Genomic DNA, 57,206 nt, shown 5'->3' on the forward strand with positions numbered 1-57,206 from the left:
AGAAGGACATCTTGGCCGACGCCATAACCTGCTCATACTGCTGGCTGCCGTCGGTGGCGATCTCGCCAAAGTCCCAGTAGGCGTATTCCACGCCCAGCTCCAGGTTCTTGTGGGCCTGCCAGATCAGGTTGACGTGGGCCGAGGTACTGGAATCGAAGTAACTCAGCGTACCGGACGGCGAGAACGCCAGGTCGTCGACAATCTCGGTGTGTGACCCCACGACGCTGGAGCGCCAGGTCGGCGTCCAGAAATGACGGTACGCCACGGTGGCGCCGTAAACGTTCAGCGCGTCCACTTCACCCGCCGCCTGGGCGCCCAGGTCCACGTCCGGGTAGGTGAACAGACCCATGTAGCGGCCCAGCGCACCGTAGCTGTACTGCATGCGCAGGTCGTCCTTGCCGAAGGTCGGGATGCGCGCGCTCAACGCCACGGCACCGGCCAGATCCTCGTCGTCCGCGTCATCGTCTTCCAGGTTACGCAGCAGGCCGGTAATGGAGTAGATACCGTACTTTGAGCGCAGCTGGTAGCGGGCGGTCAGGTCCGGATAGGACTGGTCGTCATAGGAGGTGGTGCCGAAGCCGTCTTCCGGGTTTTCCAGCGCCACACTGAACTTGCCGCCCGGCGCCGCCATGTTGTAACGGATCAGGGGCTGGGTGACATAGAGGAACGCCGCCATCTTGCCCTGGTTCAGGATTTCCGGCAGCGCCGCCAGGTCGGAGAAGGTGGTGTAGGTCTGACCGAATTCCCAGCCATTCCAGTTACCGTAGGCCTGACGCAGACGCGGGGCGTAGCTGTTGGACACCACCTCGTTGCCATCGGAGTCGTCGGCCTGGTTGAAGTCCATCTCCAGGTAGGTGCGCAGGGTGTGACCGGCCACATCGGCGGTCTGGGTACCGAAGCTGAAGCGCGACTCCCGGGCGGAGAAACCGGTTTTCCACTCGTTGCTGCCGGAGTTGGCCGCCGCGGCGAAGTTACGGGGCAGACCGACCGAGTAGGTGTTGACCGTGCCATCACCGCCGGACCCGAAGAACGCATCGGCCTTGATGAAGCCGCCGAAGGAAATGGTGGTATCACCGATCTTCAGACCATCGCCCTCGCGCAGGATATAGGGTTCGTCCTCACGCAGTTCGGGGGCGGACGACACAGCGCCCTGCAGGGTGTTTTCCAACTGCTCCACGCGCTGGCGCAGCTGTTCCATTTCTTCGTCCTGGGAATCCTGGGCGGCCGCCGTGGTGGCCATGGCCGCCAGCAGAGGGAAGGTTGCCAGGGTAACGGCACGGGTGAGGGGATGTGCTCGGAATGAGCCCATTTTTGTTGTCATTGCAAACCTCGTCTCTTGTTGTTGTATCGCTGGAAGTTGCAGACCGCCTTGCTCTGACGCCTTGAGACGCCGTTTGGGTCGGCGCGTCCTCCCGGGTGCTTGGTTGTTGTTTTTAGAGCGCCGGTTCGATCACTGCTCGTCCGTGAGTTTCGCTATGCGGTACTTTTTGCATTTTCAGTTCCGCTAAGCAATACCGGCTTCCGTGTTTTCGAATATAGACAAAGCACTTTCCATCCTCAACCTTTTAAAACCAAATTTTGCCCAGCAACGTGCTTTTTCTGTAAAAGATCATGATCTGGGCAATTGACAGGCCAAACCCCTTCATTCATCCTTACCTTAATTCTGCTATGCGGTATCTGTTTTCGCATTAATGCAAAACCGGTCTCGCAATGAATCTCGACGCCACGAGCTCAATGAGAGCCCTCAGCTCGATGAGAGCCTCAAAGGGGCTCAAAAGGGTTCAAAAAAGTCTCAACAACAAGAGAACGCACCGAGAGGTTGATCGATGAACATGAACTACACGGCCGATGAGCTGGCCTTCCGGGACGACGTCCGGACCTTCCTCGAGGAAAAACTGCCGGCGGACATCGCTGCCAAGGTGAAGCAGGGGCGCCGCATGAGCCGCGCCGACCACGAGCGCTGGCAACAGATCCTGGTCAAGCAGGGCTGGTACGCCACTCACTGGCCGGAAGAATACGGCGGTGTGAAATGGACGGCTGTGCAGAAACACATCTGGGACGAAGAGTCCTGCCGCTACGGCGCGCCCCGCTCGATCCCCTTCGGCGTGAACATGGTGGCGCCGGTGATCATCAAGTTCGGCAGTGAAGAACAGAAGCAGCACTACCTGCCGCGCATCCTCAGCGGCGAGCACTGGTGGTGCCAGGGCTACTCCGAGCCCGGCTCCGGCTCCGATCTGGCGTCCCTGAAGACCCGCGCGGTGCGCGACGGCGATCACTACATCGTCAACGGCCAGAAGACCTGGACCACCCTGGGCCAGCACGCCAACATGATTTTCTGCCTGGTGCGCACCAACACCGAGGTGAAAGCCCAGGAAGGCATCTCCTTCCTGCTGATCGACATGGACACCCCGGGCGTGACCGTGCGCCCGATCATCACCCTGGACGGCGAGCACGAGGTCAACGAAGTCTTCTTCGACGACGTCAAAGTGCCTGTGGACAACCTCGTGGGTGAAGAAGACAAGGGCTGGACCTACGCCAAGTACCTGCTCACCTACGAACGTACCGGCCTGGCCGGCATCGGCGCTTCCAAGGCGGCACTGAGCCACCTCAAGGCCATCGCCGGCCGCCAGCAGAAGAACGGTCGCCCGCTGATCGAGGACCCGACCTTCGCGCAACGCATCGCCCAGGTGGAGATCGACCTGATGGCTGCCTCCATCAGCAACCTGCGCATCATCGCCTCGGTTGAAGGCGGCGGCGTGCCGGGTGCCGAGAGTTCCATGCTGAAAGTCCGCGGTACCGAGATCCGCCAGACCATCACCGACCTGTCCCGCCGTGCCCTGGGGCCCTACGCCCAGCCGTTCGTGGAAGAGGAGCTGGATCTGGCCTACGAGGGCGAGCACCTGTCCGACGAGGACGGCGCCGCGCTGTCACCGCAGTACTTCAACATGCGCAAGCTGTCGATCTTCGGCGGATCCAACGAGATCCAGAAGAACATTGTCACCAAGATGATTCTCGGACTGTAAGGAGGCACCCATGGACTTCAATCTGAATGAAGAGCAGCAGATGCTGCAGGACACCGTGGCGCGCCTGGTCCGCGGTGAGTACGAATTCGAAAAGCGCCTGAAATTCAGCGAAAGCGAACAGGGCTACAGCGAGGACTTCTGGAAACAGCTGGGTGAGCTGGGCCTGTGCGCCGTGCCCTTCCCGGAAGAGCTGGGTGGCTTCGGCGGCTCCGGCGTGGACGTACAGTCGGTGATGACCGAGCTGGGTCGCGGCCTGTGCCTGGAACCGTACATGCAGACGGTAGTGCTGGCCGGGGGCCTGATCAGTCAGGCGGGCAACGACAACCAGAAGGAAGACTGGCTGAGCCGCATCGCCACCGGCGAACTGAAAATCGCCGTGGGCCTGGACGAACCCCAGAGCCACTACAACCTGAACGACGTCGAGACCCGCGCCGAGAAGTCTGGCGACGGCTATGTCCTGAACGGTCGCAAAGGTGTACTGATCGGCGGCCACGCGGCTGACCTGATCCTGGTTTCGGCCCGCACCGGCGGCGACAGCCGCGACGACAGCGGCGTGTCCCTGTTCGCCGTCGATCCCAACGCCGAGGGCGTGGAACGCCGGGTCTACCCGACCATGGACGGCGCCAAGGGCTGTGACGTGTTCCTAAACAACGTACAGGTGGGCGCCGATGCGTTGATCGGTGCCGAGGGCCAGGCCGGTCCCGTGATCCAGTACCAGGCCGGCCGTGCCGTGGCCGCGCTCTGCGCCGAAGCGGTGGGCGCGATGGAAGAGTCGATCAAGCTCACTCTTGAATACCTCAAGACGCGCAAACAGTTCGGCGTACCCATCGGCAAGTTCCAGGTGCTGCAGCATCGCATGGTCGATATGAGCTCGGAGCTGGAACAGGCCCGCTCCATGTCGATCCTGGCCGCCAGCGTGGCCAACGACGACGCCAGCGACGAGCGCGACCGCATCCTGGCCGCCGCCAAGAACGTGACCGGCCGCGCCGGTCAGTTCATCGCCGAACAGGCGATCCAGCTGCACGGCGGCATCGGCATGACCTGGGAATACAGCCTGGCCCACTACGCCAAGCGTCTGATCATGATCAATCACCAGTTCGGTGACGACGATCACCACCTGGAGCGTTACGCGGGCCTGCTGGAAGCCTCGTAAACGCCAAACCGTTCTCTGTGCGAGGAGCTGGGTCTCCGGTGCCTGTTCTGCCCGAAGGGCGCCAATCCCCTTGGAGACCCAATTTTACGGGGGCGGCTTTGCCGCCCCCTTTTTCGTCTCACGGCTTGCTCAAAGCGGCCTTGAATGTAGCCGAAACTCTGGTTTCGGAGCGCCCCTCAGGGCGTCCACTATGAGACGGATGACCCGCCTCGTAACCAGAGACGAGGGAATCAATACGGTCCGGCCACCACTGGTGGCTCAGAATCCAAAGCTTCTGCTACACCTTACGGAGCCGCCCGCTCCCGCCCTCACGATAAAGGAGGCCTTATGCAATCCCCCCAACAACAAGAACAGGACAAGGCATTGCGCAAACAGGAATGGCAGGCCCGGTGCGACCTAGCCGCGGCCTATCGGCTGGTAGCGCTGTTCGGCTGGGACGACCTGGTGTTCACTCACCTGTCGGCACGGGTCCCCGGCCCCGAGCATCACTTTCTGATCAACCCTTACGGGCTACTGTTCCACGAAATCACCGCGTCGTCGCTGGTGAAGGTGGATCAGGAAGGTCAGGTGGTGGAGGCCGGCGGACTCGCACGCGTTAATCCGGCCGGATTCACCATACACAGCGCGATTCATATGGGTCGGGAAGACGCCGGTGCCGTCATGCACCTGCACGCGGCGGACGGGGTGGCGGTGTCCGCGCATCGCGACGGCCTGCTGCCGCTAAGCCAGACCGCCATGCTGTGCCTGGATCACGTGGCCTACCACGACTACGAGGGCGTGGCCCTGAACCTGGACGAGCGGGAGCGCCTGATCGCCGACATTGGCAACAAATCAATGCTGATCCTGCGCAATCACGGCATTCTAACCACCGGTCACGACGTGCCCGAAACCTTCACCTACCTCTATTTCCTGATGAAGGCGTGCGAGATCCAGGTGAAAGCACAGGCGTGTGGGCCGACTTTCATGCCAACGGACGCAGCGATCGAGACCACCAGAGAGCAGTCCCAGTCGCTGGGCAAGGCCGCCAGGCTGACCTGGCCGGCGCTGCTGCGGCTGCTGGACAGCAAGAACCCGGGGTATGCGGTCTAAAGGTCCCGGAGCCATGTAGCCGGAGCTTTAGCTTCGGAGGAGCCGTAAGGCTCCCGGATAAGTCCGGCGGACTGTCGTCCGCTCCGAAGCTGAAGCATCGGCTACATTAAAAGTCGACATCAGGCCTTGCGAGTCGGGTCATCAGCCACCCGAACCAGCATCTTGCCCCGGTTCCTGCCTTCCAGCAGCCCCTGAAAAGCACTCACCGCGTTTTCCAGCCCGTCGACGATGTCCTCCTGGTACTGCACTTTGCCATCGCGAATCCAGCCCGCCATGTCCTCAAGGAAATCCGGCTGGCGTTCGAGGTGATCGGTCTGGATAAAGCCGCGCAGCATCAGTCGCTTGACCAGCACCTTGCCCATGAACGGAATCAGGCGATCCGGCCCTTCGGGCAGTTCGGTCTGGTTGTAATGGGCGATGCGGCCACACACCGGGATGCGGGCGAACACGTTGACCCGCTTCATCACCGCGTCGAACACCTTGCCGCCGACGTTCTCGAAGTAGACATCGATGCCATCGGGGCAGGCTTTGTCGAGCTGGGCTTCGAAGTCGTCGTCCTTGTAGTTCACGCAGGCATCGAACCCGTAGGTGTCCACCACGTGCTGACACTTGTCGTCGGCGCCGGCCACGCCCACCACGCGACAGCCCTGGATCTTCGCGATCTGGCCGACCACCTGCCCCACGGCCCCGGCAGCGGCGGAAACCACCACGGTCTCGCCGGCTTTGGGCTGGCCCAGATCGAGCAGGCCGACGTAGGCGGTGAAGCCCGGCATGCCCATCACGCCCACCGCGGTGGAGATGGGTGCTGCCTGCGGGTCCAGCTTGCGCAGGGCCTTGCCCGGCGCGGTGGCATAGCTCTGCCAGCCGCTGTGACTGAGCACCAGGTCGCCGGGCTCAAGGCCATCGAAATGACTTTCCACCACCTCGCTGACGGTGCCGCCGGTCATCACGTCCCCCAGCTCCACCGGGTTGGCGTAGGACGCCGCCGAGGACATACGACCGCGCATGTACGGGTCGAGCGACAGGTAGATCGTTCTGAGCAGCACCTCGCCCTCGGCCGGCTCCGGCATGGGCGCCTCCCGCAGGACCAGGTGGCTGTCGTCCGGCATCCCGGTGGGACGCTCGGCAAGGATAATCTGCTGGTTGCTGGCCATGTTCGTGCTCTCCTTATCGTGTGGCTTGAATACTTGATGGGGCCCAAGCGGGCGCCGTCAAAGCGGTTGCACCCGGCTGACCGGTTCGCCAGAATGAATGCGGAATCAAGTATTACAGTGCGAAACTAAATCAAACAAAAACAGGATTCGACATGAAAGAGATTGCCCTGGATGACCTGTCTCAATACCGCGGCCAGCTGATCGGCCACAGCCCCTGGAAAACCGTGTCCCAGGACATGATCCAGGCCTTCGCCGACGCCACTGGCGATCACCAGTGGATCCACGTGGACGTGGAGCGGGCGACGCGGGAAGCCCCCTGGAAAAGCCCGGTGGCCCACGGCTTCCTGACCGTGTCCCTGATTCCCCTGCTCAACCAGGGGGCAATGCACGTCACCGGTACCACCGCCAGCATCAACTACGGCCTCAACAAGCTGCGCTTCCCGGCGGCGGTCAAATCCGGCTCGGCCATCCGCACAGCGATCACCCTGAAGGACCTCAGCGCGGTGGACGAGCAACGCGTGCTGGCCACCTACAACACCGAGGTGCAGATCGAGGGTGAGGACAAACCCGCCTGTGTGGCGGAAAACCTGGTGATGTACGTGCGCTAGGCAGCCGGACCAACAAAAAAAGGGGCCATCCACAGGGCCCCTTTTTTCCTACCCGGCGCTTACTCGCCTTCGATCGGCTTCTGCACGATCTTGCCGTCTTCCACCACCGCCAGGGTGGTTTCGGTGACAAAGCCGCCCTTATCGGTCACGGTGGTGACTTCGTACGGGTTGTGCTCCGGCTTGAGCTGGCCCATGGCCTCGCCCATCTTGGCGCGCACGGCCTTGGCTTCGGTGGTGCCGGCCAGTTCCATCGCCTTCACCAGGCCGTACATGGCCAGGTAGTTGTAGGCGGCTTCAGAGCCCGGCATCTTGTCGTACTCAGCCTGGTAGCGCTTGATGAAATCCTGCGCGGCGGCGGTTTCATACACCGACAGCGGCACCACGCCGATGGCGCCTTCCATCATCTCCACACCGCCGGCCACATTGGCCACTTCGTCGATCTTGGCCTGGTCCATGACGATGAAGCCACCCTGGAAGCCCAATTGGCGAGCCTGCTGGACCACCAGACCGGTGGGCTCGGAGGCACCGCCGACGAACATCACGTCCGGGTTGGACGCCACCAGACGGCTGACGCCGGTGTAGAAGTCGGCGGACTTGTTGTAGTCCATCGGGTTCTGGGCAACCACTTCACCGCCCTTGCCGGTCCATTCCTGCTCGATCATCTTGGCCCAGATCTTGGCGTACTCGTGGGTGGCGCCGCCCATGGCCAGCTTCTTGCCCTCGTGACCCAGGGCGTAGTTGGTGAAGGCGCGCACGTAGCCGTCGAAGGTCGGCGGGATACGGAGAGTCAGGCTGTTGCCCTTCTCGGTGACCGTCGGCACGCTGGTGTACGCCATTACCAGGAAGTCGTCCTTTTCATTGAAGTCCTGCAGCGCGAACACGCCACCGGAATGCGGCACGAAGACGGCCGGCACGTTGGATTCCTGCTTCAGGCGCTTGGCGTTCGTCGCCGCCTGGGACGGGGAATAACGATCGTCCAGGGAGATCAGGTTAAGCTTGTAGGTCTCGCCGTCGATCTGGAAACCACCGCTGCTGTTGATTTCGTCCGCCGCCATACGCAGGCCGGACAGGGTGTTCTCACCGTACAGCGCGGCGCCGCCACTGAGCGGGCCGGTAAAGCCGATGTTCACAGTGGATTCCGCCATGGCACCGGTGGACAACCCCGCCCCCAGTGTCGCAACGGCAACGGCACGACCAAGTTTTTTCAGCATTTTCATTGTGTTCTCCTTGGGTATTGCGTCTTGTTGTTGGATTTATCGCGTTCCAGGTCGATCTTTTCTGACGGGCTCCTTAAGCGCCGATATACGCTTTGCGGACCTCTTCGTTGCCCAGCATGGTGTCCCGGTCGCCTTCCATGACCAGTTGGCCGTTCTCCATCACGTAGGCCCGGGTGGCAATCTTCAGGGCCGCAAACGCATTCTGTTCCGCCAGCAGCACCGTGGTGCCCAGACGGTTGATTTTCTGGATGGTTTCGAACATCTGGCGCACCACCAGCGGGGCCAGGCCGAGGGAGGGTTCGTCCAGCATCAGCAGCCGCGGCCGGCTCATCAGGGCGCGGCCGATGGCCACCATCTGCTGCTGACCGCCAGACAGGGACCCCGCCGGCTCATCCGCCTTCTCGCGCAGGATCGGATACAGTTCCAGCACCTCTTCCAGGTGCTTCCTGTTGCCCGCCTTGTCCCGGCGATGCACGTAGGCACCCATCATCAGGTTCTGCATCACGCTCATCTGCGGGAACAGCTTGCGCCCCTCGGCGCACTGGACCACGCCGGCGGACACGATGCCGCTGGGCTTGAGCCCGTCCAGGCGCTGGCCCTCGAACTCGATCTCGCCGGCGGCCGGCCTGTTGAGGCCGCTGATGGCGTTGAACAGGCTGGATTTGCCGGCACCGTTGGCTCCCAGCAGCACCACCAGCTCACCGGAGTCCACGGTCATCGAGATTTGGCTGAGCGCCTTGAAGCTGCCGTAGCAGACGTCGACGTTCCTAAGCTGCAGCATCTTCGTCACTCCCCAGGTAGGCTTCGATCACGACCGGGTTCTCCCGGACTTCCTTGGGCGTGCCTTCGGCGATCTTCTCGCCGTGGTCGAGCACCATGATCTTGTCGGCGATGCCCATGATCATGTCCATCTTGTGCTCGATCAGGCACACCGTGAGGCCGTGGTTGACCATCTTGCGCATCAGGTCGGCCAGCCCCTCGGTCTCCTCCGGGTTCACCCCGGCGGCGGGCTCGTCGAGCAGCACGATCTTGGGATCGGTGGCCAGGGCCAGGGCAAACGCCACGCGCTTGCGCTCCTCCTGGGTGATGTCGGCAATGAAGCGGTTTTCCACATGGCTCAGGCCGACGAAATCGAGCGCTTCCCGGGCCTTGTCGCGACAGGCTTTCTCTTCCGCGCGCAGGCGCTTCGAGTTGATCAGCACGTCCCACAGGCCGGAGGTTGTGCGCAGCCGGTGACCGACGATCAGGTTATCCAGCACCGTCGCCTGCTCGAACAGGTTGGTGGTCTGGAAGGTGCGCCCCACCCCGCGCTGGGCGATAAAGTCGCAGCGCAGCGGCGTGATGTCCTCGCCGTCCAGGACAATCCGCCCGGAGGTGGGCTTGTGGGTGCCGGCCACCAGGTTGAAGAAGGTGCTCTTGCCGGCGCCGTTGGGCCCGATGATGGCGTTGACCTTGTTGGCCTCGAACTCGACGGACACGTCGTTCACCGCCGCCAGGCCACCGAACATCTTGGTCAGGTTCTCGATCTTAAGCATTGTTCTCGACCCCTTTGCCGGTCTGGATTCGGCTTTCCTTCTTCTTGGCCGCCGGCAATGCGGCACTTTGAGCGCGACGATGCAGCCAGCCGAGGAAGGAGCCCACGATGCCGCGGGGGAAGAAGATCACCAGGATCACCAGCAGCGGACCGAACAGGATCATCCGGTACTCTTCCAGGAACTGCAGGGACTGGGTCAGCCAGACGATGCCCAGGGTGCCGACCAGCGGGCCGGACAGGGTGCCGATGCCGCCCACCAGCAGGTAGGTGATCATGTCGAAGGTGTGCAGGATGTTGCCGTCCTCGGGCCCGATGAAGCGCACCATGCCCGCGTACAGGGCCCCGGCCATGCCGGCGTAGGTGGTGGACAGCACGAACGCCATCGTCTTGTTGCGCATCAGGTTGATGCCCAGGGACTGGGCCAGCTCGTCACCGTTGCGGATGGCCATGAAGGTCCGGCCCAGCAGGGAACGGGACAGCTTGCCCATGAACCACATGGCGAACACCAGGAACGCCAGCACCAGGTAGTAGAAGGGTGTGGTCTCGGTGAAATCCACCAGGCCAAAGCCGTGGGGCGCGGCGATGTCACGCACGCCGATGGGGCCGTGGGTCAGTTCCTCCCACTTGTCCATCAGCATGTACATGATGAAGCCCACGCACAGGGTGAAGATGGCGAAGTAGTGCTCCTTCAGGCGCAGGGACACCACGCCCACCAGCAGACCGATGAAAGCGGTCATCACCAGCGCGGCGACGAACGCCGGCCAGAAACTCCAGCCATAATCCGCGCTGAGCAGGCCCAGGGTGTAGGCGCCCAGGGCGAAGAAACCGCCGTGGGCCAGGTTCAGCTGGCCACAGTAGCCGGTGATGATGTTCAGGCCGTAGACCGCAATGGCCCAGATGAAGGCCGACGCCATGACGTAGACCTGGTACTCGTTGCTGGCGACCAGTGGGAACAGCAGCGCCAGGACAATCAGGGCGTACTTGGTCGCCGGCTGAGTGAGCAGGGATGCGAATTTCAACATGATCAGTGCGCCCCCTTCGCGAACAAACCTTGCGGACGGAAGGACAGGATCGCCACGAGCAGGCCGAACGCGATGATGTCCTTGTAACTGCTGGAGATGTAGAAGCCGCCGAAGGCTTCGGCGAAGCCGATGATCATGCCGCCGACGATGGCACCGGGAATGCTGCCCATACCGCCGAGGATGATGATGACGAAGGCCTTCATGATCACCACGTGGCCCATGGCCGGGTACACCAGGTTGATCGGCGCGTAGAGCGTGGCGGCGAAGGCGGCCAGGATGCCGGAGATGGCGAAGGTCATCATCGCCACCCGGTTGGCGTCGATGCCCACCAGGAAGGCGCCCTCGCGACTCTGGGCCATGGCGACGATGGTGGCGCCGGTCATGGTCTTGCGCAGGAACCACTGCAGGGCGATCACCAGCACGATGGCGCCGACGATGATCAGCGCCCGCTGCTGCGGGATGATCAGCCCGTCGAAGTTCATGATGCCCATGAACGGCGTGGTCATGCGGCGGAAGTCCGCTCCCCAGAGCATCTGCACCACCGCTTCCAGGAACAGTAGGATGCCGATGGCGGCGATCTTGTCGTGGATGGGCGGCGAATGCCGCAGGGGATGGAACACCAGCCGCTCACAGAGCACGGCCAGCACCGCGACGACCGCGGCAGAACCCAGCATGGCGATCCAGTAATGCGCACCGAGATCCACCATGAAGAAGTACGACATGAACGCGCCGACCATATAGAGCGCGCCATGTGCGAAGTTGGGAATATGCAGGATGCCGTAAACCAGGGTCAGCCCGAGCGCTACGAGACCGTAGATGCTCCCGAGCGTCAGCCCGTTCACGATGTTCTGGAAAAAGAGGTTCAAATCAGCCCCCTCTTGGCAAGTTGTTGTTATTGGATGCCGCTGGCTTTGGGATACCGGCGGAAGTTGTTATCGAAATCGGAGCCTTTGATCGACTCCTTTGAACCGCTGGTTTTCTAATCCGATCGAGACGTTTTAGTTTTTAATATCACCTTTCTTCCAAGAGTACACCGAGCAGATCGCCTGTCAATATACAGAATGCAATTCCACTCTGCGGACCATTGGTTGGGATTTTGGCGTTATAGTGAAACTGAATGAGGGTGTATCAGGCCATAGCCCGACACCACCGGACGAACCGACGGTATCGGGCCATATGCCATTAAGGGCGACGCGTCGCCGTCAGGCGGACTGCTGCCACTCCTGCTCCTGCAGGGCTCGCCACATCACCTTGCCGGTGGGGGACTTGGGCAGCTCGGTGACGAACTCGATGAGCTGGGGCACCTTGTAGGCGGACATCTCCTCGCGGCACCAGGCCACGATGTCTTCCGCCGTGGCGGAGCCCTCGGCTTCCGGCGTCAGCACGATGCAGGCCTTGACGGTCTCGCCCCGCTTGGGGTCGGGCGCGGAGATCACACAGCATTCGTGGATCGACGGATGCCGGTACATCAGGCTCTCCACCTCGGACGGCCATACCTTGAAGCCGGAGGCGTTGATCATGCGCTTGACCCGGTCGACCATGAAGAAATAGCCGTCCTCGTCGTAGTAGCCCAGATCGCCGGTGCGGAAGAAACGTTTGCCGTCCAGCTCGATGAAGGCGGCCTCGGTCTCCTGGGGCCGATTCCAGTAGCCCACCGTGACCTGCGGGCCATGGCTGACGATCTCGCCCACTTCGCCGGGGCCTTTCTCCTCCAGGGTGTCCACATCGATGATGCGCGAGTCCACGTCGAACACCGGAATCCCCAGGCACTGGGTCCTGGGCGCGTCGGGCGGGTTGATGTGGGTGGCCGCCATGGTCTCGGACAGGCCGTAACCCTCGATGTAGTCCAGCCCGGTGAGGGTCTTGAGCTTGTCGGCAATCGCCGCCGGCATGGCCGCGCCGCCCCCGCCGATGGTCTTGAGGCTGCTGATGTCGTAGTTGGCCAGCTCCGGGTTGGACAGGAAGTCCACCGCCATGGTGACGATGTTGGTCCAGCCGGTAATCCGGTAACGCTCGATCAGCCTGGCCGCCGTGTTGCGCTCCCAGCGGGTCATGATCACCGAGGTGGAGCCGGAGAAGATCGGGCTGTTCATGGAACCGGTCATGCCGGTGACGTGGAAGAACGGCAGCGTGGAGAGCTGCACCGTGTCGGCGGTGCTCAGGTTCCAGAAGGCGCGGTGCACGGCGGTCGCCATCACGCCCCGGTGCACGTGGGTACAGCCCTTGGGGGCGCCGGTGGTGCCGGAGCTGTAGGGAATCACGGCCACGTCGTCGGGACCGGCGGTGTGCGGACCGGGCACGTGGCCGGCGCGGATCACCTCGTCCCAGCTCACCAGGCCGGGGGCGTCCAGCGGGGCGGCCGGAGCGGCGACTTCCGCCGGCAGATTGAGATCCGTCTCGGGATCGATGTAGCTGCGGTAGGCGGCCACCACCACCGTTTCCAGGTGGGTCTTGCCCACCAGCGGCGCGATAAAACCGGCCAGTTCCTGGCCCGCCAGACAGACGGTCGCGTCGGTATCACTGATGTAGTGCTCCAACTCGGCGGCCCGGTTCATCGGGTTCACCGGGATCACCGCCGCGTCCGCCCGCAGGATGGCGTAGTAACCCACCACGTACTGCGGCGAGTTCTGCATGTACAGCAGCACGCGGTCGCCCTTGTTTACCCCCTGCGCCTGCAGGTAACCGGCCAGCGCCTCGACTTCCTCCAGCAACTGGCGATAGGTCATCACTCGGTCGTAGAAGATGATCGCCGGATGGTCCGGGTAGCGCAGGGCCGCGATGGCCAGGTTGGTGAACACGCTGGTCTGGGGCAGCGTCATGGTCTTGGGCAGATCCTGGGGCCAGACCCCGTGGTGTCTTTCAAACATCTCTTGTTCTCCCATGCCGGCCGGCAAGCCGGCCACGTCGTCTTGGAATTATTCGATCGACAGCACAGCCTGCTGCCCCGGCAGGGGCGCCTGGCTGCGCAGGGGCGTGACGGCAATCGCCCGGTCACGCAAAACGGTCACGTCCATATCCGGCGCAATGATGTGCTGGGAACTGCGCTCGAAGCTGAGCCACCAGTACGGCAGGCTGCGGCCGTCCTGGCCGGCCAGCAGGCGCGTGCGCTGGATGGAACCGCTGGACTCGCGCGCCCAGCGGATTTCGCGGACGTCGCTCGCGGCACACGCCGGGAAGTTGATGTTCCAGCACGGCTGCGGCTGCTCGTCCGGCGCCCACAGGGCACGAATGACCCGCTCGCCCAGTTCCGCCACCGGCGACCAGTCGATGCCGTCGCGGTTGAGGAACGCCTGGCTCAGCGCCATGGCCGGAACGCCCATGTGCTCGGCCGAGAGTACCGCGCCGACGGTGCCCGAATACTGCACCGAATCGCTGATGTTGGCGCCGCAGTTGACCCCGGACAGCACCAGGTCCGGCGGGGTTTCGCCAAACCATTCGGCCAGGGCGAACAGCACGCAGTCAGCCGGAGTCCCCGAGACAGCGAAGCGGCGACCGCTGTCGTCCTGGGGATACACCCGCAACGGCGTATGCAGGGAAATGCTCTGCCCCGCCCCGCTGCGATCATGCTCCGGCGCCACCACCCAGACCTCTTCCGCCAGCCGGGCGGCGATGCGTTCCAGCACGGCCAGACCGGGGGCGTTGATGCCATCGTCGTTGGTGATCAGGATGCGGCGGACGATCCGTTCATTCACACCGGGATGGCTCATACCGATGCTCCCTTCGCCCCGTTCTGGGCGATGCGCCAGCCGGCGTCGGCCAGCATGCTGGCCCGCTTGCCCACCTGCAGGGCGTCGGCGTTGCTGGCATTGCCCTGCAGGGCGCGGGCATAGACCCCCTGCACGATGGACGCCAGCCGGAACAGGGAGAACGCCAGGAACACATGCCAGTCCTCGATACCGGAACGCCCGGACTGGCGGCAGTAGCGCTCGACGATCTCCCGTTCGTCCGGAATGTTCAGCGCTTCGAGATCCTCACCCACGATGCCGCGCGAGCCTTCCAGGTCCATGGGCAGGTGATACGGCAGGCAATAATAGGCGAGATCCGCCAGCGGATGGCCCAGCGTGGACAACTCCCAGTCGAGGATGGCAATGACACCGGGCCGATCCGGCGCCAGCATCAGGTTGCCCAGCCGGTAGTCGCCGTGGGCGATGGCGCATTCGTCGTGCTGCGGCAGGTGATCCGGCAGCCAGGCCATGAGCTTGTCCATGGCCGGCATGTCATCGGTCTTGGCGGCCTCGTACTGCTTGCTCCAGCGCGCCACCTGCCGGGCCACGTAGCCTTCCGGCCGACCGTAGTCGCCCAGGCCGATCGCGTTCACGTCCACGGCGTGCAACTGGGCCAACGTATCCATCGCCGCCTCGTGCACCGGCCGGCGCTCGTCGCGATCCAGCGCCCGCAGCGCCGGATGGCTGACCACCCGGCCGGGCATGAAGTCCATGACGTAAAAGGGCGTGCCGATGATGTCCGGGTCCTCGCACAGCACGCGCGCCCGGGGCACCGGCACATCGGTGTGGTCCGACAGCGCCCGGATCACCTTGTACTCGCGCTCCACCATGTGGGCCGACGGCAGGGTCTTGCCCGGCGGCTTCTTGCGCAGCACGTAGCGACCGCTGTCGGTGTCCAGCAGGAAGGTGGGGTTGGACTGCCCACCCTGGAACTGCTTGACGTCCAGACGGTCGCCGATGTAGGGCATGGCGGTCTGCAGCCAGCGCTTGAGTGACGGTTCATCGAAGCGGTGGGCGTCGAGGACGTCCACCAGCTCCGGGTCGAGGTTTGCGACAGCGGCCATGTTCATATCAGCCCACCGTTTCGCCGCCGTCGGCCACAATCACCTGACCGGTGATGTAGGCACTGGCCGGCGTGGCCAGGAACACCGCCAGACCGGCGATGTCCACCGGCTCGCCGATGCGGCGCAGAGGCGTTTTCTCTTCCACCCGCTTGAGGCGCTCCGGGTCTTCCACCAGCGCCTTGGCAAAATCGGTGCGCACCAGTCCCGGGGCAATCGAGTTGACGCGGATACCCTTGGGCCCCCACTCCACCGCCAGGTTACGGGCCAGCGCGGCTTCCGCCGCCTTGGACACGCCGTAGGTGCCGATCACCGTGTTGCCGCGAATGCCGGCGATGCTGGACAGCAGGATCACCTGCCCATCGCCACGCTCGGCCATGTGCGGCAGCACCATTTTCGTCAACCAGAAGGTGCCCTTGACGTTGGTGTCCATGATCTTGTCCCAGGCGTCGTCGGTCATCTCCTGGGTGGGACCATAGACCGGGTTGGTGGCGGCGTTGCACACCAGCACGTCGATGCGGCCCCAGGCGGACAGGGTCTTGTCCACCAGATTCTGCAGGTCGTCCTTGCGACCCACGTGACAGGGAATGGCGATGGCCTCGAAGCCCTGTTCGGTCAGTTCGCCGGCGACTTTCTCGCACACGTCGGGCTTACGACTGGAAATCACGACTTTGGCGCCGGCGCGGGCCATTTCCTCGGCGATGGAACGGCCGATACCCTTGGTGGAGCCGGTGATCAGGGCCACCCGGCCGGTCATATCAAACAACGGATTACTCATGCTCGGGCCTCCGGATCAGTGCGTTTTCGGCTGGTTTTTTGGATAGCCGCGCAGTTCGAGTTTGGCGATGGAATCCAGATGCACTTCGTCCGGGCCATCGGCCAGACGCAGGGTGCGGACCTGGGCCCAGGCCGCCGCCAGGAAGGAGTCCTGGCACACTCCCATGGCGCCGTGAACCTGGATCGCGCGATCCAGCACGCGCAGCGCCATGCTCGGCGCGGCGACCTTGATCATCGCGATTTCCTGGCGCGCCACCTTGTTGCCGACGGTGTCCATCATGTAGGCGGCCTTGAGGGTCAGCAGACGGCACTGCTCGATTTCCAGGCGGGAGCGGGCGATGTCCTTGCGGATGGAATCGAACTGGGCCAGCGGCTTGCCGAAGGCTTCACGCTCGTTGACCCGCTGACACATCGCTTCCAGCGCGCGTTCGGCGACACCGATGGTGCGCATGCAGTGGTGAATCCGGCCTGGCCCCAGACGGCCCTGGGCGATCTCGAAACCGCGCCCCTCACCCAGCAGCATGTTGCTGGCCGGAACGCGCACGTTGTTGTACTCGATTTCGGCGTGACCGTGCGGCGCGTGGTCGTATCCAAACACGGTCAGCGGGCGGATGATCTTCACGCCCGGGGTGTCCAGCGGCACCAGGATCATGGACTGCTGCTTGTGCTTTTCCGCCGACGGGTCCGTCTTGCCCATGACGATGGCGATCTTGCAGGTCGTGGTCATGGCACCGGACGACCACCATTTACGGCCGTTGATCACGTACTCGTCGCCTTCACGGCGGATTTCGCAGCCAATATTGGTGGCGTCGGACGAGGCCACGGCCGGCTCGGTCATGGAGAAGCAGGAGCGGATCTCGCCGGCCAGCAGCGGTTCCAGCCACGCCTTCTGCTGCTCGGGAGAGCCATAGCGGGCGATGGTTTCCATGTTGCCGGTGTCCGGCGCGGAACAGTTGAACACTTCCGGCGCCATGTGGGAGCGGCCCATGATTTCGCACAGGTGGGCGTACTCGAAGTTGGTCAGGCCAGCGCCGTAATCACTTTCCGGCAGGAACAGGTTCCACAGGCCGGCTTCCTTCGCCTTGCCCTTGAGCTCTTCCAGAATCGCGGTCGGCGCCCAGCGGTTCCCGGCGTTGTCGATCTGCTCGTGGTGCCGATGCTCGTTGGGGTAGACGTGTTCGTCCATAAAGGCGAGCAGACGCTCGCGCAGGGCCTGGGCTTTTTCGGAAAGTTCGAACATGTTGTCGTGCCTCGTCTTGTCTTTGTTGGAGCGAAACAATCGTTGTTGGAGCATGCGTCAGGGCCGACGCGCGCCCGGTAAGGGGCGTATCGGCTACAGAGGAACACCCTCCGGGCCTTCGCTGCCGGAGCGGATGCGGAAAGTGCCCTCGCCGATGGCCAGCAGGTTGCCCTGGTCGTCGCGGACTTCACCGGTGCTGTTGAAAATGCGGGTGCCGCCGGCGCGCCGGGTGCCGGTCACGGTGATGGTGCCGCCGCTGCACTGACCGGTGAACGAGGTGGTCAGCGACAGGGTGATGGCCTTGCGGATCCGTCCCGGGAACGGGCAATACGTGCCGGCCTGGGCCAGGGCAATATCCAGCAGCGACGTCAGCACGCCACCGTGGATCACGCCGGCCAGGTTCAGGTGATGGGGCTGCAGGCGCACGGCAATCACCGCCTGCTCTTCTTCCCAGGACACCTGCTCGTAACCGAGCACGTTGTGGAAGCCCGGCAGGTCCTGGCTGTCGAAAAAGGCGTCTTGCTTGGTTTCGGACATCAGACTTTCATTCCCGGCAGGTTGAGGGAGGCGGTGTTGCCGCCGTCCACGGGCAGCGCCTGACCGGTGATGTAACTGGCGTCGTCGGAGGCCAGGAACAGGATGGCGGCGGCGATTTCCTCGGGGTTGCCGTAGCGGCGCAGCTCGCAGCGCGCGCCCAGCTTGTGGGCTTTCTCGTTGGCGCGGGCGTAGTCGAAGATGGGCTGGGTCATGCCGGTCTCGATCAGGCCCGGGCAGACGGCGTTCACGCGCACGTTGTCGCCACCCAGGTCGCAGGCGGCCGTCTGGGTCAGGTTGATTACGCCGGCCTTGGAGGCGCTGTAGGCGTTACCGCCGGCGCCGGAGCGGATACCGGCCACCGAGGCGGTGTTGACGATGCTACCGAGACGGCGCGACTGCATGTGCGGCGCGACATGCTTGATAAAGAGCATGGGGCCGATCAGGTTCACGCCCAGGATCCGATCCCAGTCGTCGCGGTCCTGATCGGTGATGGGGGGATGCTTGCCGGCGATCCCGGCGTTGTTGCAGAGCACGTCGATCTGGCCCCAACGCTTGACGGTCTCTTTCACCAGGGCGACCACGGCCGCCTCGTCGGACACGTCCATGACCTTGCGCAGGTAATCCGCGTCCTCGGGCAGGGCACCCTCGGTTTCCATCAGCCCGGCCTCGGACTGATCCACCAGAACCAGATGGGCCCCTTCCCGGGCCAGCCTCAGGGCCACCGCCCGGCCAATGCCACTACCGGCACCGGTGACGAGGGCCACACGCTTCCTGAACCGCATCATCGGCAGCTCCTTTTGTTCTTGTTGGCTGAGTTGTCGTTCGCTGAGTCTTGCGGCCTATCCCGGACCCGAAGCACTGTCGTTCCACGAAGTCGGGGTCCGCCAATAGGAACTCTCGGATTAATTTGTCACGGCATCCGGTTTTGAGTCAATATTATCGGAAATTAATTTCACTAGTTAAAACACAAAAATCATTTAGGTGAAATCATGACCCAATCCGTTCGGACGCTGCCGGTCCACGCCCCCGCTGTGGACGGCGAACATCTCGAAGCCATTGGCCACCGCCTCCAGCAGCTGGCCGAGCGCCAGCCCGACAAGACCGCCCTGATCGACGATACCGGCCGGGTGAGCTGGGCCGACCTGGTGAGCCGCGTGAACCGCATCGCCAATCGGCTGCGCCAGTGCGGGTTATCCACAGGCGATACCGTGGCCGGCCTGTCGGAGAACAGCGCCGATTACATGATGCTCTATCTGGGCGTGCTGACCGCCGGCGGCTGCATGGTGCCGCTGTCGGGCATGGCCAGCGGTGAGACCCTGGCGCTGATGGTCAACGACTGCGACGCCCGCTTCCTGTTCGTGTCGCACAAGAACGCGACGCTGTACGACGACATTCGCGACCAGCTGGACAAGGTGGAGGCGGATCTTCGGATCGGCCTGGACTACGCGCCATCCGACAGCGGCCAGACCCTGGACGGCTGGCTCGGCGCCGTGGAAGACGAAGCCCGACCGGCCACGCTGGACCTGGACGACCCGTTCAACATCATCTACAGCTCCGGCACCACCGGCACGCCCAAGGGCATCCTGCACGATCACCGTTTCCGCGACCGGCAGATGCGCCGCATGGGCAGCTACGGTCTCAACGGCGAAGCGGTCAACCTGGTGTCCACGCCGCTCTACTCCAACACCACACTGGTGTCCGCCCTGCCGGTCCTGTTCCACGGCGGCACCCTGGTGCTGATGGCCAAATTCCACGCCCGCCGTTTCCTGGAGCTGGCCGAGCACCACAAGGTGACCCACGCCATGCTGGTGCCGGTGCAGTACCAACGCATCCTGGCGGAACCGGACTTCGACCGCTTCGACCTGTCCCACTTCCAGCTCAAGCTGTCCACCAGCGCGCCGCTGCGCGCAGAGGTGATCGCCGAGGCCATGCAGCGCTGGCCGGGCAACATCCGCGAGGTGTACGGTCTGACCGAAGGCGGCATTTCCACCAGCCTCGACTGCGCCGCCTTTCCGGACAAATGGGACTCCGTGGGCCAGCCCACCGAGGGCGCGGAGGTGCGGATCCTCGACGAGGACGGCCAGGAGCTTCCGCGTGGCGAAATCGGCGAGATCGTCGGCCGCGCCGGGGCCATGATGCGCGGCTACTACGGCCGCGAGGAGCAGACCCGCGCCATGCTGTGGACCGATGCCGACGGCCGGGTCTTCTACCGCAGCGGCGACATGGGCAAGCTGGATGCCGACGGCTTCCTCTATATCCTCGACCGGCGCAAGGACATGATCATCTCCGGCGGCTTCAACATCTACGCGGTGGATCTGGAAAAGGTATTGCTGACGCACCCGGCGGTGGCGGATGCGGCGGTGATCGGTATTCCCAGCGAGCACTGGGGCGAGACGCCGCTGGGGCTGGTGGTGTGCAAGGAGGGGGAGACGGTGCCCGACGAGACGTTGCTGGCCTGGGCCAACGAACGGCTGGGCAAGGCCCAGCGCCTGGCGGGCGTCGAGTTCCGCGACGAACTGCCGCGCAGCACCATTGGCAAAGTGCTGAAGCGGGAACTGCGGGCGCCGTACTGGAAGGATTAGCGAGCGTACCGCAATCCCGGGGCTGAACGCGGCACCGTAAAATGGTGCCGAAACTTCAGTTTCGGAGGGTCCGCGAGGGCCCCGGAGGGCAAGGCCCCGCCGCAATTCGCCACCTCGGGCCGCCCGCAGGGCGGCTCGGAAGCTGAAGCGTCCGCTACGTGGCGGGAATCCATCAAGCCCAGAGAGACCAATCGACAGCTTGAAGCTGCACCATAGAAATGTAGCCGAAACTTCAGTTTCGGAGGGTCCGCGAGGGCCCCGGAGGGCAAGGCCCCGCCGCAATCCGCCACCTTGGGCCGCCCGCAGGGCGGCTCGGAAGCTGGAGCGTCCGCTACGTTGCGGACAATCCCTCAGGTTCGCAGCTGCGCCTACCGCTTCCCCATCCCGGCCAGCACCGCCTGGCACTCGGGCGACCGCAGGCGCTCGGCAAAAACGTCCCGCTCCCGTTCCAGAGCCGCCTTGGCCGGCTCGCGCCAGGGGTCCATCATCAGCCGTTTGCTGGCCCGCAGCGCGTCCCGGGGCTGTTTCACCAGCTTGCGCGCGCGCTCCAGCGCGACGGTTTCCGCCTCGCCGTCGCTGACCACCTGCGAGGCCAGGCCGGCGTCCAGCGCCGCCTGCCCGTCCAGGGTGTCACCAAACACGAGCAGGTCCAGCGCCCGGCGATAGCCCATGCGCAGCGGTCCCATCACGGTGGACGCGGCCTCCGGCGACAGGCCCAGATCGACAAACGGCGTGCGGAACCGTGCCGATCGGCCGGCCACCACGATGTCACAATGGAACAGCAGCGTGGTGCCGATGCCAATGGCGATGCCCTCGACGGCGGCGATCACCGGCGTATCGCAGTGCATCAGCCGCTCGATGAAGGCCAGCCCCGCCGACGGCTGGGGATCGGGGTCCACCGCCCGGGCGCGAAAATCGTCCAGGTCGTTGCCGGCGGTGAACAGGCCCTCGCAACCGCTCAGCACGATGGCGTGGACGCTCCGATCGGCGGCCGCCTCGTCCACGGCGGTGGACAAATCGTCGTACATGGCGCGGGTCAGGGCGTTCTTCTTCTCCGGACGCCGGATGGTCAGCCGGACGAGGCCGGGCTCGCGATTCACCTCGATCATGACGTTTCCTCTTGTTGTTCGTCGTGTTGTTTTTTCCATAGCCTACGCATGCATTGCGAAACACTGTTTCACAATTTTCACGATTAATCTATCTTGCCACGGTGGATCTATTTTGGAGAGGCATAACAAGAACGGGCGGAATCGCCCCACAACACAGGAACCGCTGATCGTGCATTATCACCAGATGAGCAGCTTTGCCCTCGCCGACGGCATCCGCCGTCAGGATTTTTCGGCCGTCGAGGTCCTCGACCATTTCCTCCAGCGCATCGAGCACCATAACCCCGACCTCAACGCCATCGTCGTGCTGCGCGCCGACGACGCCCGGCGCCAGGCCGAAGCGGCCGATGCCGCCGCCCAGCGCGGCGAGGATTGGGGCCCCCTGCATGGCGTGCCCATGACCATCAAGGAAACCTTCGAAATCAAGGGCTGGCCTACCACCGCCGGCCACGGCAAGCTCAGGGATCACGTCTCCCCGCGCACCGCTCCAGCCGTACAACGACTGCTGAACGCCGGCGCCATAGTGCTGGGCAAGACCAACGTGCCGGAACTGGCCGGTGACCTGCAGACCTTCAACAGCCTCTACGGCACCACGCACAACCCGTGGGACGCGGCCCGCACCCCGGGTGGCTCGTCGGGCGGCGCCGCAGCGGCGCTGGCGGCCGGACTCACCCCCCTGGAACTGGGCAGCGATATCGGCGGCTCGATTCGCACACCGTCGGCGTTCTGCGGCGTTTACGGGCTCAAGACCACCTACGGCGTGATTCCCACCCGCGGCCACGTACCGGCGGCGCCGGGCCAGTGCCGCAAACGGGACCTGGGCGTGGCCGGGCCCATGGGGCGTCACCTGGAGGATCTCGACCGGATGCTGTCGCTGCTGGTGGGCGCGGACGATATGGAGGCGCCGGGCTGGCAGGTCCACCTCCCGGAAGCCCACTGCGACAAGGTGACCGACCTGACTGTCGCGGCCTGGCCGGATGACCTGTACTGCCCGGTGGATACCGAGGTGCGGGCCGGTTTGCAGTCGGTGATCGACCTGCTGCGCGCCGGGGGCGCCCGGGTCGATGAACAGGCACGGCCGGAGCAGCTGTCCCTGAAAGACAACCACGACCTTTATTACACGCTGCTGGCCGCCACCATGGGCGGCGGGTTTGACGAGACAATGCGGGAAAAACTGAAGGAACAGGCCGGCAGCGGCGATCCCGCCGACTACCGGACCCGCTTCGCACGGGGCGCCACCCTGTCCCACGCCGACTGGATGAACCTGGACGAGCAACGGGCGCAACTGCAACGTCGCTGGCGGCGCTTCTTCGAGCGCTACGACGTGCTGGTCTGCCCGGTCACCAATACGCAACCCTTCCCGCACGATCAGGACACCTCCGCGCTGGATCGCCACCTCACCATCAACGGCCGCCCGCAGCCCTATATGGACGTGACCGTCTGGTCCGGCCTGGCGGTACTGTCCGGCCTGCCGGCACTGAGCCTGCCGGTGGGTTTCACCGACAGCGGCCTGCCCCTGGCGGTGCAATTGATCGGCCCGGCCTTCGGCGATCGCAACCTGCTGCGCATCGGCCATCTGCTGGCCAGACACCTGCACCCCGACGGCTTGCCGATGGCTCGGGAATAGCCGGCACCCCGACTCGCCCTGAACGCGTGTCGGGGGAGTTACCCGATACGCCTATTGCAAACCGCTATGCATGTGATAAATTCTGAAAACAATAATTCGTTGTGCAGACATAAGTTCCGCATAGCGAAATAAAAAGGAACATTGATCTGACAACAACGACCTGACAACAACAAGAGGTTCAGTCATGCCAACGCTTTCCCTGTTCCGTAAGCATCTGTCCCGCAAAAAACTGACCGTCTTCGCCTCCGCAGCCACCCTGAGTCTGGGGGTGCTGTTCAGTGGCGCGGCGACCGCAGCCGATACCATTACCTGGAAGGTCCAGTCTCACTGGCCTGGCTCCAGCAGCTCCTACACCGACAGCCTGGAACGGCTGAAGCGCGTCATCGAGGAGCGCAGTGACGGGCGTCTCGAACTCAAGCTGTACGAAGCCGGCGCCCTGTTCAAGGCCAAGCAGACCTTCGACGCGGTCAGCCGTGGCATTCTGGAAATGGGCACCATCTCACCGTCCTACGCCCAGGACAAGATGACCCTGGCCGGCATCGCCTCCGGGCTGCCGTTCGCCTTCCGCCACGTGTGGGAAGCGGCCTACTTCCACCAGGGCCTGGGCTTCGAGCAGATGCTGCGCGACGAAGCGGCGCAGTATGGCGTCTACTGGGCCACCGACAAGGTCTACCCGACCGAGATGGTGGTCAAGAAGCCGATCGAAAGCTGGGATGACTTCACTTCCCTGAAGATCCGCTCCTCCGGCGCCCTGCAGAAGTTCCTGACCGAAGCCGGCGCGGCAGCCTCCTACATTCCGGGCAGCGAGCTCTACCCGGCGCTGGACAGCGGTGTGGTGGACGGCGCCCACTGGGGTGCGGCCCAGGGCGCCTTCTCCATGGGCCTGTATGAAGTGGCGAAGTACCACGTCAAACCGGCCCTGAACATCGCCGGCACCGACGTCATCATCGTCAGCCAGAAAGCGCTGGACAAGCTGCCGGAAGACCTCCAGGCCATCGTCAAACAGGCCCTGGAAGAGCAGTTCTGGTTCCGCACCAACGAGTACCAGTTCAAGGAACAGGTCGCCCTGTCCAAGGCCATCAAGGAAGAAGGCGTGCAGGTCAACACCCTGCCGGACGACGTGCAGAACCGTCTGACCCAGGCCGCCCAGGGCATGTGGGACGAGGAAGGCAAGCGCAGCGAGCGCGCCCAGCAAGCCCTCGACATGCTCAAGGACTACCTGCGCGAACTGGGCTACCTGTAACCCCCACCGATGACCGGCGGGCCCCGGCCCGCCGGTCTGTCCGCTGTCTCCGATTCACCCTGCCGTCCCGGAGGACACCATGCGTGCGCTGACCGCATTCATGAACGGGGTCACCCGCCTGAACGATTTCATCGGGCGCTGGCTGTCCCTGCTCGTCTTTGCCATGTTCATCTTCCTGCTGCTGGAAGTGGGCTTCCGCTACCTGCTCAACTCGCCCACCGTGTGGACCAACGAGCTGACGCAGATGCTGTTCGGCGTCTACGCCGTCATGTCCGGCGGCTACATCATGGCGCACCGGGGGCACGTCAACGTCGACCTGCTCTATTCGCACCTGGGCCCGCGGGTGCAGGCGGGGCTCGACATCTTCACCTCCACCATGTTTTTCGCCTTCACCCTGGCGCTGTTCTACTTCGGCTACGAGATGGCCAGCGAGTCGGTCGCCAGCCTGGAGACCACCTATTCCGCATGGAACCCGCCGATCTGGCCGGTGAAGGTGGCCATTCCGCTGGGCACCGGACTGCTGATCCTGCAAGGGGTCGTCAAGCTGCTGGAAGACATTGCCATCGCCTGCAATCTGGAGGGTTTCAAGCCAGGCAACCGCGACGATGAGCCGGAGGATATGCTGTGAGTATCGAAGTTCTGACCCTGCTGTTTTTCGGCGCCCTGCTGTTCTTCCTGGTCCTGGGTCTGCCCCTGACCTTCGTGCTGGGCGGTGTGTCCGTCGTCTTCCTGTATTTCACCTGGGGTTTTGACTCCTTCTTTATGGTGGCCTCCCAGATCTGGAGCACCATGGAGAGCTTCACGCTGGTGGCGATACCGCTGTTCGTGTTCATGGCGATGATCCTGGAGCGAACCGGCGTAGCCAACGACCTCTATCGCATGATGCACCTGTGGTGGGGCGGCGTACGCGGTGGCCTGGCCATCGGCACCCTGGGCATCTGCGCCCTGTTCGCGGCCATGTGTGGCATCAGCGGCGCCGCGGTGGTGGCCATGGGCACCATCGCCCTGCCTTCCATGCTGGAGCGCGGCTACGACAAGAACATGGCGCTGGGCTGCATCAATACCGGCGGCGGCTGGGGGATCCTGATTCCACCCAGCATCCTGATGATCCTGTACGCCCTGATCACAGGCGTCTCGGTGGGCAAGATGTTCGCCGCCGGCGTATTGCCCGGGCTGCTGCTGATGGTGCTGACCTGCGCGTACATCATCATCCGCTGCTATTTCCAGCCGCATCTGGCCCCGGCACTGCCGCCGGAAGACCGCGCCAGCTGGGCCGAGAAGTTCCGCGCCCTGCGCGCGGTGATCCTGCCGATCGCTATCGTGGTGATGGTGCTGGGCTCGATCATCGGCGGTATCACCACGCCCACCGAGGCCGCGGCCGTGGGCGTGTTCGGCGCCCTGGTCTCGGCGGTGGTCTACCGCAAGTTCAGCTGGTCGCTGCTGCATGAGGCGTCGATCCGCACCTTCAAGCTGACCGGCATGATCATGTGGATCCTGTTTGCCGCCCACGCCTTCTCCGCCGCCTACCAGAGCATGGGCGCCCAGGAGCTGATCGAGGGGCTGATGCAGGCGATCCCGGGTGGGCCCTGGGGCATCATCCTGTCGATGATGCTGATCATCTTCCTGCTGGCGATGGTGCTCGATCCGGTTGGCATCATGCTGATCACCCTGCCGGTGTTCATGCCCATCGTGGAAAGCCTGGGCTTCGATCCGATCTGGTTCGGTATCCTGTTCGTGATCAACATGGAAATCGGCTACATGACGCCGCCCTTCGGCTTCAACCTGTTCTACCTCAAGGGCGTGGTGCCGCCGAGCATCACCATGCGCGACATCTACCAGTCGATCCTGCCGTTCGTGCTGGTGGAGATCGTCGGCCTGGCGCTGATCATGATCTTCCCGGAAATCGCCACCTACCTGCCCGACCTGTTCTTCTGACCCTCCGGCGCCCGACGCTCCCTGTGAGCGCGGGCGCCTCTTTCCTCAATCGCTTGCCCCCTGCCGCCCATCGGTAAAGCGACCGGTTTTCAATCTGTTACCTTCCCAGGGTTGTTATTGGTTATATTTCAAACTTAAATACCGACTAGCGGAACTATTTTCTGCTTATATCGAAAACAATATAAACAACAACAATCGAGGCGGTGCCGCGCCCCTCCCGCGACAGCGCCCCCAGCCAGGAAGACATCCTCATGCGATTGCTCTCGTTCTTCACGTCCCTGTCGATAGGACGCAAGCTCGGCATCGGCTTTGCTGTCCTCATCATCCTCTCCGTCATCGTTGGCGCCATTGGCCTGCAGGCGCTGAACAGCTATACCGGCCGCGCCGTGATCGTGGGCCAGGTCAGTGCCCTGGAAACCCGGCTGCTGGAAGCGCGGCTGGCGGAAAAATCCTTCCTGCTGGAGCCCACCGACGCCAACCTGGAAGCGGCCCGCGAACAAAGCGCCGCCGCCCGCCAGGTGGCCGAATCCCTGGAAACACACCTGACCGCTGCGGCCGACCGCCAACGCTTGGAGCAGGTGAAACAGGGCTCGACGCGCTACAGCCAGCTGCTGAGCGACCTGGCCGCCACCAGCGAGGCCCGCAACCAGACCGTCAGCCAGCTGGAAACCGACGCACGCATGACCGAAAGTCGCCTGAGCACAGAAGACAAGCTCTACATGGCCGCCGCCGCGCTCAAGCAGATGCGCCGCAGCGAACGCAGCTTCCTGGTGGAAGCCAACGACGACGCCATCCAGCAGTTCGAGTCCGCCGCCGACCGGGCGCTGCGCTCGATCAAATCCTCGTTTGTGGACAAATCGGTGAAACAGGAAATCACGGGGCTGTTCGAGCAATACGCCAAAACCTTCCACAGCGCCGTGGACCAGGTGCGCCGCACCCACGAACTGGAGACCGCCATGGTCGGCGCCGCGGACGCCATCCTCGACGCCGCCGGCGGCCTGAAAGCCACGCAGATTCCGCTGATGCGCCGGGACCACCAGCAGGCGCTGGTGCTGATCATGGCCACCACCGCGGTGGTGATCCTGCTGGGCATCGCCCTCGCCTGGGGCCTGAGCCGCAACATCGTGCGGCCCATCCGCGAGGCGGTTGACGTGGCCTCCTGCGTGGCCTCCGGCGACCTGCGCCGCGAGATCGACAGCCCGCGCCGGGACGAACTGGGCCAGTTGCTGGGCGGCCTGGGCAGCATGGTGGTGAGCCTGCGCGAGCTGGTGCTGGGCATCAACAACGGCTCCACGGAAATCGCCCACTCCACCGGCGACCTCTCCAGCGTGACCGAACAGACCCGCGACGGCATGACCCAGCAGCGTGACCAGACCGACCAGGTGGCCACCGCCATGAACGAGATGGCGGCCACCGTCAGCGAAGTCGCCCGCAATGCCGAGGAGGCCTTCGGCGCCGCCAACCGCGCCAGCGAGACCGCCGCCCAGGGCGAGGCCGCGGTGGGCGAGACGGTGACCTACGTGGAAGAGCTGAACACCCGCTCCCAGGGCGTGATGGCGCAGCTGGAAACCCTGCGCAGCGACACCCAGAACATCGGCACCGTGCTGGATGTGATCAAGTCCGTGGCGGAGCAGACCAACCTGCTGGCGCTCAACGCCGCTATCGAGGCCGCCCGCGCCGGCGAGCAGGGCCGCGGCTTCGCGGTCGTCGCCGACGAGGTCCGCTCCCTGGCCCAGCGTACGCAAAGCTCCGCCGCCGAGATCGAGACCCTGATCAGCAACCTGGTGAGCAGCGCCGAAAGCTCGGTGCAGGCCATGGCTACGGGCACCGAACTGGCCAACCGCACCCTGGACAGCGCCCGCACCACCGGTCAGACGATTACCGCCATCGGTCAGGCGGTGGAGGAAATCCGCCAGCTCAACAGCCAGATCGCCACGGCAGCGGAACAGCAGTCCTCGGTGGCGGAAGACATCAACCAGAACGTCACCCGCATCCGCGACATCAGCGACCAGTCCGCCAGCTCGGCCACCCAGGTCGCCTCCTCCAGCACCGAGCTGGCCCGGCTGGGCGAGACGCTGCGCACCCAGGTGGCCCGCTTCAGCGTGTGAGCGGGACGGCCGCCGTCAGAGACTGGCGGCGGCCGCGTCCTGGGCGGCGCGCAGGGTGGCTTCGCCGATGGCGGGCGCGTACTCGTCCCACAGGGGCTTCATCACCGCCTGCCAGTCCGCCAGATCGGCGCGGCTGGGCCGGATCAGGTTAACGCCCGGCATCGCCTGCAGTTCGCCGCGATCGTTCGTACTCTTGGCCTTGGCCACGGCGTTGCCGTAACCCAGCGCGTTGCCGATGGCGTACTGGAAGTGGTGGCGGTCCTCGTCACTCAGGCTTTGCCAGAAAGCGGCGTTGGTGATCACCATGTAGTCCAGCACGCCGTGATTGGATTCCATGATGTAGGGCTGGTACTCGTAGAAACGCTTGGAATAGATGTTGGACCAGGTGTTCTCCTGCCCCTGGATACGATCCTCCGCCAGGGCCTGATAGACATCGGCAAAGGCCATGGGAACCGGCGTCGCGTCCACCGCCTGGAACTGTTTCTTCAGCACGTCCGAATTCATGATGCGGAACTTCAGCCCCGCCAGATCCTGGGGCTTTTCGAACGGCTGGTTGGCGGAGAGCTGCTTGAGGCCGTTGTGCAGATAACCCAGGCCGACGATGCCCTGACCGGTCATGCTGGTGAGCAGCGACTGGCCGGCGGGGCTTTGCTGGAAGCGGTTTACCGCCGCCATGTCCGGGAACAGGAACGGCAGATCGAACACCTTGAGTTTCTGGGTGTAGGCCTCGAATTTCGACACCGACGGCGCGGCGAACTGGATGCGACCCTCGGCGATGGCGTCGACGGCTTCGTTGTCATCCATCAGGGTGCCGTTGGGGTGGATCTCGACGCGGAAGCGGTCACCCATCTTGCGCTCGACAATGGTCTTGAACATCGTCGCCATTTTGCCCTTGGGCGTGTCCGGGCTGACCACGTGAGACAGCACCAGCGTCTTTGGCTCGGCGGCCAGGCTCATGGGCCAGGCCAGAAGCGCAGCCAGGGCGACGCGCAGCAGATTCCATTTCATGGTGGATACGTCCTTCTTTTTATCGGTTTGTTGTCCGGATGGCCTCTCGGCATCTTTTGTCAGGCTTTTTAGTTAGAACAGGGCTTTAGCAAGACCAGGGCCAGGTCGCGGATCCGTGGCGCCTCACACCGTACGCTTACGCAACCAGTCCTTTTTGCAACAATCTGATACGTAACACCCCCTACAATAGGCGGATATCCACCCATTCCCGGCAAATAACGGGTGATTTTTCACCCGTCGTCACTTGCAAGCGAAAATCCTGTTCTAGACTGCCTAGTAAAGGACGATACCCCCGGCACCAGACCGGACGCCCGAATGGATGCGGGTAGGAATCCACCCATTTCAAACGGACCATCCTCCGGCCCGATCCGATTCCCGGCGGCGGCGAGCTTCTTGCTTGGCTGGCCCCCTGGTAACGGCGTACGCCGCAGGCGTTTGGTCGAATATCCATACCAGTTGTCCGGGCCGTCCCTCGAAATCCAATCAAAAGGGCCCGGTGGGTCGCACAACCAAAAAACGAGTACTCGACATGTTCCGCTTTCTCTCTTCCCTGACGATCGCCCGCAAGCTGGCGATCGGGTTCAGTATCCTGATCATCCTGGCGGCCCTGGTGGGCGGCCATGCGCTGCTGCAGCTGGAAAGCTACGGGCACCGCTCCAATGTGGTGGCCCAGGCCGGCCAGATGGAGGCTCTGTTGCTGCAAGCCCGCACCGAAGAGAAGAACTTCATGCTGAACGGGGACGACGCGCGGCTTCAGGAGGCGGTCAGCCTGGGGCAGCAGGCAGGAACGGTGGCCAGGAACCTCGCCGATGAGCTGGTCGTACCGTCGGACCTGGAACTGCTCAAGTCCGTTCGCGACGGCAGCGCGCGCTACACCCAGAGCCTGCAGGATCTGGCCCGCACCCAGTCCGCCCGCGACAGCGCGGTGGCGGAGCTGGAGGAAAGCGCGCGGATCACCGCCAGCCGGCTCAGCACCGAGCCCCAGCTCTACGTGGCGGAAGGTGCGCTGAAGAAGATGCGGGGCTACGAGCGCCAGTTCCTGATCCAGCACGACGATGACGCCGTTGGCCGGTTCGACAAGGACGCCGAGCGCGCCCTGCAATCGATTGAGGGCACCTACATCAGCGACGATGCCAAAGCGGAAATCACCGGCCTGTTCCAGCGCTACACCGCCGCCTTCGACGAAGCCGTCTCCGCCTCACGCCAGCTGCGGGAACTGGAGGAACAACTGGTCACCACCGCGCGCAGCATCCTGGATGCTGCGCAGTCACTGCAGACCATCCAGTTGGGGAAAATGGAGCGTGACCACGACCGCGCCACCATCCTGATCAGTCTGGGCATCCTGGCGGCCATCGTGATCGGTGTGCTGCTGGCGTGGGCGCTGTCGCGCAGCATCATCCGCCCACTCAAGGAAGCCGTGGGCCTGGCCACCCAGGTGGCCGACGGCAACCTGCGCGCCCACGCCGAATCCGACCGGAGCGACGAGCTGGGGCAGTTGATCAACGCCCTGGGCCAGATGATCGCCAACCTGCGCAATCTGGTGGGCGACATCAACAGCGGCTCCCATGAGATCGCCACTTCCACGGGGCAACTGTCCAGCGTCACCGAGCAGACCAGCCAGGGCATGACCGACCAGCGCGACCAGACCGACCAGGTGGCCACGGCCATGAACGAGATGGTGGCCACCGTGGGCGAAGTCGCCAAGAGTGCCGAGGAAGCGTTCGACGCCGCCAACCGGGCCAGCACGACCGCCAATGACGGCGATACCGCGGTGGGTGAAACCCTGAGCTACGTCAGCGAGTTGAACAACCTGCTGGAGCGGGTTCAGGGACAGGTGCAGACGCTGCAGTCCGACACCCGCAACATCGGCACCGTGCTCGATGTGATCAAGGCCGTCGCCGAGCAGACCAACCTGTTGGCCCTCAACGCCGCCATCGAGGCCGCCCGCGCCGGCGAACAGGGTCGCGGCTTTGCCGTGGTGGCGGACGAAGTACGGTCACTGGCCCAGCGTACCCAGAGTTCGGCGGAGGAGATCGAATCGTTGATCGACAAACTGGTGCACAGCGCGGAAGCCTCGGTGACGGCCATGAGCGAAGGCACCGACCTCGCCGGCCGCACCCTGGACCGCGCCCAGACCGCGGGCCGCACCATCAAGGCGATCACCCAGTCGGTGGAGGACATCCGCCAGCTCAACAGCCAGATCGCCACGGCGGCGGAGCAGCAGTCGTCGGTGGCGGAAGACATCAACCAGAACGTCACCCGCATCCGCGACATCAGCGACCAGTCCGCCAGCGCGGCGACCCAGGTGGCCTCGTCCAGCACCGAGCTGGCGCAGCTGGGTGAAAACCTGCGGACCCGGGTGGCGCGGTTCAGCGTCTGATCCCGCAAAGCCGATATGGGTGAGCGTATTCCGTGGGATTGGATCGAAGCGAATGGACGCCCCTGCCGAAGGAAGGACAGGGACGTCCTGGTCGCTATTATGGCCAGGGACGGCCATTAATAGCAGCGTAGGCAGGGGTGTTCATTCGCTGCCGGCACCCAGATGCCCCGCTTGTCGAAAAGCGGGTTACCGGGCCATCGCTTTGCTCAGCTCAGCGGCGGCCCCACTTCATCCAGGTACTCGCCGTAACCGGCCGCCACCATCTCGTCCCTGGGAATGAACTTCATGGCCGCCGAGTTCATGCAGTAGCGCAGGCCGGTGGGCGCCGGGCCGTCCTTGAAGACGTGGCCCAGGTGGGAGTCCGCCACGCTGCTGCGGATTTCCGTGCGGGTCATGAACCAGGACTTGTCCTCTTTCTCGACCACCGCGTCCGGCTTGATCGGGCGCACGAAGCTGGGCCAGCCGGTGCCGGACTTGTACTTGTCGGCGGATGAGAACAGCGGCTCACCGGACACCACGTCCACGTACAGGCCCACCTGCTTGTTGTCCCAGTATTCGTTCTCGAACGCCGGCTCGGTGCCGTCCTTCTGGGTCACCTTGTACTGCATATCGGTGAGCATCGACTTCAGTTTCTCGTCGCTCGGCTTGACGAAACTGGCGTCGTCAAAGCCCTTGGCATCGGCGCCTTTCATCGCCTGCCCTCCGTCGTCGGAGTCCACGTTCTCCGGCCGGAACTGGGCGAAATCGATGTCCTGATCCTCGCCCCAGACCTGCTCGATGAACTGGTAGCGGCCGGAGTTGAAGGTGTAGAACTTGTAGCGCACCGGATTCTTCTTGTAGTAGTCCTGGTGGTACTTCTCGGCCGGGTAGAACTGCTTGAGCGCGGTGATCTCGATCACCACCGGCTTATCGTAGCGGCCGGAGTCCGCCAGTGCGTCACGCGAGACCTGCGCCAGCCGCTGCTGTTTGGCCGTGTCGTAGAAAATCTCCGGACGGTACTGCTGGCCGCGGTCGACGAACTGACCGTCGGCATCGGTCGGGTCCATGAAGCGCCAGAATCCCTGCAGCAGTCCCTGGTAGGTGATCACGTCCGGATCGTAATAGACCTGCACCGCCTCGGTGTGGCCGGTGCGGCCGGAGGACACCTGCTTGTAGGTGGGATTGGCCTCATCGCCGCCGGCGTAACCGGACACCGCTTCCACCACGCCAGGAATCTTCTCGAAACCGGCTTCCACGCACCAGAAGCAGCCGCCGGCGAAGGTGGCCACCGCCAGCGACGGATCGTCCGGCGCAAATTCGGTATCCGCTTTGGGCTCGTCATCGGCCGCGTAGACCTGCAGTCCGACCGTGCCGGCGGACAGCATCAGGATGGCAGCCAGGGTTATGCGTTTCATACCACTTACCTCTTCGGGTGTCCCAGTTTTGAGACTCCAGTATCGGGTAAAAGATTCACACCATTTTCCCCACGTTATTACGAATTCATAACGGATTCGGGATCAGTCGGCCATCGCCGACTGGAACGGCAGGCGAATGGCGAACGCCGCGCCGCCCTCCGCCTCGTTGCGCACGCGGATATCGCCGCCCTGCAGATCCATGATGCGCTTGGCGATGGCCAGCCCCAGACCGGCGTGGCCGGGTTCGTCGCGCTGCTCGCCGCGGTAGAGCGCATCGAACACATGGGGCAGGTCCGCCTCGCGGATGCCCGGCCCGGCATCGCGCACCGTGACCGTAAGCCAGCGCTCGTCTCCCGCCAGATCGAGCACCACGTCGCTGTGCTCGGGGCTGTAGCGCAGGGCGTTGCGGATCAGGTTGTCCAGTACACGTTCGGTCATGCCCAGGTCACCCAGCACCATGGGCAGCCCCAGATTTCCGGTCACCCGGAGTTCGACGCCCTTGCGGGCCGCCTCGGGGCCGTGCTTCTGGGCGACGTCGTGGATCAGCTCGGCCGGGGTGAACGGTTCCGGCTGGGGCCGTTTCTCGCGCGCTTCCAGCGCCGCCAGTTCGAACAGTTCGTCCACCAGATGACTCAGGCGCCGGCTTTCATCCAGGGCGACATCCAGAAAGCGGCCCTGCTGTTCCGGCGAGAGGCTGTCCCGTTTCATGCGCAGGCTTTCCACATAGCCCTGCATGGACGCCAGCGGGGTGCGCAGGTCGTGGGAGACCTGGGCGATCAGGCGCCGGCGCAGCGTGTCCTTCTCCTGCAGCTGTTCGATCTGGGAGACGATGCGGTCGGCCATGCGGTCGAAGGCGACGCCCAGGTAGTCCACTTCGTCCCGGCTGCGACCGCGCTCGTCGGCCCAGCGCGCCCGGGCGGCCCAGGCGGACGGGTCACCCTGTTCAAACTGCTCCACCAGCCGGGTCAGGCGGGTCAGACGTCGTGTCAGCAGACGGAACACCGCCAGCCCCGCCACCAGGCCGAACAATAGGCTGAAGGCCACGGCCCAGGCGCTCATGCCGATGAAATGCCCTTCCCGGGCCATCATTTCCACGGAGTCGTATTCCTCGCCCCGCAGCACCACGTAGAGGTAGCCCTGGATGTTGTCAGCCGAGGGCACCGGCGTCACCGAGAAGGCTTTCTGCCGTTCGTGGCTGCGCGGGTCGTCCCCGAGCACCGGGTAGGCGGTCTCGTCGGCCAGCAGGTTGCGGATGGGATCGAGGGACACCCGGTTGCGCTTGATCTTCTCCGGATCGGCGGAGTAGGACAGGATCTTGCCGTCGGGATCGAGCAGGTAGATCTCGATGCTGGGGTTGATGGTCATATAGAGCGCGAACAGCTCCTTGAGGGCTGTCTGGTCGATGCGCCCCTCGTCCACCAGGTTGCGGTCGGAGACCAGGTCCCGGGCCAGGTTGCGGTTCAGCTCCTGATTCACCGAGGCGTAGTACTCGCGCAATGACACGGTGCTGATGAAGGTGTAGACCAGCCCCACGGCAACCATCAGCACGAACAGCCCCGCGGCCAGGCGGGTGTACAGCGAATTCAGCATGGTTCAGTCCCGGAAGCGATAGCCGACGCCCCACACCGTCTGGATGTAGTACGGGTCGGACGGGTCGCGCTCGATCTTGCCGCGCAGGCGATTGATGTGGGTGTTGACGGTGTGCTCGTAACCTTCGTGATTGTAGCCCCACACGGAATCCAGCAGCTGGCTGCGGCTGAAAACCCGCCCCGGCTGACGGGCGAAGTGGTAGAGCAGGTCGAACTCCCGCGCGGTCAGATCCACCTCATTGCCGGCAACGGTGACCCGGCGGCGCTCGGGGTCGATGGTCAGGCCCTCAACGTCGATGCGATCGCCCGGGCTGGCGTCGTCGGCCGGAGCGCTCATGGCATCCACACGGCGGAACAGGGCTTTGATGCGGGCGGCCAGTTCGGCCACGCTGAAGGGTTTGGTGAGGTAGTCGTCAGCGCCGATTTCCAGGCCCAGCACCCGGTCCAGCTCGGTGGACTTGGCGGTGAGCATCAGTACCGGCACATAGCCCGTTCCGGCGCGGATCTCGCGGCAGATGGACAGGCCGTCGAGGCCGGGCAGCATGAGGTCCAGCACCACCAGGTCGATGCCGCCTTCCTGGTAGCGCTTGAGGCCGTCATCGCCGCGCGGCACCAGGATCGCCTCGCAGCCGATGTCTTCCACGTGCATCTTGACCAGTTGGCCGATGCCCGGATTGTCTTCGATGATCAGTACGGTTCGGGTCATGGTTGTCTCAGTTGCCGGTTACGCGGCCTCGGGGGCTGCGCGGGCGGCCACCACCGGCCAGGGCCGATGGCGGCTGCCGGGGATTACTGCATGGCATCCTGCTTCATGTCGTCGCCTTTCATGCCGGCGTCCTTCATGTCGTCGTGATGCATCTGGTCCTGCATCCCATCGTCTTTCATCATGCTGTCGTCGTGCATGGCATCCTTTTTCATGTCGTCGTGCATGGACTCCTTGGCCATGCCGTCGTCCGCCATGGTCTCGTGCTGCATGTCCGACGTCATGTGGTCCTCGCCGTCCATCATCTCATCGGCGTGGACGGCTGCGGTGCCGGAAAGCAGGACGGTGACGGCGGCGAATACGATCGGGGTCAGTGTCTTCATTATGCGTTCTCCTGTCATGGACCCACGGCCAAATGCCGCAGGGGACAGGACGCAGCCTGACAACACCCGCTCACGGGCCCATCACGGCCCGCTAAAGAGTCTATAAAGGAAAGTTCACAAAACCATCACGGGCAAGGGGCTTTGCGGCAGGAGACAGCATTACAGGCATTCAGGCCTTGGGGTGGGAAGCGGATGCCCCACCCGCTTCGATCCGGCTCAACAAGTGGGACCGCTAGACAGCGTTCCTCAGTGCCAGCCGCCCGCGCGAGAACCGGGCGTTCACCCACAGCGACAGCATCATCACCGCGCCCCCGGCGAGCAGGCGGCCCAGGTCGGCGTCGCGGTTCCAGATCAGCAGGTTGACCAGCAGGCCGGCGGGCACCAGGGCGTTATTCATGATCGCCAGGGTGCCGGCGTCCACCAGGCAGCCGCCGCGGTTCCACAGGAACAGGCCGATGCCCGACGCGGCCAGCCCCAGCCAGGCCAGGATGCCCCACTGCAACGCGGTGTGCGGCAGCTTGTCGGCGTTGCCGAAGATCAGGAAGGACGGCAGCGCGAACACCAGGGCGCCGGCGTAGAAGTAACCGAAGAAGCGGAACAGCGGAACCTCGGTGGGGAAACGCTGGATCAGGTGTTTGTAGCCCACCTGCCCCGCGGCAAACGTGGCGTTGGCCACCTGCAGCAGCAGGAAGCCGGTCAGGAAGTCCTCACTGAGACCGTCGTAGCGGATGATGCCCGCCCCCAGGGTGGCGATCGCCGCGGCCACCAGGGCCATGGGCGAGAAGCGGCGATTGAGGGCATCGTCGAACAGGGTGATGTAGAGCGGCGTGAAGATGGTGAACAGCAGCACTTCCGGCACGCTCAGGTAGGCGAAGGACCGGTACAGGCACAGGTAGGTGATGCCGAACTGCAGGGCGCCGACCACGGTGACGCCGGCCTTAAGCTCCCAGCGCACGCCGCGCCAGCGGGTGAACGGCAGGAACGCCAGCCCGGCCAGGACCACCCGGCTCAGCACCGCAAAGTCGCTGTCCACGTGGCCGGCGAGGAACTCACCGATCAGGCTGAAAGAAAACGCCCAGAGGACGGTTACGAAGACCAGCAGCGCCACAACTCACTCCATCGTTCGGGATCGCGGATTCAGGCGGCGCAGTATACGGGATTTACCGGGCGCCTGCCGCGCACCGGCGTTGATCCGGCTCAGCCGAGGAATTCGCGGCGGTACTGGGGATCGGTCTTGAAGCGTCCGCCCAGGGCCATGGTTTCGGTCTGGGAATGAGTGTCCTGTACGCCGCGGGATTTGACGCAGTAGTGGGTGGCGTCCATATGCACGGCCACGTCTTCCACATCAAGCAGGGTCTGCAGGGCGACCATGATCTGGTTGGTGAGGCGTTCCTGCACCTGCGGGCGCTTGGCGAAGAACCGCACGATGCGATTGATCTTGGACAGGCCGATCACCTTGTCCCTGGGCAGGTAGGCCACCCGGGCCAGACCGTCGATGGTGACGAAGTGGTGTTCGCAGGTGCTGGTCACACTGATGTCGCGCACCTTGACCATTTCCTCCACGCCCATCTTGTTCTCGATCTGGGTGATCTTGGGAAACTGGCTGTAATCGAGGCCGGCGAAGATCTCGTCCACGTACATCCGGGCGATGCGGTCGGGGGTTTCCGCCAGGCTGTCGTCGTTCAGGTCCAGCCCCAGGGTCTGGGTCATCTGGCGCATCAGCTCCCGGATCCGCTCAACCTTCTGGTCGCGGGTCAGGTGATTGTCCACCATGGGCGTTTCCAGGCCCCGTTCCACCAGCGCGCTGCGCACCGCGAGCGCCTCTTCACTGAGCCGTGATACCGCGACGGAGTCCGCCTCGCGGAGGGACGAAGTCTGCAATTGCTGCGACATGGGAAAGCCTCTGCCCTGATGGATACACACAATGACGCATTTACGCTGGATAGCGGCATTGGATTACTCGGCCGGCGACGATCGTTGACCGGGATCGTCCCGCCATCACCTCGCCAGCTAGCACCTCGCCAGCCAGCACCTCGATAGGAGCGCAATTATCCTTGGCCGAGGGCAGAAGCGCAAAAATAGATCGTATAACACGCTAATAGCAGGTCGCTATCGATCCACGCAAATCCATTGCACTAACCCGATAGCGTTCATGGGTAGCGGCAATGAATAGCGATCACGACAGCCATTGCCGCAGGCGCCCGAACAACTGCGCCTGAAACGTTTCCGACAGCGGGTACAGATGCCCGGCCCCGGGCATCAGCTCCAGGTCCGCCCGTGGCAAACGGGACGCCAGGTGCCGGGCGTAATCGGCGGGAACGAACGGATCCTGCCCGCCCTGGTACAGCCACACCGGTATGGCGACCTCGCCGAGCCGGAAGCCCCAGTCCACCAGTTCGGTCATCAGGTCGTCGGCAATGGCCCGGGCGCCGCTGTCCAGACACAGGATCTGATCCGCCTGGAAGCGTTGGGTGGGCCCGTGCCGGGCCAGCAGCTCGCGATCCTGGCCGCTGGTCAACTGGCGCGCTTCGCGCAGGTACAGGCCGGGGTGACGGCGGGACAGCCACACCAGCGCGCGCACCGCCAGCCGCAACAGCCGCGGACTCCATGACGCCAGCGCCGGGCCGGGCCAGCGGGTGGGTTCCAGCAGCGGCCCACGGCGCGGGTACTCGGCAAAGTGGGTATAGCCGGACAGACACACCGCCAGCGAGACCCGGTCCGCCAGGGCGTGGGCGCAGGCCAGGGTGCGCGAGCCACCGCTGGACCAGCCCATGGCCACGAAGCGGCCGATACCCAGGGCATCGGCCAGCGCGGCCGCGTCCCTTGGGTAATCGAGCAGCACCCGTCCGGGCTGCGCCGACGAGCCGCCAATACCGGGACGATCCGGCACCACCAGGCGGAAGCGGTGCCGCCGGGCCTGGCGATGGAAGAACCAGCCTTCCACCCGACAACCCGGCATGCCGTGAGCGAACAGGATCGGGACGCCGTCGGGATCGCCCAGGTCGGCGTACATCAGACGGCGCCCGTCGGGCAGGATCATGAGGTGATCGTGGCTGCGAAAAGCGGCAAAACGGTCGATGGCCCAGTTCCTTCTGGCGCGTTGGCGGGGGCGGAGATCCGAGACTAACAGATCGTTTGCGATCCGTAGATTCCACAATGCGGGACAACCGCTCGCCGGCGTAGCTTCATGGTAGGCTTGCCGGCTGTCTGAACAACCTTTAACCGGATCGTTGTCGATCCGATCGCTCTTAACCGGGGCATTCTCAACCAGGCACTATCAACCGGATCATCCCGTGGACGAAACCCATCAGCCCATACCGGTCGCCCAGCAAGGGCGGCTCGCCCGCACGCTGTCCGAATGGCGGACCCTGGCCAAACTGGGCGGCCCCATCCTGGTCGCGCAGCTGGCGCAGGTGGCCAACGGCGTGATCGACACGGTGATGGCCGGCCACGCCAGCGCCGAGGATCTGGCCGCGGTGGGCATTGGCAGCAGCCTGTGGATTCCGCTGTTCCTGATGTTCATGGGGTTGCTCGGCGCGCTGCAGCCAATCATCTCCGGCCATCGCGGCGCCGGCGAGCTGCACCGCATCATGCCGGTCACCTGGCAGGGCATCTACATCGGCCTGGCGGCCACGCTGGTCATGGTGGGGCTGCTGATCAACGTCTGGCCGGTGCTCGACGTGCTGGACCTGGACCTGCACACCGCCCTGATCACCCAGGGCTACCTGGACGCCTTCTGCTGGGGCGTGCCGGCGATCCTGCTGATGACCGCCCTGCGCGGGCTGACCGACGGCCTGGGCCACACCAAGGTAATCATGGTGTTCTCGATCATCGCCGCGGCGGTCAACCTGCCACTGAACTACATCTTCATCTACGGCAAGCTGGGGCTGCCGGCCATGGGCGGCGTGGGCTGCGGCTGGGCCACGGCCCTGTCGAGCTGGATCGCCGCGCTGGGCCTGCTGATCTACCTCAACCTCAGCCGCGCCTACCGTTCGTTCCACCTCTGGCGCGAGCGGGCCAGACCGGACTGGCACATCGTCAACGAGATCCTGCGTCTGGGCGTGCCCATCGGCCTGACCATCTTCATCGAGGCCAGCATGTTCTCGGTGATCGCCCTGTTCCTGGCGCCACTGGGGCCGGTGGTGGTGGCCGGGCACCAGATCGCACTGAACGTGGTGTCGCTGGTGTTCATGGTGCCCATGAGCCTGGGCATGGCGCTGACCCTGCGCATCAGCTTCCTGGTGGGCGCGCGGCAGCCCGACACCGCCCGCCTGCTGGGGCGCAGCACCCTGCTGCTGTCCCTGGCCATCGCGCTGGTCTTCGCCGCCCTGCTGGGCTTCGGCAACACACTGATTGCCCGGCTCTACACCCATGAGACGGATGTCCAGGCGGTGACCGCGCACCTGCTGATCTTCGCCGCGCTGTTCCAGATCGCCGACGTCACCCAGGTAACCTGCGCCAGCGCCCTGCGCGGCTACAAGGACACCCGCGTGACCCTGTTCATCATGCTGTTCTCGTTCTGGGGCGTGGGGCTGCCGCTGGGCTGGGCACTCACCTTCACCGACCTGATCGTCGAGCCCATGGGCGCCGCCGGTTTCTGGGTGGGGCTGACCATCGGCCTTATGTCGGCCGGGGTGATGCTGGGGACGCGACTGTTCCGTTTTCAGGCGCCGTCACCGGCACTCGCTCCCGGATAACCACGCAGTTGCGTCCGCTGGCCTTGGCTTCGTAAAGAGCCGAGTCGGCGCGCGCCATCCAGCTGTCCACGTCATCGCCGGCATAAAGCGAGGCAACACCGAACGACGCGGTCACCCGCCCGCCCGGGCAACGCAATTCCGTGGCCAGCTTGTGGCGCAGGTTTTCCGCCACCGCCCGGGTACCGGTCTCCTGCACGCCCGGCATGATCAACACGAACTCCTCCCCGCCGAACCGGTACATGGTGTCCGTGCGCCGGATATATCGCTGGATCAGATTGGCGCATTCCATCAGTGTGGCGTCTCCCTGGCGATGGCCGAACTGGTCGTTAATGCGCTTGAAATGATCCAGGTCGAACAGGATCAGCACATGGGGCATATCGTTGCGTTCGAAGCCGGCCACCGCCGCCTGCATGTCCTCTTCCATCGCGCGCCGGTTCTTCGCCCCGGTGAGCGGATCGTGGGTGGCCAGCCGCTCCAGGCGCTCGCGCTGGTGCTGGTTGCGGCGGGCGAAAATATAGGCGCAGGCGCTGACCACGACGCAGGTAGTGGCGAACGACAGCATCTGCTCGCTGGAGTCGAAGGCCTGGCCGTGCAGCATCAGGCCGGCCACCGCCAGCCCGTTGATCACCACAGCGATGATCGGCAGGGTCAGGAAGAAGTTGGTGACCATCGCCGGGTACAGCCAGAACAGGCCAACCCCACCCACCACCGTCGCCACCGCAGTACCGCCGGCGCAGGTGCACAACGCCAGGAAAAAGCCGCTGCGGCGGTTGTCGCCGGTGCGCCAGGCATAGGTCACGGTGACGCAGATGGACGCCAGGATCAGCAGATCGACGATCGCCGCCACCAGGTTGCCGGTGGCGAAACGGAAGATGGCGAACGGCGTGATCCCGAACACCGCGCAGGCGCCCAGCAGGGTAATGATCGACAGCTGAAAATCGTGTCTCAATCGATAGAACATAGGGCAGGCCAGTATGCCGGCGCGAGCTGCGGGCACGACGCACGAATTATTATTGGTTGTGGATCATCCGGAACGGGCCGACTCGTCCCAGGCCTTGGCCGAGCGGACAGTAGACCGGTAAAACTGTCCATAGCCTAGCCACTTCCTGGCAAAAAGGTAGGCTTTTCCCGTTAAATGTTAAAAAAAGCGATGCAATCCCGCTTTACCCGTAACACCCACTGAGGAGTGCCCATGCCAGCCCCCTTCGAGTTCCGCTTCCGCGTCCGTTACGGCGAATGCGACGCCCAGGGTGTGGTGTTCAACGCCCGCTACGGCGACTACGTGGACATCGCCGTCAACGAGTACATCCGCACCCTGTTCGGGGACTACCGGCACCTGCTGGAACAGGATCTGGACTTCCAGGTGGTCAACCTGAACCAGAGCTGGCAGTCACCGGCGCGCTACGACGACGTGTTGTGTGCGCGGATCGAGCCGGGCCGGATCGGCACTACGTCGTTCACCCTGCACCTGGCGTTTGTCGAGCTGGGCGAACAGCGGCCGGTAGCGACCGCCGACATTACCTACGTCATGATCGCCCCCAGCGCCGGCGGCAAGACGCCGGTGCCCGACGCCATCCGCGAGAAACTGGCCCGGGGCGCTCCGGAAACGCGGATCAGCCATGCCGGAGAGGCCTGACGGGAAACGCAAAACATTGTCAGAGGGTCTGGGCGGGACCGGCTTTTTCAATTACAAACTATCAACAGATGCGATAGATTAGAAAAAACACTATTAATAGTATCCGTTCGCTCAGTTGAAGGGCCTACCCGCTGTGTCAAACCTGGTTCGAATTGCTCCCGGCGCTCTGGTCATCGGCAAACCGCTGCCGTGGACGGTTTACGACGCCGAGGGCAATGTGCTGCTCACTCAGGGCTACGTCATCCAGACCGATGTCCAGCTCGAGCAGCTGTTCGAACGCGGGCTGTTCTATCCCAGACGCAGCGACGCCCCGGCCCCGGAGCCGGCCGCCAACGACATCGATGAGCGCCCACGCAACCCGTTCAGCGACTACCCGCAGTTGCTGCACACCCTGGAACTGGCGCTGCGTGCCATCGACAGGCCCGCGCCGGACGCCCGCCAACGGGTGCTGGGGCTGGCCAACCTGGTGATACGCTGTTGCCGGGAAGCGCCCGATCCCTGCCTGGCGCTGGTCCACCTGTATTCGGTCGAGCCCACCGCCTACGAGCAAACGCTGTTCTACGCCATCATCTGCTACTTCGTCGGCGACCAGTTGGGCATGGAGGACAAACGCCTGCGTGTTCTGATCGGCGCGGCGCTCACCGCCAACCTGGCCCTGCTGCCGTTTTCCGACAAGCTCAACCAGTCACGCCACCGGCTCAGCGAATCCCAGCGGGCCATCATCCACAAGCATCCGGAGCTGGCCGTGGCGGCCCTGGAACGCGCCGGGATCGACAACCGGCTGTTGCTCACCATCGTCGCCCAGCACCACGAGCAACCGGACGGCTCCGGCTACCCGGCCGGCCTGTCGGGCCCGGACATCCTGCCGGAAGCCCGCATCGTCGCCCTGGCCGAACGCTACACGGCGATGATCACCCGGCGCGCCTACCGCAACCGCTACAACATCACCGAAGCGCGCCAGGCCCTGGCCGAGGCCAGCCACCAGCTACAGGACCGTTCCCTGCACCAGGCCCTGCTGCGGGCGCTCACCCCGTATCCGCCCGGCGCCCTGGTGCGGCTGGCCAACAACGAGGTGGCGGTCGTTACCCATCGCCCCACCGGCCTGCAGGGCGCCGTGGCCCAGGCCATCGTCAATCCCACCGGCAACCGTTACGTGGGCGCCTTCAAACGCGACTGCACCCGCCCGGAGTACCAGATCCAGCAGGTGGAAGTGCCCGATGACCTGCCCTCCATGGATTTCGGCCAGCTGTGGGGATTTGATCGCTCCTGATCCCTGTGCGATAACGGCGCCCATGCACACGCCCCTTCTCCCCCGAACATGACCGCCCCAGAGGAACGCCCGCTTGAGACGCTGCCCGCTGATTGGCAGGCGGCGTTGGCCGGCGCCCGGGTCCGACACCTGCCGGCCGGCCTGTGCAACCACGTCTATCGCGTCGACAGCGGCCCGCAAAGCCTGGCCCTGCGCCTCAACAACCCGGCGCCGGGCGCCCTGGGCATCGATCCGGCGCGCGAAGGCGCCATTCTCGACGGCATCGCCGACCAGCCCTGGGCCCCACGGGTGCGCTACCGGGACCGCCACTGCCTGCTCACCGACTGGGTCCAGGGCAGCCCGCCCGCCGGCGGCTCCGGGGCCCGCCTGCACTGGCTCGCCCACGCGCTCAACAGCGTCCACACGTGCCCCGGTGACTGGCCCGCGTTGGACATTCCCGACCAGCTGCGCCGCCTGATCAGCCGCTGCGGCAGGCCGGAAAGCCGCACCCGGGCCCGCATCGAACCGCTCCTGGCCGACCTGCCCGCCACAGACCGCCGGGTTCTCTGCCACAATGACTGGCATCCGGGTAACCTGGTGATCGGGCGCGGCGGCTGGACCCTGCTCGACTGGGAGTTCGCCGGCCTGGGCGACCCGCGGCTGGACATCGGCGGCGCCATCAACGGCTTTGCCCTGGACGCGAGACAGATAACGTCACTGAGCCGCCTGACCGGTTTCCCCGTAAAAGAACTGACGCAGGCCTCGACGATCATGAAAGTTATGGAGATCGTCTGGTACGCGGCCAACCCGGATCTCGCGCCGGAGCGGGCCGGTGACCTGGCGGACTGGCTCGACGGCAACCTGCAGCTCTGAACCGCAACGCAGCGGGTTGCGGGTTTCCACGACAGGTCAAATGCGCTGCACTGGACCCATTAAGTAGACGACCGGTCTAATAATCGTTACGGTAAGGCCATTCCATTCAGCTCTCACTAACCGGACTCAGGAGGAGCAACATGAAAGTACTGATGGTTCTGACCTCTCACGACCAGATGGGCGATACCGGCCACAAGACGGGCTTCTGGCTGGAAGAGTTCGCATCACCCTACTACGCGTTTGTCGATGCCGGCATCGACGTGACCCTGGCCTCCCCCGCCGGCGGTCAGCCTCCGGTGGACCCCAACAGCGACGCCGAAGACGCCCAGACCGATGCCACCCGTCGTTTCAAGCAGGACACCGAGGCGCGCAAGGCGCTGGCCAACACCCTGAAGCTCGATGCCGTGTCCAGCGCCGACTACGACGCCATCTTCTACCCCGGCGGCCACGGCCCGCTGTGGGACCTGGCGGAAGATCCGGTCTCCATCAACCTGCTGGAAACCGCGGCCGGCAGTGACAAGGTGATCGGTGCCGTATGCCACGCCCCGGGCGTGTTCCGCCACGTCAAGGGCGCCGACGGCGAATCCATCGTCAAGGGCCGCCGTGTGACCGGCTTTACCAACTCCGAGGAAGCCGGCGTGCAACTGACCGACGTGGTGCCGTTCCTGGTGGAAGACATGCTCAAGGAAAACGGCGCGGACTTTGGCCGCACCGACGACTGGGGCAGCCACGTGGAAATCGACGGCAAACTGATCACCGGCCAGAACCCGGCGTCCTCGGAAGCCGCGGCCAAGGCGGTGGTCCAGGCCATCAAGGGGTAAGCCCATGAAAGCCATCGCGATTGACGGGGAACGCCTGCTGTGGCGTGATCACGACGCGCCGGGCGAACCGGCGGCGGACGAAGTCACCCTCGACGTGGCCTATGCTGGCATGAACCGGGCAGACCTGATGCAGCGGGCGGGCGCCTATCCGCCGCCGCCCGGAGCCTCGACGATTCTGGGTCTGGAGGTCAGCGGCCACGTGCGCGCGGTGGGCGAGGGCGTCACCCACCTGCAACCCGGCGATCCGGTGTGCGCCCTGCTGACCGGCGGCGGTTACGCCGAGCGTGTCCGTGTGCCGGCGGTGCAGGTGCTGCCGCTGCCCGACGGCGTCTCCCTGCGCGATGCCGCCGGCCTGCCGGAAGTGTTCGCCACCGCCTGGCTCAACCTGTACATGGAAGCGGCCCTCAAACCGGGCGAGCGGATCCTGCTGCACGCCGGCGCCAGCGGCGTCGGCACTGCAGTGATCCAACTGGCCCGGGAACTGGGCAATCCGGTGTTCGTGACCGCCGGCAGCGACACCAAGATCGAGGCCTGCAAGGAGCTGGGCGCCGAGGCGGGCTGGAACCGCCACAACGGTCCGTTCGTCGACGCGGTGCGCGACTGGGGCGGCGTAGATATGGTGCTGGATCCGGTGGGCGGGGCCTACATCGGCGATGACCAGAAGGTGCTCAACCTGAACGGCCGCATCGTGCTGATCGGCCTGATGGGCGGGCGCCAGGGCGAGGTGGATCTGGGCGTGATGCTGATGAAACGCCAGCGCCTGATAGGCTCCACCCTGCGTTCGCAGCCGGTCGCGCTCAAAGGCGAGGTGATGGATGCCCTGTACGAGACGGTCTGGCCACTGCTGGCCAGCGGCCAGATCCGGCCGGTGATCGACCGGGTATTCCCCATCGCCGATACCGAAGCGGCCATGGCCTATCTCCAGGCCAACGAGAACCAGGGCAAAGTGCTCTTGCAAGTGGCAGCCTGAACCGCTCATCCAGCCATCGTCAGGCGGCGTACGTTAATTATGACGTACACTGGAAGAAGCCTCTCCGGATTCCGCGACCATGGCTGACACACTTTACTACGACGGCCGCTGCCCGCTGTGCCGTCACGAAATCGACCTCCTGGGCCGCTGGCAGACCGGCGGCCTGAACCTGGCCGACATCCACACGCTTGTCCCGAACCCGCAGCACCCGGACCGTGAGGCCCTGTTGCGCCGACTGCATCTGCGCACGGACGACGGGCGCTGGCTGGTGGGGCTCGACGCCACCGTCCGGGCCTGGTCCCACACCCCGTTCGGAGCGCTGCTGCGCCCGCTGCGCTGGCCGGGTCTGCGCCGACTGGCCGACCACCTCTATACGACCTGGGCCCACCGCCGTTATCAGCGACGTTATGACTGCACCCTCTGTTCAGCGCCAACCCGCAACCGTTAGACGCGTCGCCGTGCTGCTGGCGCTGGCCCTGCTGCTGGGCGGCTGCAGCACCACCCGGTTCGCCTATCAGCAGATGGACTGGTTCGCGGCCTGGTGGGTGGACGACTACATCCCCTTGGACAACCGCCAGGACGCCCGCCTGCAGGCGGACGTCCGCGCCTTCCGGCAATGGCACTGCCGTCACGAACTGCCCCGCTACGACGCCTGGTTAGCCGACCTGGAAAGCCTCGCGCTCCAGCCCCCCATCCGGGAAACCGAGGTGGCGCACCTGCAGAACCGCTTCTTCAAGGCCCTGGACCGGCTGCTGGCGCGGATCGAGCCCGGCGCCACGCGTCTGCTGTCGTCCCTCAGCGACGCGCAGGTGATCGCACTGGGACAGGCCATGGCCCGCAACCAGGCGGACAAGCGCGAGGAGCTGCTGGGCGACGATCCAGCCGGGCGGCGGCTGGCGCGCATGAATGAACGGGCCGAGCGCTGGCTGGGACCGCTCACCGGTGAACAGCGCGCCACCCTGGTGAACTGGAATCAGGGTCGAGGGCCGATAACGGCGATCTGGCTGGAGGGCCGCGGACGCTGGCAGGCGGCCCTGATGGAGAGTCTGGAGCAGCGCCACGAGCCGCACTTCCCCAGCCAGGTCCGGCTGCTGCTGAGCCGTGACGGCGCGGCCCGCGGCGAAGCCTACCAGACCATGCGCGCCGACAGCCGCCAGGCGCTGGCCGGGCTGGTGACCGATCTGGTCAACCAGTCCACGCCCGCCCAACGGACCCACCTGACACGCGAAATCCGCCAGCTACGGACGGATTTCACGGCCTTGAGCTGTCCCGCCGGCGCCTCGGCGGCCGCCGGCTGACTCTGACTCAGGCGGAACTCAGGGAGTGATCACCGAATCCGCACGGACCGACAGGTTCTGGATACGCTCGTCGTTGGCCGCTTCCGTCTCGGCCTCGCTGAAGAACACGCTGCCGGTCGGATCGAAGGTGGCCTTGAGGTATTCCGAAAGGGCGTCCTGCTCGCTGCCGTAGCCGGCGAAATCAGTCAGGCCCGGGTCGTCGGTGCCGTCGGTGTCCGGCAGTTCCTCTCGCAGGTCGTTGGTGAGGTTCTTGAACGGGTAGCCGTCGCCGCAGCTGTCCGCCCCGGCTTCGGTGCCCGTCTGCACGCAGGACGCCAGGAAGCCCAGGGTCACCATCCGGAACCCGGTCGACGCCTGGGCGGCCACCAGACTGCCGTTCTCAACCACGGTGACATCCCCGGAACCGGTTTCCACCACCAGCGACTGGATACGGCGGCCGGTGGTGGCGGCGCCGGTGTTGGTATCACCTGCGGTGCGGGCGGTCCGGGTCGGATCGAAGCTGAAGCGCATACCGGCGATCTGCGGGAACTGGCCGGGTGTGGCGCCGTCCGCGGTGGCGGCAACCGCATGCTCCATCAGGTCGTGAAGCTCGGCACCGGTCACGGTCAGCAGGGCCAGGCTGTTGTTGAAGCGCAGCGAGCCTTCAATGTCGAACTGGGAGATATCGCCCTCTTCCTTGCCCACGCTGTCGTTCGCCGCCGGCGGCAGGAACTCGGCGTCGTCCGGGTCGTTGGAGCCGGCCGGCTGCACGATCTGGCCGATGGCGGAGCGGATGCCGCCGCCGTTCTTCAGGGAAATCACCGTGTCCGGATCGAAGGACTGGGCGTACCACAGGTTGGCCTGGGCGCTGAGGTTACCCAGGTTGGTTTCCTCGGTGCGCACCTGGCCACGGCGACCGTCGAGGTAGACCGAGGTCTGGCCGACGATGTTGCCGTCGCGGGCCGCCAGCACCTCGCGGATGGCCTGGGAGACTTCCGCCACGCGCGGGTTCACCTCGCCCATCAGCTGGTCGACCGTGCTCTCGGTGGAGGCCCAGGCGCCGTTCACCGCCGGGTCGAGCCGGTCGGTGTCGATGACGCCGTCCGCACTGAAGGTCAGGACGAGGCGCCCCAGGTACTTGTAGTCGCCGTCCACGTTCACCACCAGTACCGGCTCGCCGTCGGGGGACTCGAACGACAGCGGGTAGGTGTCGGCGGCGGTGTCGCCGTCGCGCAGCACGTCGTCGGCGTCCGCCAGCAGGGTGTTGGAGCCGCCCGCCACGATCACGTCCACGCCGTTCAGGCGCTGCGCCAGGGCTTTCTCGTAGGCGATCTGCTGCATGTGGGCCACCAGCACCACCTTGTTGATGCCGGCGTCGGTCAGTTCGTCCACCGCCGGCTGCACCACCGCGGCGATGTCGTCATAGAGCTGGGCTTCCTCAGCCACGACGTCCGGCGTGATGGTGATACCGCCGGTGCTGGTGATCGACGCCAGGGCCGGCGTGGTGGCACCGACCACGCCGATGCGCTCACCGCCGACGGTCACGACGGTGGAAGCGGCGATACGGCCGGCGATGGCGGCGTTGTCCTGCCCCGCGCCGGTAGCCAGGGGCGCCAAGGCGTCGTCGGTGGTGACGTCGAGGTTGGCGGACACGAATGGGAAGACGGCGCCCGGGTAGCTGTTGTCGCCGTCGGTTTCGGCGCTGAGCATGGCGGCAAATTCCCCGGTGCCGCCGTCCAGGTCGTGGTTGCCGATGGCGGACACCGACACCCCCATGGCGTTCATGAAGGCGATGTCGGCGCGGCCGTTGGCCGGCACACCCAGCGCTTCGACCAGGGCGTCGTCGCTGGCGGCGAAGTAGCGCGGGCCGGGGATGACGTTGTCACCGGAACTCACCAGCAGGGTGTTGTCCCGGTCGGCGCGGAAGGCGTTGACCAGCGCGGAGAATCGATCCACCTCGTCGATGGCGCCGGGGGCACCATCCACATCCGCGAAGTGCAGCAACTGCAGCGTGTATTCATCCCGGTCGTCATCGTCGTTGCAACCGGTTAGGATCAGTGCCGACGCGCTGACGGCAAGCGCCAAAAGCGTTTTGGTTCCCTTCATGTCCCGTCTCCAGCTCGAATCATTTGTTCACGGCTGCTTTTGTAACAGCCTGTAACAAATAGACATGCTGGCGACCGAACACGACAGTGCGATGGCACTGCCGTGACAGCTTGTTGACGCCGGTGTTACAGCGGGATGTCCCCGCTAAATCAGCCCCAGAGCCTTGGCGTGGTGCTCCAGGTGCTCGTCGATGAACGAGGCGATGAAGAAGTAACTGTGATCGTAGCCGCTGTGCATGCGCAGGGTGACGTGGTGATGCACCCGCTCACAGGCCTCGGCCAGTGTCTCCGGATAGAGCTGCTCTTCCAGGAACTGGTCCGCCGTCCCCTGGTCGATCAGCAGCGGCAGGCGCTCGTCCGCCTCCGGAATCAGCAGGGTGGCGTCGTACTCGGCCCAGGTGGACTCGTCACTGCCCAGGTAGCCCAGGAAGGCTTTCTGGCCCCAGGGGCAGGCGGTGGGGTGGCAGATAGGCGCGAAGGCGGACACCGACGCATAGCGGCCCGGATTCCTGAGGGCGGCGATCAGGGCGCCGTGTCCGCCCATGGAGTGACCGGAGACCGAGCGCTTTTCGGTCACCGGCAGGTTGGTTTCCACCAGCGTGGGCAGCTCGCTGACCACGTAGTCGTACATGCGGTAGTGGGCCGACCAGGGTTCTTGGGTGGCGTTGACGTAGAAGCCGGCACCGCTGCCGAAATCGTAGCTGTCATCCTCGCCCGGCAGGTTCACGCCGCGCGGGCTGGTATCCGGGCAGACGATCGCCATCCCCAGCTCCGCCGCGCGCTTCTGGGCCCCGGCCTTCTGCATGAAATTCTGGTCCGTGCACGTCAGCCCCGACAGCCAGTAGAGCACGGGCACAGGCGCCTTGCGGGACTGGGGAGGCAGGAAGACGGCAAATTCCATATCGCAGTTGAGCACGTCGGAGCGATGGCGATACCGGCGATGCTCACCATCAAAGCAGCGGTTGGATGAAAGCAGTTCCATGGTGGGGTTCCTCTAGTGCTGTCTCGGGGCGGGCCCGAACCGGATCGCCTGACCGGTGACGATCGCGCGGCGGACCGCACCCAATAAAAAAGCCCGGCACGACCAGCGTCGCGGGGCCCGATTGTCCTGTCGATCCAGCCATTATGGCGCGCCCGTGCCTGGAACGACAACACACCCCGGCGTTCATCCAGACCGGAACGGACGGTGACTAATCGTCCTCGGTGGCGAAACGGGGAACCTGGGAGCCGTAACCGGATTTGGCCAGTGCCTGGAGGATCGCCGCGCGGGTGACGATGCCCACCAGCTTACCGCCATCGACCACCGGGTAGATCTTGGGTTTGTTGCGGCCGAGATTCTGTGCCAAGTCCACCATGGCCATTTCCGGGGGTACCGTCAGCGGATCAGCAAACATGACATCATCCACAACCGGTTCGCCCTCGTGGTGATAGCTCGTGACCAGCAGCGCGTGGATGCAGTCCTGCTCGGAAACGAATCCCAGCACATGGCGTTTCTCATCGACGACCGGCAGCCCACTCACGTGGTTGCGCAAGAGCACATTCACCACCTTCGACAACGAGGTGCCGCAACGCACGGGCTCAATGTGATTCCACATGACGTCACTGACCTTGAGTGATCGCATAAGCGTGCCTCCTGTTCAGGGGCCGGCATTCAAACCGCCCTCCCCTAAAGCTAGGCAAAGATCGGCGGGATGGAAACATCAGGAAGTCAACCAGTGCACCGAAGTGAGCCGAGAGGTCATCGCCCGTTAACCCGTCGCCCGGATCTGTCTATAATGGACACTCGTCCGAAAACGCCGGATCCGCAATGAAAGCACCGCCCCTTGCTCCCGACGAGCCTCAACGCATCGACAGTCTGCGTGCCCTGCGCGTGCTGGACACGCCGGTGGAAGAGCGTTTCGAGCGCATTACCCGGCTGGCGCAGAAGTTCTATGGCGTCGCCATCGCCGCCATCACCCTGGTGGACGAGGATCGCCAGTGGTTCAAGTCGATCCAGGGTCTGGAGGCGAAAGCCACCGAAAGGCGCGTTTCCTTCTGCGGTCACGCCCTGCTGGAGGACGATATTTTCGTCGTCGAGGACACCCTGCGGGACGAGCGCTTCGACGACAACCCGCTGGTGGCCGGCCCACCCCACATCCGTTTCTATGCCGGCCTGCCGCTGCGGGTGCAGCAACGGATTCCGGTCGGCACCCTGTGCGTGATCGACTCCCGGCCCCACGCCACCAGCGAATTCGACTTCAGCGTCTTGCGGGACCTGGCCGCCCTGGCCGAGCGCGAGTTCGCCTTCGAAAGCCCCGCCAACCGCCGCGACACGATCCACGGCGGCCCCCGTGAGAACCTGCTGGACGAGGTCACCGGCCTGTGGAACTGGGCCGGCATCACCCGCCAGTTGGAGGAGTCCACCCAGCGCATCAAGATGATCGGCGGTGAGATCACGCTGGTGTGGCTGCGGGTGACGCCGGCGGACACCGGGAACACCTCCGCCGAGGCCGACAACGCCGTCCGCCGTGACTGGAGCGAACGCCTGCTGGGCGCCCTGGACTTTTTCGACACGGTGGGCACCCTGGACACACGCGATTTCCTGCTCATGGTCCATGAGGGCGAGCGAGCCCAACTGCTGGTTCGTCTGGGCATGGTGGCCAACCGGCTGACGCAGAATGGCGACCCCGCCTATACGCCGCCCCATCACCTGGCTTTTGCGGCGCTGAAAACCATCGACGGCCGGATGGGCGTGGCCGAGATCCTGGAACAACTGGAGAAGGCCCTGCCGGAACCCGAATCGGACTCGGGCACGCTGGTGCTGATGAATGGCCGACAGCGCTCGCGCATCCCGCTGCTCTGACTTCTGGAGACCGCCGCGGCCTCAACGCAACGATGGATCACCGGTCAGGCAACACTTTTTAACAATGTTCGCCTACTACTTATTCCCTAAGCTGTTTGATTAATGTACATTTCCCCTGCGTTTCGGGGATCCTCCCTGAAACGTGCCCTGAAGTCCTTCAGGGCGACGTGCGTGGCCTCCACAGCAACGTCTTTACACAGTACATCGCCAAGGCGTTTTAAATGACGGGTCGCTCCATGTAGACCCGGAGATCCTAGTTCCATTTGGAGGTGAAATATGCGTTTGAGCAACATCGTCGTCCGGTTCCGGCGTAACCAGGTCGCCATGCCCGAAAACAGCCGGGTAGAAGCCGTCAGCCGCCGCCAGACCATGAGCCTTGAAGCGCTCAATCGTCCGGCTCAGTCCCGCAGCATCAAGGCCGCTCTGCGCCAGCGTTAATCGGGACGCGAAGAAGATAAAACAACACGGAGGGATCTCATTTTGAGTATTCCCAGTTGATAGCCAGCTCAAGATGTCTTGGGCTGGCTATTTTATTTTCTGCGCCCTGATTTTCCCCTCCCGTTTCTCCCGCTCATTCCAGCGCCACGATCCACCTCACCGCTCCGGCCTCACACCTCTTCCGCCGCCCCCCGGCCGATGTGAGACAATGCGCGACAAAGAACCCACGTCATCCTGATGAGGACAACACCATGCAATACCTGCACACCATGGTCCGGGTCGCCGACCTGGATGCGTCCCTGAATTTCTACTGCAACCTGCTGGGTCTGGAAGAAGTCCGGCGCATGGACAACGACAAAGGCCGTTTCACGCTGGTGTTCCTGGCCGCGCCGGAGGATCGCGAGCGCGCCCTGGCGGACAAGGCGCCGATGGTGGAACTGACCTACAACTGGGATCCCGAGGAATACACCGGCGGCCGCAATTTCGGCCACCTGGCCTACCGGGTGGATGACATCTACGCGCTGTGCGACAAACTGCAGGCCGGCGGCGTCACCATCAACCGGCCGCCGCGGGACGGTCACATGGCGTTCGTGCGCTCGCCGGACAACATCTCCATCGAACTGCTGCAGAAAGGCGACGCCCTGCCGCCGCAGGAGCCCTGGGCCAGCATGGAGAATACCGGGAGCTGGTAGCTCCCGGCGCCACCCGACTTCAGCGGCTGGCCAAGCCCATCACGCCCAGGCTCGTCTCGGCGATCGTGCCCACCAGCGGCTCCGGCAGATCGTGCCCCATGCCGGGAATCAGCCGCGCCTGGGCGTGGGGAATCAGGTACTGCAGCTGCTCCGCCGCCACCGGCCGGATCAGCGGGTCCGCCGCGCCGTGGATGATCGCCGTGGGCGCCTGGATGCGGCGGGTGATGGAGGACAGGCTGCCGCTGGCGAGAATCGCCCGGGTCTGACGCAGGATGCCGGCCGGGTGGTACGCGCGTCGGTAGTCGCTAATGAGTCGTTCACGCACGGTGTGCGGCGCGGTGGGATAATCCGGGCTCTGGATGGCGCGCCAGAAGTCCAGCGAGCGGGCCACCACCGCGTCCTCATCGTGGCCTTTCACGCCGATCCCCGATAACCGCCAGACCAGCCCCAGCTTGGGCATGGGCAGGCGCGGACTGTTGGTGGAGGTCATCACCAGGGTGGCCGAACGCACCCGCTGTGGATAATCCCCCGCCAGCACCTGGGTGATCATGCCCCCCATGGAGACGCCCACCAGGTGCGCGCGCCCGATCTCCAGCGCGTCCATCAGGCCGCCTACGTCCGCCGCCATGTCGTGCAGCGTGTAGGGCGCGGCCACGGGCCGCCCCAGGCGGGAGTTCAACATGGCCTTGAGCGGATGATCCTGCAGGTGCGCCTTGAGGTGCGTCGACAGGCCGATGTCCCGGTTGTCGAAACGAACCACCCAATAGCCGGCTTCGGCGTAGGCGTTGAGCAGACTCTCCGGCCACAGGGTCATCTGGGCGCCCAGGCCCATGATGAACACCACCGGTTCGCCGCTCGGGTTGCCCCGGGTCTCGACGCAGAATTCCAGGCCATTGGCGCCGATACGGCGCGATTCGGGCGGGTAATGCTTCAAGGCTACATTCACAGGGTTCTCCTTCCGTTACCCCGAGGATACTGAATTCCCGGGGCACCGCCATGTCTCCATTGACCCTCGCCACGCCAGACCGGCCAATTGCCCGCACAAAAACAGTGCATTATCGTTGTAACTTGTTATTCTGAAAGGCCCTTTATCAACAACAATAAGGATCGGTCTATACTCTGCCGATCAGCACTGGATTCAACGGAGGAAACGTCCATGGAAGCCCTGTCGAATGTCATCACCGCGATCAACGGCCTGGTCTGGGGGCCGCCCATGCTGGTCCTGATCCTGGGTGTCGGTCTGTTCCTGAGCCTGGGCCTGAAGCTCATGCCCATCCTGAAGCTGGGCACCGGCTTCAAGCTGATGTGGCAGGGCCGCCAGTCCGGCGACGACGGCGAGATTCCGCCGTTCCAGGCCCTGATGACCGCGCTGTCGGCCACCGTCGGTACCGGTAACATCGCCGGTGTAGCCACGGCGGTCTTCCTCGGCGGTCCTGGCGCACTGTTCTGGATGTGGCTGACCGCCCTGGTGGGCATGGCCACCAAGTACTCCGAAGCGGTGCTGGCGGTGAACTACCGCGAGGTGGACGAACGCGGTGACCACGTCGGCGGGCCCATGTACTACATCCGCAACGGCCTGGGCCACAAGTGGACCTGGCTGGGCGTGCTGTTCGCCGTGTTCGCGGCGGTCGCCGGCTTCGGTATCGGCAACACCGTGCAGGCCAACTCGGTGGCGGACGTCATCGAAACCAACTTCAACGTGCCGCACATCGTCACGGGCCTGGTACTGGCGGTGCTGGTGGGCCTGGTCCTGATCGGCGGCATCAAGCGCATCGGTCAGGTGGCGTCCTCGCTGGTGCCGCTGATGGCCATCGCCTACCTGGTGGCCGGGCTGATCGTACTGGCCATCAACGCCACCGAGATTCCCGCCGCCATCGCCCTGGTGGTGGAACACGCCTTCAGCCCCATCGCCGCCCAGGGCGGTTTCGCCGGGGCCGCCGTGTGGGCCGCTATCCGCTTCGGTGTGGCGCGCGGCATCTTCTCCAACGAAGCGGGGCTGGGCTCGGCACCCATCGCCCATGCCGCGGCGCAGACCAACAACCCGATCAAGCAGGGCATGGTGGCCATGCTGGGCACCTTCATCGACACCATCATCATCTGCACCATCACCGGCCTGGTGATCATCACCTCCGGCGTCTGGACCAGCGGCGAGTCCGGTGCCGCCCTGACCTCGATGGCCTTCGCCCACGCCCTGCCCAGCGTCGGCAACTACCTGGTGGCCATCGCCCTGGCCGTATTCGCCTTCACCACCATCCTGGGCTGGTCGTTCTATGGCGAACGCTGCATCGAGTTCCTGTTCGGCGTAAAGGCCATCTGGCCGTATCGGGTGCTGTGGATCATCGCCATTCCCGTCGGCGCCACCTCCAACCTGGGCATTATCTGGCTGGTAGCAGACACCCTGAACGCGATGATGGCCCTGCCCAACCTGGTGGCGCTGGCGCTGCTGAGCCCGGTGATCTTCCGTCTGACCCGGGAACATTTCGAGCGTGAAGGCGTCAAAACCCCGTAATAACATAAGGTTATAAAGCAGAACGAAACAGTCTTTTGATTAATCCGCCGCCGGCCCAATAGTCTCTGACAGTCACGGCATTCAGTGAGTCAAGACAGACGGTTACAGGAAGATCGACGCCGGTCGGCGTCACCGATCCAGAGGAGGAGTATTCATGAGCTTACGTCTAGGCGATACCGCACCCGATTTTGAGCAGGATTCCAGCGAAGGCCGCATCCGCTTCCACGAGTGGCTGGGCGACGGCTGGGGCATCTTGTTCTCGCACCCGGCCGATTTCACCCCGGTGTGCACCACCGAGCTGGGCCTGACCGCCAAACTGAAGGACGAGTTCACCAAGCGCAACATCAAGGCCATCGCGCTGAGCGTGGACGACGTGGAGTCGCACAAATCCTGGATCAACGACATCAACGAGACCCAGGGCTGCAGCGTCAACTTCCCGATCCTGGCGGACGGTGACCGCACGGTGTCCACCCTGTACGACATGATCCACCCCAACGCGGACGACAGCATGACCGTGCGTTCGCTGTTCGTGATCGATCCGAACAAAAAGGTGCGCCTGATCATCACCTACCCGGCCAGCACCGGCCGTAACTTCAACGAGGTGCTGCGGGCGGTGGACTCCCTGCAACTGACCGACAGCCACAAGGTGGCCACCCCGGGCAACTGGGAAGCCGGCGACGACGTGGTCATCGTGCCGTCCCTGCAGGACGAGGACGAGATCAAGCAGCGCTTCCCCAAAGGCTACAAGGCGGTGCGCCCCTACCTGCGCATGACGCCGGACCCGAAAGCCAACTGGAACGGCGAGTAACCGTTTCCCGTCCCGAGACGAAAAGACCCCGGCCGAGGCCGGGGTCTTTTTTTAGGCGTCAATCAACGCGCTGACTCAGAAGGCCGGAACC

53 protein-coding genes (2 of these 53 running past the window's edge) are annotated in these 57,206 nt (G+C 64.5%); 24 read left to right on the plus strand and 29 right to left on the minus strand.

Annotated features, from left to right (window positions below):
* Positions 1-1,309: the 5' portion of a DcaP family trimeric outer membrane transporter gene (locus tag GQB00_RS12260; protein ID WP_228160477.1), read on the minus strand. It extends 2 nt beyond the left edge of the window; only the first 1,309 of its 1,311 coding nucleotides appear in the window; the start codon lies at positions 1,307-1,309; its stop codon straddles the left edge of the window (only 1 of its three bases is visible, at position 1).
* Positions 1,310-1,826: 517 nt separating this feature from the next.
* Here GQB00_RS12260 and GQB00_RS12265 point away from each other — a divergent pair.
* The 3 genes from GQB00_RS12265 (at position 1,827) to GQB00_RS12275 (ending at position 5,265) form a co-directional block, all read left to right on the plus strand.
* Positions 1,827-3,023 carry an acyl-CoA dehydrogenase family protein gene (locus GQB00_RS12265; RefSeq protein WP_165856412.1) on the plus strand — a complete coding sequence of 399 codons (1,197 nt, stop codon included), beginning with the start codon at positions 1,827-1,829 and terminating at the stop codon, positions 3,021-3,023.
* 10 nt (positions 3,024-3,033) lie between these two features.
* Positions 3,034-4,176: an acyl-CoA dehydrogenase family protein gene (locus GQB00_RS12270; protein ID WP_165856413.1), complete on the plus strand. Its 1,143-nt coding sequence runs from the start codon at positions 3,034-3,036 to the stop codon at positions 4,174-4,176.
* A gap of 327 nt (positions 4,177-4,503) precedes the next feature.
* On the plus strand, positions 4,504-5,265 hold the full coding sequence (locus GQB00_RS12275) for a class II aldolase/adducin family protein (RefSeq protein WP_165856414.1): 762 nt from the start codon (positions 4,504-4,506) through the stop codon (positions 5,263-5,265).
* A gap of 119 nt (positions 5,266-5,384) precedes the next feature.
* On the opposite strand, the gene GQB00_RS12280 is transcribed toward GQB00_RS12275, so the two are convergent.
* Positions 5,385-6,419, minus strand: coding sequence for an NADP-dependent oxidoreductase (locus GQB00_RS12280; protein WP_111493306.1), 1,035 nt, complete (start codon positions 6,417-6,419; stop codon positions 5,385-5,387).
* A gap of 152 nt (positions 6,420-6,571) precedes the next feature.
* Here GQB00_RS12280 and GQB00_RS12285 point away from each other — a divergent pair, with 152 nt between their 5' ends.
* Complete coding sequence (locus GQB00_RS12285; RefSeq protein WP_165856415.1) at positions 6,572-7,027, plus strand: MaoC family dehydratase; 456 nt, start codon at positions 6,572-6,574, stop codon at positions 7,025-7,027.
* A gap of 59 nt (positions 7,028-7,086) precedes the next feature.
* On the opposite strand, the gene GQB00_RS12290 is transcribed toward GQB00_RS12285, so the two are convergent.
* The 12 genes from GQB00_RS12290 to GQB00_RS12345 form a co-directional block, all read right to left on the minus strand.
* On the minus strand, positions 7,087-8,244 hold the full coding sequence (locus tag GQB00_RS12290; RefSeq protein WP_111493302.1) for an ABC transporter substrate-binding protein: 1,158 nt from the start codon (positions 8,242-8,244) through the stop codon (positions 7,087-7,089).
* Positions 8,245-8,317: 73 nt separating this feature from the next.
* Complete coding sequence (locus GQB00_RS12295; RefSeq protein ID WP_111493300.1) at positions 8,318-9,025, minus strand: ABC transporter ATP-binding protein; 708 nt, start codon at positions 9,023-9,025, stop codon at positions 8,318-8,320.
* Positions 9,012-9,779, minus strand: coding sequence for an ABC transporter ATP-binding protein (locus tag GQB00_RS12300; RefSeq protein ID WP_165856416.1), 768 nt, complete (start codon positions 9,777-9,779; stop codon positions 9,012-9,014). The genes GQB00_RS12295 and GQB00_RS12300 overlap by 14 nt, the downstream gene beginning before the upstream one ends.
* Positions 9,772-10,800, minus strand: coding sequence for a branched-chain amino acid ABC transporter permease (locus GQB00_RS12305; RefSeq protein ID WP_165856417.1), 1,029 nt, complete (start codon positions 10,798-10,800; stop codon positions 9,772-9,774). Before GQB00_RS12305 ends, GQB00_RS12300 begins: the two co-directional genes overlap by 8 nt.
* Before the next feature lie 2 nt (positions 10,801-10,802).
* A complete protein-coding gene (locus tag GQB00_RS12310) occupies positions 10,803-11,666 on the minus strand; it encodes a branched-chain amino acid ABC transporter permease (RefSeq protein WP_111493294.1) in 864 nt (287 codons plus the stop codon).
* Positions 11,667-12,002: 336 nt separating this feature from the next.
* Entirely contained in the window at positions 12,003-13,667 is a 1,665-nt protein-coding gene (locus tag GQB00_RS12315) for a long-chain fatty acid--CoA ligase (protein WP_165856418.1), read from the minus strand.
* A 48-nt stretch (positions 13,668-13,715) separates the two neighbouring features.
* Positions 13,716-14,507, minus strand: a complete 792-nt coding sequence (surE, locus tag GQB00_RS12320) for a 5'/3'-nucleotidase SurE (protein ID WP_207950679.1) — start codon at positions 14,505-14,507, stop codon at positions 13,716-13,718.
* On the minus strand, positions 14,504-15,589 hold the full coding sequence (locus GQB00_RS12325; protein WP_165856419.1) for a phosphotransferase: 1,086 nt from the start codon (positions 15,587-15,589) through the stop codon (positions 14,504-14,506). The genes surE and GQB00_RS12325 overlap by 4 nt, the downstream gene beginning before the upstream one ends.
* Before the next feature lie 7 nt (positions 15,590-15,596).
* Positions 15,597-16,364 carry an SDR family NAD(P)-dependent oxidoreductase gene (locus tag GQB00_RS12330; protein WP_165856420.1) on the minus strand — a complete coding sequence of 256 codons (768 nt, stop codon included), beginning with the start codon at positions 16,362-16,364 and terminating at the stop codon, positions 15,597-15,599.
* Between the two features lie 15 nt (positions 16,365-16,379).
* On the minus strand, positions 16,380-17,603 hold the full coding sequence (locus GQB00_RS12335; protein WP_165856421.1) for an acyl-CoA dehydrogenase family protein: 1,224 nt from the start codon (positions 17,601-17,603) through the stop codon (positions 16,380-16,382).
* A gap of 93 nt (positions 17,604-17,696) precedes the next feature.
* A complete protein-coding gene (locus GQB00_RS12340; RefSeq protein WP_111493286.1) occupies positions 17,697-18,140 on the minus strand; it encodes a PaaI family thioesterase in 444 nt (147 codons plus the stop codon).
* Complete coding sequence (locus GQB00_RS12345) at positions 18,140-18,925, minus strand: SDR family NAD(P)-dependent oxidoreductase (protein ID WP_111493284.1); 786 nt, start codon at positions 18,923-18,925, stop codon at positions 18,140-18,142. The genes GQB00_RS12340 and GQB00_RS12345 overlap by 1 nt, the downstream gene beginning before the upstream one ends.
* 204 nt (positions 18,926-19,129) lie before the next feature.
* Between GQB00_RS12345 and GQB00_RS12350 the strand changes: the two genes are divergently transcribed.
* Positions 19,130-20,722: a class I adenylate-forming enzyme family protein gene (locus GQB00_RS12350; protein WP_165856422.1), complete on the plus strand. Its 1,593-nt coding sequence runs from the start codon at positions 19,130-19,132 to the stop codon at positions 20,720-20,722.
* A gap of 368 nt (positions 20,723-21,090) precedes the next feature.
* On the opposite strand, the gene GQB00_RS12355 is transcribed toward GQB00_RS12350, so the two are convergent.
* A complete protein-coding gene (locus tag GQB00_RS12355; protein WP_111493280.1) occupies positions 21,091-21,831 on the minus strand; it encodes an enoyl-CoA hydratase/isomerase family protein in 741 nt (246 codons plus the stop codon).
* Between the two features lie 169 nt (positions 21,832-22,000).
* Between GQB00_RS12355 and GQB00_RS12360 the strand changes: the two genes are divergently transcribed.
* From GQB00_RS12360 to GQB00_RS12380, 5 genes are all read left to right on the plus strand, one after another.
* A complete protein-coding gene (locus tag GQB00_RS12360; protein ID WP_165856423.1) occupies positions 22,001-23,455 on the plus strand; it encodes an amidase in 1,455 nt (484 codons plus the stop codon).
* A 184-nt stretch (positions 23,456-23,639) separates the two neighbouring features.
* Positions 23,640-24,698, plus strand: a complete 1,059-nt coding sequence (gene dctP / locus GQB00_RS12365; protein WP_165856424.1) for a TRAP transporter substrate-binding protein DctP — start codon at positions 23,640-23,642, stop codon at positions 24,696-24,698.
* Positions 24,699-24,777: 79 nt separating this feature from the next.
* On the plus strand, positions 24,778-25,326 hold the full coding sequence (locus GQB00_RS12370) for a TRAP transporter small permease subunit (RefSeq protein ID WP_165856425.1): 549 nt from the start codon (positions 24,778-24,780) through the stop codon (positions 25,324-25,326).
* Positions 25,323-26,633, plus strand: coding sequence for a TRAP transporter large permease (locus GQB00_RS12375; RefSeq protein WP_111493272.1), 1,311 nt, complete (start codon positions 25,323-25,325; stop codon positions 26,631-26,633). The genes GQB00_RS12370 and GQB00_RS12375 overlap by 4 nt, the downstream gene beginning before the upstream one ends.
* A 251-nt stretch (positions 26,634-26,884) precedes the next feature.
* The gene (locus GQB00_RS12380; RefSeq protein ID WP_165856426.1) at positions 26,885-28,741 is read left to right on the plus strand and encodes a HAMP domain-containing methyl-accepting chemotaxis protein; all 1,857 of its coding nucleotides are present in this window, start codon (positions 26,885-26,887) and stop codon (positions 28,739-28,741) included.
* A gap of 15 nt (positions 28,742-28,756) precedes the next feature.
* Here GQB00_RS12380 and GQB00_RS12385 read toward each other — a convergent pair whose 3' ends face one another.
* Entirely contained in the window at positions 28,757-29,749 is a 993-nt protein-coding gene (locus GQB00_RS12385; protein WP_165856427.1) for a DctP family TRAP transporter solute-binding subunit, read from the minus strand.
* 529 nt (positions 29,750-30,278) lie between these two features.
* Between GQB00_RS12385 and GQB00_RS12390 the strand changes: the two genes are divergently transcribed.
* Positions 30,279-32,129 (plus strand): HAMP domain-containing methyl-accepting chemotaxis protein, encoded by a 1,851-nt coding sequence (locus tag GQB00_RS12390; protein ID WP_165856428.1) that lies wholly within the window; start codon positions 30,279-30,281, stop codon positions 32,127-32,129.
* 206 nt (positions 32,130-32,335) lie between these two features.
* Here the strand turns inward: GQB00_RS12390 and msrB are convergent, their stop codons facing one another.
* The 7 genes from msrB to GQB00_RS12425 all read right to left on the minus strand — a co-directional run bounded on the left by msrB (position 32,336) and on the right by GQB00_RS12425 (position 39,238).
* Positions 32,336-33,523 (minus strand): peptide-methionine (R)-S-oxide reductase MsrB, encoded by a 1,188-nt coding sequence (msrB, locus tag GQB00_RS12395; protein ID WP_165856429.1) that lies wholly within the window; start codon positions 33,521-33,523, stop codon positions 32,336-32,338.
* A gap of 102 nt (positions 33,524-33,625) precedes the next feature.
* On the minus strand, positions 33,626-35,113 hold the full coding sequence (locus GQB00_RS12400) for a sensor histidine kinase (RefSeq protein WP_165856430.1): 1,488 nt from the start codon (positions 35,111-35,113) through the stop codon (positions 33,626-33,628).
* A 3-nt stretch (positions 35,114-35,116) separates the two neighbouring features.
* Positions 35,117-35,818 carry a response regulator transcription factor gene (locus GQB00_RS12405; RefSeq protein WP_165856431.1) on the minus strand — a complete coding sequence of 234 codons (702 nt, stop codon included), beginning with the start codon at positions 35,816-35,818 and terminating at the stop codon, positions 35,117-35,119.
* Between the two features lie 83 nt (positions 35,819-35,901).
* Positions 35,902-36,198 (minus strand): pentapeptide MXKDX repeat protein, encoded by a 297-nt coding sequence (locus GQB00_RS12410; RefSeq protein WP_165856432.1) that lies wholly within the window; start codon positions 36,196-36,198, stop codon positions 35,902-35,904.
* A gap of 232 nt (positions 36,199-36,430) precedes the next feature.
* A complete protein-coding gene (locus tag GQB00_RS12415; RefSeq protein ID WP_165856433.1) occupies positions 36,431-37,306 on the minus strand; it encodes a carboxylate/amino acid/amine transporter in 876 nt (291 codons plus the stop codon).
* Between the two features lie 89 nt (positions 37,307-37,395).
* Complete coding sequence (gene folE, locus GQB00_RS12420) at positions 37,396-38,091, minus strand: GTP cyclohydrolase I FolE (protein ID WP_111493259.1); 696 nt, start codon at positions 38,089-38,091, stop codon at positions 37,396-37,398.
* Between the two features lie 283 nt (positions 38,092-38,374).
* Positions 38,375-39,238 (minus strand): alpha/beta fold hydrolase, encoded by an 864-nt coding sequence (locus tag GQB00_RS12425; protein WP_165856434.1) that lies wholly within the window; start codon positions 39,236-39,238, stop codon positions 38,375-38,377.
* Between the two features lie 253 nt (positions 39,239-39,491).
* Between GQB00_RS12425 and GQB00_RS12430 the strand changes: the two genes are divergently transcribed.
* On the plus strand, positions 39,492-40,895 hold the full coding sequence (locus GQB00_RS12430; protein ID WP_111493257.1) for an MATE family efflux transporter: 1,404 nt from the start codon (positions 39,492-39,494) through the stop codon (positions 40,893-40,895).
* Here the strand turns inward: GQB00_RS12430 and GQB00_RS12435 are convergent.
* Entirely contained in the window at positions 40,819-41,844 is a 1,026-nt protein-coding gene (locus GQB00_RS12435) for a GGDEF domain-containing protein (RefSeq protein WP_323127273.1), read from the minus strand. The two genes, GQB00_RS12430 and GQB00_RS12435, sit on opposite strands and share 77 nt — an antisense overlap.
* A gap of 243 nt (positions 41,845-42,087) precedes the next feature.
* Between GQB00_RS12435 and GQB00_RS12440 the strand changes: the two genes are divergently transcribed.
* From GQB00_RS12440 to GQB00_RS12470, 7 genes are all read left to right on the plus strand, one after another.
* Entirely contained in the window at positions 42,088-42,531 is a 444-nt protein-coding gene (locus GQB00_RS12440) for an acyl-CoA thioesterase (RefSeq protein ID WP_111493255.1), read from the plus strand.
* Positions 42,532-42,664: 133 nt separating this feature from the next.
* Positions 42,665-43,801: an HD-GYP domain-containing protein gene (locus tag GQB00_RS12445; protein WP_165856436.1), complete on the plus strand. Its 1,137-nt coding sequence runs from the start codon at positions 42,665-42,667 to the stop codon at positions 43,799-43,801.
* Positions 43,802-43,849: 48 nt separating this feature from the next.
* On the plus strand, positions 43,850-44,653 hold the full coding sequence (locus GQB00_RS12450) for a phosphotransferase (RefSeq protein WP_165856437.1): 804 nt from the start codon (positions 43,850-43,852) through the stop codon (positions 44,651-44,653).
* A 140-nt stretch (positions 44,654-44,793) separates the two neighbouring features.
* Complete coding sequence (locus tag GQB00_RS12455) at positions 44,794-45,474, plus strand: type 1 glutamine amidotransferase domain-containing protein (protein ID WP_165856438.1); 681 nt, start codon at positions 44,794-44,796, stop codon at positions 45,472-45,474.
* 4 nt (positions 45,475-45,478) lie between these two features.
* Positions 45,479-46,444: an NAD(P)H-quinone oxidoreductase gene (locus GQB00_RS12460; protein ID WP_165856439.1), complete on the plus strand. Its 966-nt coding sequence runs from the start codon at positions 45,479-45,481 to the stop codon at positions 46,442-46,444.
* 79 nt (positions 46,445-46,523) lie between these two features.
* On the plus strand, positions 46,524-46,892 hold the full coding sequence (locus tag GQB00_RS12465; protein WP_165856440.1) for a thiol-disulfide oxidoreductase DCC family protein: 369 nt from the start codon (positions 46,524-46,526) through the stop codon (positions 46,890-46,892).
* A complete protein-coding gene (locus GQB00_RS12470) occupies positions 46,852-47,742 on the plus strand; it encodes a DUF6279 family lipoprotein (protein WP_165856441.1) in 891 nt (296 codons plus the stop codon). Before GQB00_RS12465 ends, GQB00_RS12470 begins: the two co-directional genes overlap by 41 nt.
* 18 nt (positions 47,743-47,760) lie before the next feature.
* On the opposite strand, the gene GQB00_RS12475 is transcribed toward GQB00_RS12470, so the two are convergent.
* The 3 genes from GQB00_RS12475 to GQB00_RS12485 all read right to left on the minus strand — a co-directional run bounded on the left by GQB00_RS12475 (position 47,761) and on the right by GQB00_RS12485 (position 51,448).
* A complete protein-coding gene (locus tag GQB00_RS12475) occupies positions 47,761-49,827 on the minus strand; it encodes a bifunctional metallophosphatase/5'-nucleotidase (RefSeq protein WP_165856442.1) in 2,067 nt (688 codons plus the stop codon).
* A 144-nt stretch (positions 49,828-49,971) separates the two neighbouring features.
* Positions 49,972-50,808: an S-formylglutathione hydrolase gene (gene fghA, locus GQB00_RS12480; RefSeq protein ID WP_165856443.1), complete on the minus strand. Its 837-nt coding sequence runs from the start codon at positions 50,806-50,808 to the stop codon at positions 49,972-49,974.
* A gap of 208 nt (positions 50,809-51,016) precedes the next feature.
* Entirely contained in the window at positions 51,017-51,448 is a 432-nt protein-coding gene (locus tag GQB00_RS12485; protein WP_111493243.1) for a CBS domain-containing protein, read from the minus strand.
* A 185-nt stretch (positions 51,449-51,633) separates the two neighbouring features.
* Between GQB00_RS12485 and GQB00_RS12490 the strand changes: the two genes are divergently transcribed.
* From GQB00_RS12490 to GQB00_RS12500, 3 genes are all read left to right on the plus strand, one after another.
* Positions 51,634-52,668, plus strand: coding sequence for a GAF domain-containing protein (locus GQB00_RS12490; RefSeq protein ID WP_165856444.1), 1,035 nt, complete (start codon positions 51,634-51,636; stop codon positions 52,666-52,668).
* Between the two features lie 276 nt (positions 52,669-52,944).
* Positions 52,945-53,106 (plus strand): hypothetical protein, encoded by a 162-nt coding sequence (locus GQB00_RS12495; RefSeq protein ID WP_162628694.1) that lies wholly within the window; start codon positions 52,945-52,947, stop codon positions 53,104-53,106.
* Between the two features lie 251 nt (positions 53,107-53,357).
* Complete coding sequence (locus GQB00_RS12500; RefSeq protein WP_111493240.1) at positions 53,358-53,798, plus strand: VOC family protein; 441 nt, start codon at positions 53,358-53,360, stop codon at positions 53,796-53,798.
* Between the two features lie 19 nt (positions 53,799-53,817).
* Here the strand turns inward: GQB00_RS12500 and GQB00_RS12505 are convergent, their stop codons facing one another.
* On the minus strand, positions 53,818-54,744 hold the full coding sequence (locus GQB00_RS12505) for an alpha/beta fold hydrolase (protein ID WP_165856445.1): 927 nt from the start codon (positions 54,742-54,744) through the stop codon (positions 53,818-53,820).
* Between the two features lie 210 nt (positions 54,745-54,954).
* Here GQB00_RS12505 and GQB00_RS12510 point away from each other — a divergent pair, with 210 nt between their 5' ends.
* Positions 54,955-56,307: an alanine/glycine:cation symporter family protein gene (locus tag GQB00_RS12510; RefSeq protein ID WP_111493237.1), complete on the plus strand. Its 1,353-nt coding sequence runs from the start codon at positions 54,955-54,957 to the stop codon at positions 56,305-56,307.
* A 154-nt stretch (positions 56,308-56,461) separates the two neighbouring features.
* On the plus strand, positions 56,462-57,115 hold the full coding sequence (locus GQB00_RS12515; RefSeq protein WP_111493236.1) for a peroxiredoxin: 654 nt from the start codon (positions 56,462-56,464) through the stop codon (positions 57,113-57,115).
* A 75-nt stretch (positions 57,116-57,190) separates the two neighbouring features.
* On the opposite strand, the gene GQB00_RS12520 is transcribed toward GQB00_RS12515, so the two are convergent.
* A protein-coding gene (locus GQB00_RS12520) for a MetQ/NlpA family ABC transporter substrate-binding protein (RefSeq protein ID WP_165856446.1) crosses the window boundary here: on the minus strand, positions 57,191-57,206 show its 3' end. It continues 767 nt past the right edge of the window; 16 of the gene's 783 nt are visible here — the last part of the coding sequence; its start codon lies beyond the right edge, outside the window; the stop codon is at positions 57,191-57,193.

Source organism: Marinobacter sp. JSM 1782161 (genome assembly GCF_011421605.1).
In the GTDB taxonomy this organism is placed as follows: domain Bacteria; phylum Pseudomonadota; class Gammaproteobacteria; order Pseudomonadales; family Oleiphilaceae; genus Marinobacter_A; species Marinobacter_A bohaiensis.

Coding starts and splice junctions, on each gene's coding strand:
- GQB00_RS12335 (WP_165856421.1), bottom strand. CDS start 17,603: ATGTTCGAACTTTCCGAAAAAGCCCAGGCCCTGCGCGAGCGTCTGCTC.
- folE (WP_111493259.1), bottom strand. CDS start 38,091: ATGTCGCAGCAATTGCAGACTTCGTCCCTCCGCGAGGCGGACTCCGTC.
- GQB00_RS12455 (WP_165856438.1), top strand. CDS start 44,794: ATGAAAGTACTGATGGTTCTGACCTCTCACGACCAGATGGGCGATACC.
- fghA (WP_165856443.1), bottom strand. CDS start 50,808: ATGGAACTGCTTTCATCCAACCGCTGCTTTGATGGTGAGCATCGCCGG.
- GQB00_RS12350 (WP_165856422.1), top strand. CDS start 19,130: ATGACCCAATCCGTTCGGACGCTGCCGGTCCACGCCCCCGCTGTGGAC.
- GQB00_RS12490 (WP_165856444.1), top strand. CDS start 51,634: ATGAAAGCACCGCCCCTTGCTCCCGACGAGCCTCAACGCATCGACAGT.
- GQB00_RS12370 (WP_165856425.1), top strand. CDS start 24,778: ATGCGTGCGCTGACCGCATTCATGAACGGGGTCACCCGCCTGAACGAT.
- GQB00_RS12510 (WP_111493237.1), top strand. CDS start 54,955: ATGGAAGCCCTGTCGAATGTCATCACCGCGATCAACGGCCTGGTCTGG.
- GQB00_RS12425 (WP_165856434.1), bottom strand. CDS start 39,238: ATGATCCTGCCCGACGGGCGCCGTCTGATGTACGCCGACCTGGGCGAT.
- GQB00_RS12440 (WP_111493255.1), top strand. CDS start 42,088: ATGCCAGCCCCCTTCGAGTTCCGCTTCCGCGTCCGTTACGGCGAATGC.
- GQB00_RS12305 (WP_165856417.1), bottom strand. CDS start 10,800: ATGTTGAAATTCGCATCCCTGCTCACTCAGCCGGCGACCAAGTACGCC.
- GQB00_RS12265 (WP_165856412.1), top strand. CDS start 1,827: ATGAACATGAACTACACGGCCGATGAGCTGGCCTTCCGGGACGACGTC.
- GQB00_RS12380 (WP_165856426.1), top strand. CDS start 26,885: ATGCGATTGCTCTCGTTCTTCACGTCCCTGTCGATAGGACGCAAGCTC.
- GQB00_RS12485 (WP_111493243.1), bottom strand. CDS start 51,448: ATGCGATCACTCAAGGTCAGTGACGTCATGTGGAATCACATTGAGCCC.
- GQB00_RS12475 (WP_165856442.1), bottom strand. CDS start 49,827: ATGAAGGGAACCAAAACGCTTTTGGCGCTTGCCGTCAGCGCGTCGGCA.
- GQB00_RS12470 (WP_165856441.1), top strand. CDS start 46,852: ATGACTGCACCCTCTGTTCAGCGCCAACCCGCAACCGTTAGACGCGTC.
- GQB00_RS12450 (WP_165856437.1), top strand. CDS start 43,850: ATGACCGCCCCAGAGGAACGCCCGCTTGAGACGCTGCCCGCTGATTGG.
- GQB00_RS12495 (WP_162628694.1), top strand. CDS start 52,945: ATGCGTTTGAGCAACATCGTCGTCCGGTTCCGGCGTAACCAGGTCGCC.
- GQB00_RS12300 (WP_165856416.1), bottom strand. CDS start 9,779: ATGCTTAAGATCGAGAACCTGACCAAGATGTTCGGTGGCCTGGCGGCG.
- GQB00_RS12500 (WP_111493240.1), top strand. CDS start 53,358: ATGCAATACCTGCACACCATGGTCCGGGTCGCCGACCTGGATGCGTCC.
- GQB00_RS12400 (WP_165856430.1), bottom strand. CDS start 35,113: ATGCTGAATTCGCTGTACACCCGCCTGGCCGCGGGGCTGTTCGTGCTG.
- surE (WP_207950679.1), bottom strand. CDS start 14,507: ATGAGCCATCCCGGTGTGAATGAACGGATCGTCCGCCGCATCCTGATC.
- GQB00_RS12295 (WP_111493300.1), bottom strand. CDS start 9,025: ATGCTGCAGCTTAGGAACGTCGACGTCTGCTACGGCAGCTTCAAGGCG.
- GQB00_RS12410 (WP_165856432.1), bottom strand. CDS start 36,198: ATGAAGACACTGACCCCGATCGTATTCGCCGCCGTCACCGTCCTGCTT.
- GQB00_RS12290 (WP_111493302.1), bottom strand. CDS start 8,244: ATGAAAATGCTGAAAAAACTTGGTCGTGCCGTTGCCGTTGCGACACTG.
- GQB00_RS12270 (WP_165856413.1), top strand. CDS start 3,034: ATGGACTTCAATCTGAATGAAGAGCAGCAGATGCTGCAGGACACCGTG.
- GQB00_RS12330 (WP_165856420.1), bottom strand. CDS start 16,364: ATGAGTAATCCGTTGTTTGATATGACCGGCCGGGTGGCCCTGATCACC.
- GQB00_RS12315 (WP_165856418.1), bottom strand. CDS start 13,667: ATGTTTGAAAGACACCACGGGGTCTGGCCCCAGGATCTGCCCAAGACC.
- dctP (WP_165856424.1), top strand. CDS start 23,640: ATGCCAACGCTTTCCCTGTTCCGTAAGCATCTGTCCCGCAAAAAACTG.
- GQB00_RS12460 (WP_165856439.1), top strand. CDS start 45,479: ATGAAAGCCATCGCGATTGACGGGGAACGCCTGCTGTGGCGTGATCAC.
- GQB00_RS12325 (WP_165856419.1), bottom strand. CDS start 15,589: ATGGCCGCTGTCGCAAACCTCGACCCGGAGCTGGTGGACGTCCTCGAC.
- GQB00_RS12280 (WP_111493306.1), bottom strand. CDS start 6,419: ATGGCCAGCAACCAGCAGATTATCCTTGCCGAGCGTCCCACCGGGATG.
- GQB00_RS12385 (WP_165856427.1), bottom strand. CDS start 29,749: ATGAAATGGAATCTGCTGCGCGTCGCCCTGGCTGCGCTTCTGGCCTGG.
- GQB00_RS12355 (WP_111493280.1), bottom strand. CDS start 21,831: ATGATCGAGGTGAATCGCGAGCCCGGCCTCGTCCGGCTGACCATCCGG.
- GQB00_RS12465 (WP_165856440.1), top strand. CDS start 46,524: ATGGCTGACACACTTTACTACGACGGCCGCTGCCCGCTGTGCCGTCAC.
- GQB00_RS12390 (WP_165856428.1), top strand. CDS start 30,279: ATGTTCCGCTTTCTCTCTTCCCTGACGATCGCCCGCAAGCTGGCGATC.
- GQB00_RS12285 (WP_165856415.1), top strand. CDS start 6,572: ATGAAAGAGATTGCCCTGGATGACCTGTCTCAATACCGCGGCCAGCTG.
- GQB00_RS12515 (WP_111493236.1), top strand. CDS start 56,462: ATGAGCTTACGTCTAGGCGATACCGCACCCGATTTTGAGCAGGATTCC.
- GQB00_RS12345 (WP_111493284.1), bottom strand. CDS start 18,925: ATGATGCGGTTCAGGAAGCGTGTGGCCCTCGTCACCGGTGCCGGTAGT.
- GQB00_RS12275 (WP_165856414.1), top strand. CDS start 4,504: ATGCAATCCCCCCAACAACAAGAACAGGACAAGGCATTGCGCAAACAG.
- msrB (WP_165856429.1), bottom strand. CDS start 33,523: ATGAAACGCATAACCCTGGCTGCCATCCTGATGCTGTCCGCCGGCACG.
- GQB00_RS12405 (WP_165856431.1), bottom strand. CDS start 35,818: ATGACCCGAACCGTACTGATCATCGAAGACAATCCGGGCATCGGCCAA.
- GQB00_RS12340 (WP_111493286.1), bottom strand. CDS start 18,140: ATGTCCGAAACCAAGCAAGACGCCTTTTTCGACAGCCAGGACCTGCCG.